Source organism: Pontibacter sp. CAU 1760, assembly GCF_054482735.1.
The window spans coordinates 1-57,671 of the sequence record NZ_JBTLRL010000016.1 but is presented as its reverse complement, the minus strand read 5'-3'; the positions used below and the strand labels follow the sequence as shown (position 1 = coordinate 57,671).

Sequence of the window (57,671 nt, the reverse complement as noted above, 5' to 3'; positions counted from 1 at the left end):
CATGTGATTCGGTTTTATACCTATCCCTTACTGTTGCAGGGGCCATGCAGTTACAAAGGCCAGAAAACGGGCACCAAAAGCAGGATGACGGCAATGAGCAACAGCGTGAGTGGCGAGCCGATCTGGATAAAGTCGCGGAAGCGGTATTTGCCGGGGCTGTAGACCAGGATGCAGGCAGGCTCGAAGGGCGTTACAAGCGACACGGAAGCCGCCAGCATGATGGCAATGGCAAAGGCCCTGGGGTCAGCGCCCAGCTCCACGGCTGCACGCAGCGCCACAGGCACCACCACCAAGGCCGCCGCCGCATTCGACATGGGTTGGGTAAGCAGCACTGTCAGCACCACAAAGCCCGCCAGCACGGCCATTTTACCCATATGGCCCAACATGTCCACAATACCTTGCGCCAGAAAGTCGGCTGCACCGGAGTTTTCCATGGCAGTGCCAAAGGCCGTCATACCCCCGATCAGGATCAGCAGGCGGAAGTCGATGGCGGCGTAGGCTTTGTTGCTGCTGATGCAACGGAAGAGGATCGTGCAAATGGCGGCCAGCAGAAACGCGATAGACAGCGGAAGGACCTTGAGCGTGCCCAGCAGGATGGCAATGATGAAGCAGCTGATGGCAATGATGCCCTTGCGCTTTTTAAACAGTACCGGCTCAAACTCACCCAGCAGGGCCACGTTATTGGAGTTGCGCAATTGCTTCAGCCTCTCGGAGGAGCCCTGCACCAGCAGCAGGTCTCCTAACTGCATCTTTATGCTGCCAATTTTGCTGCGCAGCGTCTCGCCGTGCCGGGAGGCCGCGATCACCACCAGGCCATACCGCTGCAGGAAGTTCGCCTCCTTCACCGTTTTGCCAATGAGGTCGGACTGCCGCACCACAAGCAATTCCGCGAGCTGAATCTTCTCCGTCTGCAAGTCTTTTTTCAGGATCACATCCGCCATGATCTGGATGCCCTTTGTTTCTTTCACACGCATCAGGTTGTCCAGGTCGCCTTCCACCAGCAAAATATCGTCGGTTGCTATGCGGGTGCGGAAGTCGGGGAGGAAGTTGTCTTTGCCCCGAATGATGTTGAGAATCCTGAAGTTGAGGGTAGTTAGGTCGGAGGCGAATACCAGCTGGCCAATCAGCGGGGAGTCTGGCAGCACCACGATCTCAGTCAGGTATCTCTGGAGCTTGTATTCCTCGGTCAGTTCCTGGTCGTTGTGGCTCGGCAGCATACGTTGGCCAATGGTCATCATATACAGGATGCCCACCACGAATATGGCAAAGCCAATCCCCGAGATCTCAAACATGCCAATAGGGGGGAGGCCTGTTTTGGCGATGTAGCCACTCACAGCCACGTTGGTGGAAGTACCGATCAGGGTGCAGGTGCCTCCCAGGATAGCTGCAAAGGCCAGGGGCATCAGCAGTTTGGAGGCGCTTAAATTAATGCGTTTGGAAAGGCCCACCAGTGGCGTCACGAACATTGCCGTCACGGTGGTGTTGTTCATGAAAGCCGAGACGATGCCCGTTACCACCATGATGGTAAAGAGCATCATGTTAGAGCTTTTATTGGCCAGGCGCACCAGGCTGACGACGGCAAAATCGAGGATACCGGTTTCCTGCAACGCCGCACTGAGGATGAAGATAGAGGCAATGATGATGATGAAGTCGCTGCTGAGCCCTGCAAACGCTTCTTCGGCAGTGATGATGCGCGTGCTTGCCAGTATGATCAGCATCAGCAGGGTAACGATCTCAATCGAGAGCTTTTCTGTTGCAAAAAGCACGATGGCAATCACTAGCAGCGCCAGCACAAGGGCTATTTCCATAAAAGTCCTGATAAAGCTAACCTTTGGCTTAAGGTGCAGCTTCGGCCTTTTACGTGCAGGAATCCAGAATAGATAAGCGGATGCTGGAAAAAAATGCCCGCAAGCAATAGATCATCGGCTCACGACAAGAAACTCTCTCGTTTACTCCTGTGTTAGCGGCCTACTGTTTCTTCAATCGAGCGCAGAATAAGCGCACAGGCTTCCCTGATCTCGGTTTCTGTGATGACCAGGGGAGGGGCGATGCGCATTGAGTTATCGCAGAAAAGGAACCAGTCCGTAAGCACGCCGTTCAGGATGGCGCGGTCAATCACAGCCTTCAGCACTTCAAACGACTCGAATTCGGCCGCCATTAAAAGTCCCTGGTGCCTGATCTCCTTGATACGGGGATGCACGAGGAGCTCCTTGAACAGTTCCGCCTTTTGCTGCACGCCAGCAACTAGGTTCTCGTCCTGAATGACTTGCAGGGTGGCAAGCGAAGCTGCGCAGCTAACCGGGTGCCCTCCGAAAGTGGTGCAATGGCCCAGGATAGGCTCGGTTTTGAAAGCAGCCATGATCTCCTGTGGCGCAATGAAGGCCCCGATGGGCATGCCGCCACCCATTCCCTTGGCACAAACCAGGATATCGGGTATGATGCCGAATTGCTCAAACGCCCAGAAGGTGCCCGTGCGTCCGAAGCCACACTGAATCTCATCCAGAATCAACAGTGTGCCGGTTTCTGTGCAGCGGGCGCGCAGTTTCTGCAGGTAATCATTTGTAGGCACGCGCACGCCGCCTTCGCCCTGCACTGTTTCGATGAGCACGGCTGCCGTACGCTCAGTTATCTGATCTAGGTCTTCGGCGGCATTGTAACGGATGTGGCGCACATCGGGCAGCAAAGGACGGAAAGCGTTTTTAAAACGCTCGCTGCCGTTCATCGACAGGGCACCCTGTGTGGAGCCGTGGTAGGCATTGAAACAGGAGATCAACTCGGTGCGTCCGGTGTAGCGCTTGGCAAGCTTCATGGCGCCTTCCACGGCTTCGGTTCCGGAGTTAAGCAGGTAGGTGTTGTTGAGCGACGAAGGGAGTGTAGCGCTTAGCGCCTGCGCCAGCAAAGCTTGGGGCGCCTGCACAAACTCGCCATACACCATCAGGTGCATGTACTTGTCCAGTTGCTCGTGTATGGCCTTGATCACGCGCGGGTGCCGGTGCCCCACGTTGCTCACGCCAATGCCCGAAATCAGGTCGAGGTAGCGCTCGCCTTGCAGGCCGTACATGTATACTCCTTCTGCCTTCTCAATCTCAATCATCAACGGAAAATCCGACGTCTGCGCCACGTGCTGCAGGAAAAGTTGCCTTTGTGATACCATGGGGCAAAGGTAACAAGAATGGCTGAGAACGGCAGTATACCTAAGCCGGGAGCAGGTCCCTGAAAATAAAGTCCTGATCGAAAGTAGGTTTCTTTTCGTCCTGAAAGCAATTGTCCTTCGGGTTGGTTGTGGGAGCATAGGACTTTCGCACCGTCTCTCCGAGGGTATAAAGCACTGGCCTTCGGAAAATCGGCCCGTCAAACACGAAGGTGTGGAACTCGCCGTTTTCACCAGCGGGGTCTGCTTCCGGCGGAAGGTCCTCGAGAAACTGCTCATCCAGTATTCGGCCGGCAAAAGAGGCATCGAGGAGCCGTGCATTCACGCATACCACCATGGCTTTGTAGCCAAGCTGCAGAAACTCCCTTACCAATTGATGGGTGGGGCGGTTCCAAAGCGGGAAAACGGCTTGCATGCCTGCTTTGGCTAATTCCTCTTCCCGATAGGTGCGCAAATCCTCTAAGTTGATGTCGCCGTAAATGGCGTGCGTCATACCGACCTCCTTGCAGGCCTGCATCTCCTTTCGCATGATCGCATTATAGGCTTGCATAGAAGCTTGGGCCGGCAAGAACACCTCTCGGAACGGTATACCCACAGCGGCCGCTTGCTGATGCAAAAGTTCCTGCCGCACCCCGTGCATGCTCACACGCCGGGTCGCATCGCTAAGCGTCGTCAGTAGTTGTTTTACAGCATAGGTCTTGTTTGCCAGCACATGGTGCAGGCTCAGGGTAGCATCTTTGCCGCCACTCCAGTTAAACACACTCGGGATCAGTTCAGGCATTTTTCAGAGGGTATAAAGTCATCACACAAGCTTGCCGTCGAAGAGGCGCAGCGGTCCGTAGCCTTGGAATCGCTGCCTGAAAAAACACCAGCAAGGCAAAGCAAAAAGACAAGTGGTACCGTACAACAAGCAGGGGCCAAGGCTCCTGGTTTTTATGTTTCACAAATATCAGAAGGAGGAAGTTATGCCACAAGGAGATAAGTCTGCTTACACTGATAAGCAGAAACGCAAAGCAGAACACATCGAGGAAAGCTATGTGGACAAAGGCGTAAGCCACAAAGAAGCCGAGAAGCGCGCCTGGGCTACCGTGAACAAGCAAGACGGCGGCGGTAAAAAGAGCGGCTCAGGCAGGGCGAACCATAAAAGCTGACCTTGGTGCCTTTGTTCAAAAGAGAGGGGCCGGTAGCACAATTGCTGCCGGCCCCTCTCTCTTTTTCACTTACGGATAGTTATTGGTATGCTCTGTTGGGTCGTCATGGTCGGGGTTTACAGTAGGGGGCAAACCCGATGCCACGCGGTTATGGGAATAAGGCCTTCGCTGCAGATTGCCGTTTTTTACACTGTTCTGGCGCTTTTTAAATACGGATAGCGCAATGCCCGCCAGAGCCACAGCACTCGCCAGCGCCACGATCTTTGGTACGGTATAGTTTACCGGCGGCGGCACTGATATCACGCCGCGTTCGTCGGTGATGGCGGGCTGGTGCACGTAGCGCCCTTTGTTAGGTACTGCCACTGCCCAGAAGTTTTTAGCTAAGTCATCCAGTTGTCGCTTCAGGTCCTGGCCCACCATAGGCATGCCATGGCCCGAGGCAGCCACCTCCGGGTTTAACTCTGCTAATGCCGCAACCGAGTGGTGTGCTGCGGCCCAGTCGGGGGTATAATAGGTTGGGGGGCCGTGCACTTTACGCTTCTCAGTCAGCACCGCTATCGTAGATTCGGCATTACGGGTGGTAAAGGCATCCCCCAGCACCAACACGCGGTCCTCCTCCCTGAAAAACGACACATGCCCCGGCGAGTGACCAGGGGTATGGAGCCAGCGCCATTCACTCATGCCCGGCACGGAGCCATCCTTGGGCAGCAGCTCCAGGTTAGAGGTAATGTCGATGGGTTTTTTAGGGTATGCGAAAGCCATGTACGCCATGCCGCCGCCGCCCACGCTGGAGTCTGGTGGCGGGTAGCTGGACGCCCCGGTTAGGTAAGGCAGTTCCATGGGGTGCGCGTAAACGGGCACATCCCACTCGCGGGCCAGGTCTTTAACGGCACCCGTATGGTCGAAATGCCCGTGGGTGAGGAGGATGGCCTTGGGGCGGGAATTCTCCCCGAAGAGTTGCTCCGCGGCCCGCACGATTTTGGAAGTGAAGCCGGGCACACCGGTATCCACCAGTACCCAGGAGCCGTCGGTGTCTGCGATGAAATAAACGTTCACAAAAACAGTTTTTATGCCCCATACCCGTGGAGCCACGGCAAATGTTTCGCTTTTGCCGGAAGAGGTTTTGTTTTTATATGCGACCATACGCAAGGTTATCAGTTTAATTTTTTGTTAGTCTTTAAGGTACGGAGGAAGTGAGCAGGAAGCTGCCTAAATTCTACCGGCTTTGAAAACTTTATGCTGGTACGGATGTTGCTCTTTGTATATTTGCCGAAAATTCGCTTAATTTAAACAAGGCATTAGTGCGTACCGGCAATCTTAAAAATATTCAAGAATCGGTTTGCTATGATTTCCTGTTAAAGAGGAATTTTTTATCTTACTGGAAAGTTGTTCTACTATGGTTAATTTATTTGTACCCCCAAGCTATATGGCCGTGTTCGCGAAATGCGTAGACGCGACCATGCCGGCCTTTGAGCCAGAGGAGTGGATTGAGGAAGGGAAGGTGTATCCGGTGAAACACTTCACGGAGCCACTTAACCAAGGCGAAGGTTTTGCCGTCACTATTATTGATGAGGATGGGATTGAGATCCATCCATCGCCGTCGCACTGGAGTTTCGCCTCCACCCGCTTCGAACTTTATACCCTTCACCTCAATTAGACCAAAATCAGGAAAATATCGTTAAACTTATAAGGCTGCCGCGTGCAGCCTTTTTTTTCCTATTTTACTTAAAGGTGCCGCAACAAGTATGAGTGCTGAGGAATTTAACGAACTACTGCCACAGCAGCAGGCCGACTTGGTGCTGGCGCAGGGGCATTACCTGCACCACCGCATCAAGGGATGGTGCAAAATAGACCTTTACTGGCTGCATGACTTTTATGTGGAGCTGTGGTTCCTGTACGACCTCAAAAGCATTGGCCTGGTGAGGGCCCTCTCAGACTACCGCCACCTGGAGCCATACCTCGATACCATCAAGCTCAAACTCGCTCTCATCCGGAAAGATTGATACAAAGCCTAGTATGAAGTCCTCTGATTATTGGGCTCTGACAATTTACGACCAGGCATTGCTGCTATCGCTCATTCAAAATATTTATCTTTAGGGCATGAGCAGAAATTTACTATTGATCAGTACCTCCACCACGCACGGCACCGCTTACCTGGAGCACGCAGCTGAGGAGGTGAAAGCCTTGTTAGCGGGCAAGTCAAGCATCTTGTTTATCCCCTACGCCCGTCCGGGAGGCATCTCGCACCAGGAATATACAGACACGGTACGTCAGGCTTTTGAGCCATGGGGTATGCGCGTGAGCGGCGTGCATGAGCACGAGGATGCGGTGAAGGCCGTCAATGAGGCCGAAGCTGTTTTTATTGGTGGCGGCAACACGTTTGTGCTGCTTCGCAACCTGTACCTCAACAAACTGGTGGAGCCGCTGAAACTACGCGTGCAGAAAGGAATGCCTTATATGGGGACAAGCGCCGGTACCAACGTAGCGGGCAAAACCATCGGCACCACCAACGATATGCCCATCGTGACCGTCAAGTCTTTTGATGCGCTGCAATTGGTGCCTTTCAACATCAACCCACACTACCAGGATCCGGTGGAGGGCTCTACCCATATGGGCGAAACCCGCGAGACACGCATTGCCGAGTTCCATCACCACAACCGCCAGCCGGTAGTAGGTTTGCGGGAAGGAAGCATGTTGCGCGTGCAAGGGGACCGGATTACGCTGAAAGGCCCACTTTCGGCCCGAATCTTTTTGCAGGGCCAGAAGCCGATGGAGTTCAAACCGGGCGATGACATCGGCTTTTTGCTGGATGCTTATTAAAGGCTACTCAATTGCGGTGTGGCCAAAGGCTGGTCGTACTAAATCCTTTTAATGAAACAGAATAGCGATTCCTGGTTTCAGAGAAAACGCGCCATACAGTTTTCTGCTGGTTTACAGGAGCAGCAGAAACGGGATAGACCCAGGTAACCAAAACAAAATCTATGCAAAGGCACCACTTGATTTTATATGCGGCTATGGCTGTGGCCACCGCAGGTACTGTCGGCTGCACACGCACCACCCCACCCGATGAAGGGACAGAGGCCGTGCAAAACGACCAGACGATAAGCCAGCTGTTCGAGGACTACTTTGAGGCACGCCTGAAGCTCTTCCCGCTGGAGGCCACCGGCATTGCCGATAACCGCTACAACGACCAACTGCCGAATGACCTGAGCCAGGAGCACCAGGAGCAGGTACGGCAGTTATACCAGACGTATCTCGATCAGATCGGGAAAATAGACCGGAGCCGGCTTGGGCCGCAGGAGCAGGTGAGCTACGATATCTTTGCCTATGAAATGAAGATGGCGCTGGAGGGCTTAGAGCAGCCGTCCATGCTGTTGCCCGTAAATCAGTTCTGGGGTCTCCCGATCTCTCTTGCGCAGCTTGGTTCGGGTTCCGGGAACCAGCCGTTTAAAACCCCTGAAGATTACCAGGATTTTCTGGGCCGCATCAAAGGCTTTGCCGTCTGGGGCGACACTGCGATCACTAACATGCGGAAGGGGATGCAACTCGGCGTTGTGCTGCCGCGCGCACTCACGCAAAAAGTGTTGCCACAGCTGCAGGCCATGGTGGTAAGCGATCCGACGAAATCTATATTCTGGGCTCCTGTCGAGAACCTGCCGGCTAGTTTTACGGCTGCGCAGAAGGACAGCATCCGGCAGGCATATACAAAAGCCATCCGGGGAGAAGTGGTCCCTACTTACCAGAAACTGCAAGATTTCATGCAGCAGGAGTATTTGCCCAAGAGCCGCACCTCCACGGGCATCAGCGGTATAAAAGGAGGCGATGACTACTACAAATATCTGGTGCGCTACTGGACCACTACTGACATGACGCCGGACCAGATCTTCGAGATTGGCCAGCAGGAAGTGGCGCGTATACGCAGCGAAATGGAGCAGGTGAAGCAGCAGGTTGGTTTTAAGGGTGACCTGAAGGCGTTTTTCCAGCATGTGAATGATAACCCCACGTTTATGCCTTTCAAAAAGCCTGAAGAGGTATTGGGCGCTTATCGACAAATAGAGGCGCGGATGCAGCCACAACTGGAGAAGCTGTTTGGCATTACACCGAAATCGAAGTTTGAGGTAAGGCAAACGGAGGCTTTCCGGGCCGCCTCGGCCAGTGCCGAGTACAACCCTGCCGCCCCTGATGGCTCGCGGCCCGGCATTTTCTATGTACCCATTCTGGATGCCAGCACTTACAATAAGGTAGGCATGGAGTCTTTGTTCCTGCATGAGGCGATACCGGGGCATCATTACCAGATATCAATCCAGCAGGAGCAGGAGGGGCTGCCTAAGTTCAGGAAGTTTGCCTGGTATGGAGCCTTTGGCGAAGGATGGGCCCTCTATTCTGAAAGCCTGGGTAAGGAGCTTGGCCTTTATACCGACCCATACCAGTACTTCGGCCGCTTAAGCGATGAGATGCACCGCGCCATACGGTTGGTGGTGGATGTAGGCATGCATGCCAAAGGCTGGAGCAGAGAGCAGGCCATCCAGTACTCATTGGACAACGAGCTGACCAGCCGCGAGGCTGCCGTGGCTGAAATTGAGCGTTACATGGCTATACCGGGGCAGGCATTGAGCTATAAGATCGGGGAGCTGAAAATAAAGGAATTGCGGAAGCGGGCAGAGCAGGAGCTTGGAAACAAGTTCGAAATCAGCGCTTTCCATGACCTGATCCTGACAGGTGGCGTGATGCCGCTTGCCGTACTCGAAAAGAGAGTAGAGGAGTGGATTGCCATGGAAAAGAACCAATAAGTTTTGACTAAGCAAAAACAGAACAGGCGCATCCTACTGGAGCGCCTGTTCTGTTTTTGGGAATGTTGGTAAGCTTACTGGTTTGGGCTTTTGTGGTCCAGCTTCCGAATCAGCATCTTCATAAACTCGCGTTCGCCGCGGTATAGCTTCACCAGCTGTTTGATCGTGATTACCTTTTGGTAGCGCTCGGCATATGCTTTGTCCAGTGCCAGCTCTTTTTCTTTCAGATCAAATATCTTAGCCACGCGGGCCTCTACCTGCGCATCCGTCAGCTGGTCGATATCCTGCTTGAAATCGATGCGGTAGCCTTTCACCAACTCGCGGCGCTTGGCCTCGTGCTCGTTATACAGTGGCCAGAATTTTTGCGATTGCTCGGGTGTCAGGCCCATCTTGTCTGTCAGGAAAGCCACCTTGGCGGCTTCCATTTTTTCGTGCCTGTCGCTCTTGTCATGGCGCTGCGCCATAGCGGTTGTGCTGCCAAAGGCAAACAGGCAGCACATAAGCAGTAGTATAAAGGAATGTCTCATGGGTGAATTAGTAGTCTATGTCGTCTAACTGATAGTAATATAGCTCTTCTTCGGCGGTAGTCGGGCTAACATTCAGGAAATCAGCTGTCAGGAACTGATCTGCTTCCAAGTGCTCCTCCAGGTCAGAAAACTCTAAGTTGGCATACAGGTCCAGGTACTCCACCATCTCATCCTTAGACAACAAGGCGACAGATACGGTTTCCTGCTGTGGCGCCTGTTGCATCCCCAAAAAGTATACCCCTATAAACAGGACAAGCAGCAGCACAGGAGCCAGCGCAAGCCGTAGTAGGCGCCAGTGCTGCCACAGCCAGGCGGGCGAATCAAGGCTTGCTTCAGGCTGCCGGCTGGCAGTCCGTTCCATGATGCGCATCGGCAGGCGGTCAAAGTACCCATCGGGCACCTGGTGCAGCTGTCGCTTCGGAATTTCGTTTAGCTTCAAATGTCTTTTCATTTTTTGGTTACCTTCCATAGTTTAGATGCAATAGCTGTGCTATAGTTTAATCCTGCTTCAGATATTCCTCTATTTTTTTTACCGCGATGTGGTAAGATGCCTTCAGGGCACCTACGGAGGTGCCCAGTACCTCGGACATTTCCTCATACTTCAGCTCGTCATAGTACTTCATGTTAAACACCAGCCGCTGCTTGTCTGGCAGGCGCAGGATCGCCTTCTGAAGCTTCAGTTGGATTTCGTCGCCAGCGATGTCGGGGGAGGAGGTGAGCTTTTCGGTCAGCTCGTTGGTGATGTCGTGCAGGGGCAGGAAGAAGCGCCGCTTTTTGCTCGAAAGAAAAGACAGGCACTCGTTGGTGGCAATGCGGTAGATCCAGGTATAAAGCTGCGCATCCTTACGGAATCCCTCCAGGTTCTTCCATATTTTCAGGAATACCTCCTGCGTCAGGTCGTCCGCGTCCTCATGGTCGATCACCATCTTGCGGATGTGCCAATAGACCTTCTGCTGGTACTTTCGGACAAGCTGGCTGAAGGCCAGGTTACGGCTATCGGGGTGGGAGAATTTTTCTAAAAGCTCTTTGTCTTCCACTTTTCGAGGGCAGGGAGCTGCAAAGGATATGGGTTTAAAGCAAAAAGGCCGTGCCACTTGCGGCACAGCCTTTCTTAACCTATAGGTCAGAAGCCGCTTTTACTGCTGCTTTCTGCTGATGACACGCTCAACGGCGGCCACAATGTCGTTCTCTGTGAGGCCGTACTTCTCCATCAACTCATCTGGTGTGCCTGACTCTCCGAAGGAGTCGTCCACGGCCACGTATTCCATTGGCAGCGGCGTGTTCTTCACAAGCAGCTGTGCGATGCTGTCGCCGAGGCCTCCGAGGCGGTTATGCTCCTCTGCGCTAACCACGCATTTCGTCTTGGCAACAGATTTCAGGATAGCCTCCTCGTCCAGTGGCTTGATGGTGTGGATGTTGATGATCTCAGCCGAAATTCCTTTCTCAGCCAGGATATGGCCCGCCAGGATAGCTTTCCAAACCAAGTGGCCAGTCGCGAAAATGCTGACATCGGTGCCTTCATTTACCATCCAGGCTTTGCCAATCTCAAACTTCTGGTTCGGGTCTGTGAACACCGGAATAACCGGACGGCCAAAGCGCAGGTATACCGGCCCTTCGTAGTCTGCAATAGCGATGGTGGCTGCTTTCGTCTGGTTGTAGTCGCAAGGGTTGATGACGGTCATGTGCGGCAGCATCTTCATCATCCCAAGGTCCTCCAGGATCTGGTGCGTGGCACCGTCCTCTCCAAGGGTGACACCGGCATGCGAGGCGCAGATCTTTACGTTTTTGCCAGAGTACGCGATAGACTGGCGGATCTGGTCATACACACGGCCAGTGGAGAAGTTGGCGAAAGTACCGGTGAACGGGATCTTTCCACCAATCGTCAATCCGGCGGCGATGCCCATCATGTTTGCTTCCGCGATACCAATCTGGAAAAAGCGCTCCGGGTTTTCCTTGATGAAATCGGCCATTTTCAGCGATCCCACCAGGTCGGCGCAGAGGGCTACTACATTTGGGTTAGTGCGGCCAAGCTCCAGCAGGCCAGCTCCGAAACCGGAACGTGTGTCTTTTTGCTCTGTATACGTGTACTCTTTCATCTATCTGTTGAAAATTTTTACGGTTGTGGTTGCGCCCGATTTAATGTTAAAATCCTTTATGTCGGTGAATTTACTCGCCTGGGCGGTTTTCATGCGGTAAATCAACCTATAATTGCCTGGCTGCAACGCCAGGGTAACCTTGCTGTTCTCTTCCGGAAGGTTATACAGCCAACGCTGGGCACCGTCTGCCTCCAGCGCATAGATGCTGCCGTAGCCCTTCATCTGCGAGGGGATTGACAGCTGCCCAGGCGGCGGGATGCTGACCGTGTTGGTCTGTCCCTGCTTCAGTTCTACATTTTTTAGGTAGATCCGGGGCAGGGTAAGGATCTCCAGTTCGTAGCGCCCGGCCAGGTACTTCTGCTGCTCTCCAAATGGCTGCACGTGCAGGGTTTGTTTATCCCCTTGCTCCCGCACAATAGCGGTTAGGCTGCCGTAGGGGGTAATGCCATCTGGTCGCAGGTATAAAGTGCCTTGCGGTGCTTTCACCTGGATGACGTTGTGCCTGCCCGGGTTGATGCTGATGTTGCGCTCTACTACCGCCGGGGTGGTATTCACTACCAGGTCGTACGGGAGCAGGGCATCAATCTCAAGCATGTCGGGCTTACCAGAAGTAGGCCTGTAATGCACAAAGTTATACTCAGGCAACTTGGTTAGCGCGTTCAGGAACGTTATGTTCACGTTGCTCTCCACCGGTTTGCCGTCCTGGTTCAGCAATTCCACACTAACTGTGGTCTTGCTCAGCGTCTGCATCACAATTTCAGTCAGCACCGACTCAAAGGTCTTCACGTCAGCTGCATTGTAATAATTGCCGATGCAGTTCAGCTGCTTCTCATATTCGGGGTTTATACCGATGCCAATCACGAAGGGCCGCAGGAAAATCCTTTTCTTCTGCAGTTCCAGCGACATGGCACAGGGGTCGCCTGCGCACGATTCTAGCCCGTCTGTGATCAGAATGACGACGTTGCGTGTCTTTTCTTCCGGAAAGTCGCTCGCTGCCTGCTGCAGCGAGTAAGTAATGGGGGTGTTGCCGCGAGGCACAATCCCGGTCAGTTTCTTTTTGATGGCCTCTGTGCTGTTCGGCGAAAACGGCACTTCCAGTCGGGTGTCTTTGCAGTCGTTGCGCTCACGCCCAAACTGGTGCCCGTATACCCGCAGCGCCACTTCCACATTCTCGTACCGGTCCAGGGAGTCAACTAAATGTGTCAGCAGCGCTTTGGCAACGGACATCCGGTCGCTGTTCTCCCACTTGGCCAGCATGCTTCCGGAGGCATCCAGCAAAAAAAGGATGCGTGTTTTAGGAAGCTCCTTTTCTGATTCCTGGCCCAAAACACGGCCTGTTGCCGAGAGCATCAGCAAAAGCGACAGTGCAAAAACTAGGGTGCGCCAGTGTGCCATGCAGGAGTAAGGCCAAAAGATACTTATTGCCGACCCCGAAGGGTGGCGGCTTTATTAATAATCAGCAGCCTCGTTTACGGCAAGCTGCTGCAGCGCTATCTCCAGTTGCTCGTCGTTAGGTGCCACGCCATGCCATTTGTGGGAGCCCATCATAAAGTCTACTCCGTAGCCCATTTGGGTATCCATCAATAGCATCACTGGCTTTCCTTTGCCTGTGGCGGCTTTAGCCTGGTCCAAGGCCGGCAGCAGTGTCTCGAAATTGTTTCCGTCTGCTTCCAGCACATGCCAGCCAAACGATTCGAATTTTGCACGCAGGTCGCCCAGCGACAATACCTCCTCGGTAGAACCATCAATCTGCTGACCGTTTCTGTCTACCGTAGCAATCAGGTTGTCTACTTTGTTGTGCGGGGCATACATCGCAGCCTCCCATACCTGGCCTTCCTCCAGCTCGCCATCGCCCATCAGCACATACACCAGGCTGTTGTCTTTGTTGAGTTTTTTGGCCTGGGCAGCACCAATTGCCACCGATAAGCCCTGGCCGAGAGAGCCAGAAGCGATACGAATTCCTGGCAGCCCCTCTTCGGTGGCAGGGTGCCCCTGTAACCGCGAGTTAAGCTTCCGGAAAGTCTTCAGTTCCTCTACATCAAAAAAGCCAGCACGAGCCAGTGTACTGTACCATACCGGAGAGATATGGCCGTTAGACAGGAAGAATAAATCCTCGCCCTCGCCATTCATGTCAAATTCAGGCGAATAGTTCATTACTTTAAAGTACAGCGACACGAAGTAGTCCGTACAGCCTAGCGAACCACCTGGGTGGCCGGAATTTACTGCATGCACCATGCGTACGATGTCTCGGCGAACCTGTGCCGCAATGTCTTTCAGTTCCTCAATACTCTTGTTGTGTGGATTCACTTTATATACAGGTTATTAGTTATCAGTTTTGTAATAATACACATTTTTGTTGCTGTTCTACAAACCCGTGAGGCTATAATTAGAACAAAGTAGCAATGCCGGGCGCAGCAGTGCTTTGTATGGCTGAGCAAGCTAAAGGTTGGCGCCTCATAAATGTTAAAATTACACTTATGTTGGTATAAAACAAATGTTGCTGCTAATTCTTGTGTAAGATAGGAAGATTGTAAAAACAGTAAAGCCTTTTAGCGAAAATAATAAAAGCGCCCGGCAGTTTCAATGAATTGCCGGGCGCCATTAATATTAGCATGTGCTACTTTTTAGCTAAAATCTGTTCAGTGTGGGCTGCGGTCTTTACTTTCTTGATGATGTCCTGAATGGTGCCTTTTTCATCCAGCACGAAGGTATACCGCATGGTGCCCATATACTTGCGACCGTACATTGATTTTTCCTGCCACACACCGTATTGCTCCACGATCTTCTTGTCTGTGTCGGCAATCAGCGTGAAAGGCAGCTCATATTTGCTTATAAAGCCCTGGTGGGATTTTTCGGTATCGGTGCTGATGCCGATCACTTCATACCCGCTTTGCTGCAAGTCGCTATAGTTGTCGCGGAGGTTGCAGGCCTGGGCGGTGCAGCCCGAGGTATTGTCTTTGGGGTAAAAATACAGAATCACTTTCTTGCCCAGATAGTCACTTAGCTTCACGGTGTTCCCGTTCTGGTCTTTGCCCTCAAACTCAGGGGCTTTGTCTCCAATGTTTAATTCCATGTGTTGTGTCAAATGGTGGTGGTATAAACGGCTTCGTTGCCTGCGTTATCTTTTACTCTCAGAACAAACTCACCCGAAAGCGGGGTGCTTTTATCCAGCTTCTCAGACCAGATGGTGGCGGCTTTGTGCTCATATTTCATCAGAACCCATTCCCCGTTCAGGTACGCATTGAAGGAGTTCAGCCCCGATAAGTCATCCGAAATCTTGAACCGGATCTGGTCGCGGCTCTTGCTCACCAGCCGGATGTATGGCTTTTGGGTGTCCTCCAACACTTTAAACTTACCCATGTTCTTGGTCCAGAAGGAGATGGTGTTGTCGTCGGCCCAATTGCCCCCTACGAAGCCCTTGCCCCGCCCGGTACCCAGAAAGTATACCGCTGCTTTAGATTTGTCTGTTACTTCCGCCATATTAGGCTTAAGCGTTACTTTTACACTCTTTAGCAAAGGCGTAAAGTAATCGCCGACGGTAAAGACGTTATCCTCCAGGTTGGTCTGGAAGTACAGCGTGTCGTAGAGCGACTGCTTGTCGAACAGTACCTTTAAGTAGTCATTCGAAAAGGAGGTTTCCTGCCCCGGTGGGATGAGCTTCTCAAAATTGAAAGGCATTGTAACGCCGCAGAAGCGCATGGAGTCAGGCAGGCCCGCCCGAAGGTCGAAGAGGCCCACCGACTGGGAGTTCTTCATGTAACTGGGCACAAGCATCAGCGCCTTCGTTCCCTTGATTAGCTCGATGTTCTGGGGTGTGCTGCTGGTATCGGTGGCCATGATCTTGAGCACGTTGCCAATCAACTCATAGTCTAGCTTTGTTTTGCTCACCGTTTTGGCAACCGATTTTGTGAAAGTAGGTTGCTGCCCTTTCACCACAAAACTCAGGGTGGAGGAATTGTCATAAGAATCGCGGGCCACCAGTTTTACTTGGTAAGTAGAATCTGGGTGCACCTGCATGCGGCCTTGTTTGCCGTTAGCGGTGGTATAAAGCGGCAGGTCGTTTCCGTAATCCACATAAGCCTTCTGGAAAGTGCGCCCCTCACGCTTGTACACATTGTAATTGATATGCTGCGATACCTGCCTGGACAGTTCAAAAGGAACCTTGTCGATGTAGTGGCTGTACATTTTCTTGCCGTTCACGAAGAGGGTAACTTCCTGGGTGCCGTTCTTGTTGGCGGCACCGTCCAGCCGGTCGATAGTCTGCAGTTCCAACCCTAGCAGCCCGTTGGCCCTTACCGTATCTGTCAGCACGTAGTTGTTTCCAACCTGCTTTGTGCGGAATTCCGCGCGGTCAAACTCGTTTTTTACCCGAGCATGGATGTTCAGTGGCGTGATGCCCACACTGTAAATATCCGGAGGGGTAGTGTCAAGCACTTCCCCGAATTTATACTTCAACGGGTTACACAGGCGGTCTTTTTCGTCCCTGATCTCGAAGTGCAGGTGCGGTCCTCCGGAGCCACCCGTGTTACCGGACAGCCCAATGACCTCGCCTCGCTTCACCGGAAACATCGTAGATTCCGGGAACATCTCCAGCTCAAAGGTCTTCTTTTCGTATTGCTTCTGCAGCATGTAGTCCGCCATGGGCTTGCCAAACGCCGAGAGGTGTGCGTACGTTGTCACCAAGCCGTTCGGGTGCGTTACATAGATAATGTTTCCATACCCATAGGTAGACTGCTTGATGCGAGACACATACCCGTCTGCAGCGGCGTATACCTGCAAGCCCTCACGCTGGTCGGTTTTGATATCCAGGCCCCCATGGAAATGGTTAGAGCGAATCTCACCCATGGTACCTGAGAGGTAGTTCCGCTCACCCGGTTTTATCGGGAAAAGAAAGTAGCCTGGTTGTGGTGCGACTTGCGCCGCTGCGCTCAGTGAGGTATAAAGTGCAAGTGCCGAAAGCGCGAACAGCTTTCGTTTATTTAACTTCGAAATCAAGTAATTTTTTATCTTCAACATACCCTTCTAATCTGTCTCCTATTTGTACGGGCCCTACGCCCTGTGGCGTGCCCGTGAAAATGATGTCGCCTGTTTTAAGTGTGATGAACTTAGAAACATAGGCAATGATGTCATCAAACGTGTTGAGCATCATGCTGGAGTTGCCCTCCTGTTTTGTTTGTCCGTTCACATCCAGCTTAAAACTGATGTTGTGCGGCTCAGGGAACTGGCTCAGCGGCAAAAACTCCGATACAGGAGCAGAGCCGTTGAACCCTTTCGCCAAAGCCCATGGCAGGCCTTTCGCTTTAGCCTTGGACTGCAAGTCACGTGCCGTGAAGTCGATCCCTAACCCGATACCGTCGTAATACTTGTGGGCAAACTTCTTGTCAATTTCTTTCCCTTCGCGGCAAATGCGCAAAATCAACTCAGCTTCATAATGCACATCCTTCGTGAACTCAGGGTAGTAGAAAGGCTCATTCTGACGAATTAGCGCTGTGTCGGGCTTAAAGAATATCACCGGCTCGTCCGGCACTTCGTTTTGCAGTTCAGCTATATGGTCGGCGTAATTCCTGCCGATGGCAATTATCTTCATCTGATTTGAGTTGAGTGTCCTTTTTTCAAAAATAGGGTTTATACCGTTGCTTCACCGAAAAAGATCCGAAAAATATTCGGTTCGGACTATAATAATTGATTTGTTTTGCCGGTATCTCATCTATAGGTATAAACCTATATGAGCAGTAAAAATTGTGTTTAGCGCCAAGAAAACACTTTAAAGACTGTCAGCCGTATAAACTTTGCGTAAACGGCTAATCCATTAGCTAAGTCAATTATTGTAAAACCATTTATTAAAATTAAAGTATAGTTATATACTAATTTAGTGTTGTGTTAATTTTTGATATCCTGGAAAGTGGTTCAGATTTTGATTTGCTTTCTTTACTCACCAAAAACTAAACGAAGATGTACAAGAAAATAAGTGCCTTTATACTAGCAACAGCCCTGTTTGTGGGCTGCACAACGGTACCCATTACAGGCAGGCGGCAGCTTAACCTGGTGTCGGATGCAGAGATGCAGCAGCAGAGCTATGCCGCTTACAATCAATTTTTAAGCGAGCACAAGCTCTCCCGCGACGCGCAGGCAAATGCCATGGTGAAGCGTGTGGGCCGCCGCATTCAGAACGCTGTGGAAGAGTATATGCTTGCCAACAACATGCAGAACGAACTGGCAGGCTTTGAATGGGAGTTTAACCTGGTGCAGGACGAACAGGTGAATGCTTTCGCGATGGCAGGCGGTAAAACCGTGGTTTATACCGGCCTATTGCCCGTAGCGCAAAACGAAACCGGGCTTGCCGTGGTGATGGGCCATGAGATTGCGCACGCCATTGCGAAACACGGCAATGAGCGCATGAGCCAGGCCTTGGCGCAACAATTCGGTGGCCAGACGCTCTCGGCTTTAGCCGGTGCGCAACCAGGTGCAGCGTCCAACCTTCTCATGTCGGTATACGGGGTGGGCTCGCAACTGGGCCTGCTGAAGTATGGCCGACAGCAGGAATCAGAAGCTGACCGCTTGGGCTTGATTTTTATGGCCATGGCAGGGTATGACCCGCAGGCTTCCATCCCGTTCTGGCAGCGCATGGAAGCTAAAAGCGGTGGTCAGTCCCCTCCGGAATTCCTCTCTACGCACCCAAGCTCTGGCAGACGCCAAAACGACCTGCAGCAATGGATGCCGGAAGCCATGAAGTACTACAAACGCTAAACTAGGTATAGCGAGATCAACTATCAACCTGATATATGAACAAACAGCCTTTCATCTGTTCCGCTTTCCAACTGTATAGCAGAGCTTTTGCTTACAGTGCCCTTTTCTTTGTGGTGCTCGCCCTGTTCTCCTGTGCTGGCCGCCGGCAAATTGCTGATGACGAGTACGATGACTATGAAGAGGGAGTCTCGGAGGGTGAGGTTGCAGATATCCCGCCGCCCGTTTACGACGGCAAACTGCTGGCCCAGGTGGTGTTTGATACCGTGGACTACATTGTGCCCCGCCAGGAGCTGTTGCAGCCCTTCATCAAGGAGTTTGGCGACGGTACGGTGGTAGACCAGGTGATGATCCGGAAAGTGCAGGAGACGAAGGAGGACCAGCCGGTGTATTACCTGGTAGGGTTAGGTATCCAAAACGGCGCCTTTCGGTCCATGGCCATCAACTTGGATGTCGCCTCAGACAACAGTCTATACCTGAGCAGTAAAGGGGACAAGCATATCTGCCGGGCCTCCATCGGGTGCAGTTTTTGCTTTTTCACCTTCTCGGGTAATGAGATTACAGGCTGTGAGTGCGACTCGCGCTCGCCGGCTAACACCTGTTCGCACCGGTTTATCCAAGGAAACACGCTGTTGAAGGATGTCAGGCTTCGGAACAATCGTTAAAATTATAGTTGGTAGTATAAAATTGAGGGCCGCTGACATCTCGTCAGCGGCCCTCAATTTTATACCTCAGTTCCAGCGTAGGTTAGGAGAACTGTACTTTACGCAGTTTGATGCGCGTGAGTACTTTTTTGGTCTGTAGCGGGAACTCACTTTTCATCATCCAGTCGTAGTAGCCGGGCTCTTTCTGGAACACTTCCTCCACCGGCACATTTTTATGCTTCCCGAAGTTAAACACTTCCTGGCCAGCGGGGTTGTACACGATTCTGCCGGATAGGTCGGCGGTCTTCTGTACCGTGAACTTATGCAGCTGCTCCATGTCATTCTGGATCGGGAATTCCTCTACGCCTTCGGCTACCTCCACGGCCGTCTGCTCGTACCGGTCTAGTTGCGCCATCAGGATGTGGTAGGTTGCCAGGGTATCTGCCTCGGCGCTGTGAGCATTCTCCAGTTTCTTGTTACAATAGAATTTATAGGCAGCTGAAAGCGTGCGCTGTTCCATTTGATGAAAGATGCGGCAGGCATCCACGATGTTCCGGTTGTCGATGTCAAAGTCGATGTCGCAGCGCAGGAACTCCTCGGCCAGCAAGGGGATGTCAAAGCGCAGCAGGTTATACCCTGCCAAGTCGCAGCCCTTCATGAACAGGTCTAGCTCGTGGGCCACCTGCTTAAACGTTTGGCAGTCTTTGATATCGTCTTCGTAAATTCCGTGAATCAGGCTAGTCTCCAGTGGAATCGGGATGGTGGGGTTGATGCGGCGGGTGCGCAGTATTTCTTCTCCGTTTGGCATCACCTTCAGCAAGCTGTACTCCACAATCCGGTCTTTGCAGATATCAGTACCGGTGGTTTCGAGGTCGAAGAAGATGATGGGGCGCTTTAGATTCAGTTTCATGTGTTAGGGTTAGAGAACCGCCTTCGTCAGCGCGTCCATGTTAATGTTGTTGTAATTGCCTGAGCTCATGAGCAGCAGGTTGCTGTTTTGCCAGTTGCGCGAGGTCAGGTGTTGCTGCAATGCCTCGGATTCGGTGTAGACTTTCAGGTTCGGGTTCGCAAAGGCCTGCTTGAGTTCCTCCTCGGACAGCATCTCCATTTTCTTGTGCTCCACCGTCTTCGGGTTAAAGTACACAATCGGCTCATCGGCCTTGTCCAAGGCGCCAGCATACTGCGGCAGGAAACTCTTGTTCAGGCTACTGAAGGTATGAAGCTCCAATACCGCCACCAGGCTTCGTTCCGGGTACTGCGTTTTCACGGCTTCCGTGGTGGCTTTCACTTTGGAAGGGGCATGGGCAAAGTCCCGGAAGATGATGCTGTTATCCTTTTCCCCGATCTTCTCGAGGCGTTTAGCGGCTCCCTTAAAGCTTTGCAGGGCCTCGTAAAAGTCATGCGCCTTCACCCCGATTTTCTTGCAGACCTCCTTTGCAGCGCTGATATTCTGGAGGTTGTGCTGCCCAAACAGCTGTATCTCCACATCGCCCTCCTTTTTGGTGTGCAGAATGGTTTTGCCATTCCGGATGCTGTGGTCGTGGGCGCTGTAGCCGATGTAGGCAATGTCGGCGGGGTTACGCGGCACGGCTACCAGCTGCACCTGCTCATCATCCTGGTTATAGATGAGCGTGCCTGCCTTTGGGGTCATCTCAGCGAACAGGCGGAACTGCTTGCGGTAGTTCTCCGGGTCCGGGAACACGTTGATGTGGTCCCAGCTGATGCCGCTGATCACACCGATGTGGTGATGGTACAAATGGAACTTCGGGACGCGCTTGATCGGGTCGGAGAGGTACTCATCGCCCTCGATAATAATGATGGGCGCATCGTTCGTCAACTTTACCATGCGGTCGAAACCCTCCAGCTGGGCACCAACGGCATAGTCGAACTTGCGGCCCAGGTGCTGCAGCACATGCAGGATGATGGACGTGATGGAGGTTTTGCCATGGCTGCCCCCAATTACGATGCGCTGCTTGTCGCGGCTCTGCTCATAGATAAACTCCGGGAAAGAGTAGATAGGAATGTTCAGCTCTAGTGCACGTTTTAGCTCCGGGTTATCCGGGCGGGCGTGCATCCCCAGAATCACGGCATCCGGCCTGGCATCAATCTTTTCCGTGAACCAGCCCTCTGCTTCCGGCAGCAGACCTGCTTTTGCAAGCCGGCTTTTGGCAGGTTCAAAGATCTCATCATCCGAGCCTGTTACCTTCAGGCCTTTGTCGTGCAGTGCCAGGGCAAGGTTGTGCATGATGCTACCACCCACTGCTATCAGGTGTATGTACTGTAGTTCCTTCTTCTCCATATGCGCAGCATAGATTGTTGCAAACAGACAAAGTTATAAGACCTGCCCAAATATAAAATAGCATACCCTTAATATGTTGATATCTTGTAGGTGAATGTGGATTACTCAGCGGGGAGTGTGGATTACTTGCATGGCAGGTTTTTTAAATTTGTAACCTATGGAGGAGATGAAAATGAACGTGCGGCCTGCGGGCAATCGGAATGGGTGGCAGAAGAAACCCTCTTTGGTGTCGGAGTTAGGCAAGAAGCCACCGCAAGCCCTTGATTTAGAGGAGGCTGTGCTGGGTGCCCTGATGCTGGAGAAAGACGCCCTCACTTCCGTGATCGATATTTTGCGACCCCAGAGCTTTTACAAAGAAGCGCACCAGCGCATTTTCAAAGCCATCATCGGCCTCTTCGATAAATCAGAGCCTATCGATATCCTGACCGTGACGCACGAGCTGCGGGAAAACGGCGAGCTGGAGCTGGCCGGCGGTGCGTACTACGTCACGCAACTGACCACCCGCGTAAACTCTGCCGCCAACATCGAGTACCATGCCCGTATCATCACGGAGAACTCCATCAAGCGCGACCTGATTTCTATTTCCTCGGAGGTGCTTTCAAGTGCTTACGAAGATACCACGGACGTATTCGACCTGCTGGATAAAACGGAGGCCAAGCTTTATGAAGTATCGGAATCCAACATCCGCAAGAACTTCGACGACATGCGCTCGCTCATGCACTCGGCCATCAAGGAGCTGGAGGAGAAACGAAAGCAGTCGGATGGTTTGACGGGAGTGCCAAGCGGTCTTGCCGCTTTGGACCGGGTTACGTCTGGCTGGCAAAAATCTGACCTGGTGATTCTGGCGGCACGTCCGGCGATGGGTAAAACAGCCTTCGTTCTATCCTGTATGCGCAATGCGGCAGTAGACTTTAAGAAGGGAGTGGCTATCTTCTCCCTCGAGATGTCCTCGCTGCAGCTGGTGAACCGTTTGATCTCGTCGGAGGCGGAACTGGATTCAGAAAAAATCAAAAAAGGCAACCTGGAGGATTATGAGTGGGCGCAGCTCAACCATAAGATCTCTAAGTTAACGGAGGCGCCCATCTTTATTGACGACACGCCGGGCTTGTCCATACGTGAGCTGCGCACCAAGTGCCGCCGCCTCAAGGCGCAGTTCGACATCCAGATGATCATTATTGACTACCTGCAGCTGATGAGCGGAAATGCAGAGGGCAAGGGTGGAGGAAACCGTGAACAGGAGATCGCCTCCATTTCACGTGCCCTGAAGATGCTGGCCAAGGAGCTGAGCGTGCCGGTAATTGCCCTGTCGCAGCTGAGCCGTGCCGTGGAAACGCGTGGCGGTGACAAGCGTCCGCAGCTATCCGACTTACGTGAATCGGGGTCTATTGAGCAGGATGCCGACATGGTGCTTTTCCTGTACCGTCCGGAATACTACGGCATTACCGAAGATGAGATGGGCAACCCGACAGCTGGAGTAGGTGAAGTGATCATCGCCAAGCACCGTAACGGTTCGCTGGAGAATGTGCAGCTGAAATTTATCGGTAAGTACACCAAGTTCACTAACCTGGATAACGATTTCGGGGGCGATGCCATGGGTGGTTTCAATGCCTTGCCAAACAGCACCTTCGATGCGGATACGCCTGGGTCTATCCGCTTGGGTAGCCGCATGAATGACGGTAGCAATGGTGGGGGAGGATTCCCTACCTCAAGTTTTGATGAAGAACCGCCGTTTTAAAAACGGCCTGTAGTTTAAAGAAAAGCCAAAGGAAGAAAAGCCGCTGTGTTTGTAACCAGCGGCTTTTCTGTTTCAAAAGCAATCCTTAGCGCCCTTGACTTGCGGGCGTGAAGGGGGTATGAAAAAACGGCTCCACTGCTTCAGGTATAAACCTGCTTCAGTGGAGCCGTTTTCAAATAGCGTATTTTACCCTTATTTCAGGTTCAGGTCCATCAGGGTCTGCTGAATTTTGTCGTTCAGTTTCTGTGCTACGGCGTTGTAGTCAGACTTTGATGCCAAAGGCTCGTTCACGCTCACGTAAAACTTGATCTTCGGCTCGGTGCCGGAAGGGCGGGCAGAGATTTTACTGCCGTCCTCGGTCATGTACTGCAGTACGTTCGAACTCTCCAGGTCCAGCTTGGTTTCCTCGCCAGTAAGCAGGTTTTTGCGGGTGCCGGCCTTGTAATCGCTTACCTCCACTACCTTGGAGCCCGCGATCTTCTGCGGCGGGTTGCTGCGCATGTCTGCCATCATCTGCTGAATCTCCTCCGCACCGCGCATACCCTTCTTCGTGATGGATACCAGCTCTTCCTTGTAGAAGCCGTACTGGGTATACATGTCCACCATCATCTCAAACAGGCTCTGGCCCTTGTCCTTGGCTACCGCCGCCATCTCCGCGATCAGGGCGCAAGACGAAATAGCGTCCTTGTCGCGTACAAAGTCGCCGGCCAGGTAGCCATAGCTTTCCTCGCCGCCGCCAATGTACGTTTCCTTGCCTTCCAGCTTCCGGATCACCTCCGCGATGTACTTAAAGCCCGTCAGGGTTTCATACATGGTCACGTTGTAGCTATCGGCAATTTTTTTGATCAGGTCTGTGGTTACGATGGTTTTCACCACGTACTCTTTGCCTGTCAGTTTATCTGCTTTCTGCCACGCCTGCAGCAGGTAGTTGATGAGCAGCGAGCCGGTTTGGTTACCGTTCAGGAGCACAAACTCGCCAGTCAGGTTTTTCACGGCGATACCCACGCGGTCAGAGTCCGGGTCAGTGGCCAGCACTAAATCGGCATCCACTTCCTCGGCCTTCTTCATGGCCAGCGTCATAGCTTCTTTCTCTTCCGGGTTCGGGTAGACCACCGTCGGGAAGTTGCCGTTTGGCTCCGCCTGCTCCTCTACCACCGTCACATTGTTAAAGCCAAAGCGCTTCAGGATCTCCGGCACCAGCGTGATACCCGTTCCGTGGATAGGCGTGAACACGATCTTCAGGTCCTGCTGGCGTTTGATAGCCTCCTGCGAGATAGACAGGCCCAGTACTTCTTTCATGTAAGCCTCGTCCACCTCCGTGCTGATCATCTGGATGTTCTCGGGCTTGGCCTCAAACTTCACATCGTCAATAGAAGTGATCTTGTTTACCTCCGCGATGATGTTCTTGTCGTGCGGTGCGGTTACCTGGCCTCCGTCGTTCCAGTAGGCTTTGTAGCCGTTGTACTCTTTCGGGTTGTGCGAGGCCGTGATCACCACACCGCTCTGGCAGCCCAGGTGGCGAATGGCAAACGACAGCTCCGGCGTCGGGCGAAGCGCCTCGAAGAGGTATACCTTTATATCATTGGCAGAAAAGATAGCCGCGGTCTCGCGGGCAAACTTATCCGAGTTGTTGCGACTGTCGTGGGCAATCGCCACGCTAATTGGCTGGCCCGGGAAGTTCTGCTTCAGGTAGTTACAAAGGCCCTGGGTGGCCATACCCAGGGTATAGCGGTTCATGCGGTTGCTTCCCGCGCCCATAATGCCGCGCAAGCCCCCGGTGCCAAACTCCAGGTCTTTGTAAAAGGCATCGGCCAGCGTGTCCTGCTCTCCGCGCTCCTGCAGTTCCCTGATCTCAGCTTTGGTAGCTTCGTCGTAATTGCCAGCCAGCCACTGGTCTATTTTCGTCTGGATAGATTGCTCAATCATATCGTTTCTGCTTGATGAATAAGTATAAATGCAATGTTCGGTATAAATACATTACACCAGCCCTTTTTGCACATGTAGCGCCATCAGAGGACTGGTGTAATGTATTGGAATATAAAAATAAAGCAATTTAAATGAAATCACATGGGCATTTACTAAAAACTTGCCTAAAGGTTGCCCCGCAGTGCCTGCTCCCGCTCAATAGACTCGAACAAAGCCTTGAAGTTGCCTTTGCCAAAGGATTTTGCCCCCTTGCGCTGTATGATCTCATAAAACACGGTAGGGCGGTCTTCTACGGGTTTGGTAAAGATCTGTAGCAAATAGCCCTCCTCGTCACGGTCCACCAGGATGTTCAGCGCCTTCAGGGCCTCCATCTCTTCATCAATTTCCCCAATACGCTCAAACAGGGTCTCATAATAGGTTTCCGGCACGTACAGGAACTCCACGCCGCGCTTGCGCAACTCCGCCACGGTGCGCAGGATGTCGTCGGTGGCCACGGCGATGTGCTGCACGCCCGCTCCCCGGTAAAAATCCAGGTACTCATCTATTTGTGATTTCTTCTTGCCCTTGGCCGGCTCGTTGATCGGGAACTTCACGTAGCCGTTGCCATTCGACACTACTTTCGACATCAGGGCGGTATACTCCGTGCTAATGTCTTTGTCATCGAAGGTGAGCAGCAACTGGAAGCCCATCACCTTCTCATAAAACTCCACCCACTCGTTCATGCGGCCCAGTTCTACGTTGCCCACGCAATGGTCCACATACTTCAGCCCCACGGGGTTAACCTCCAGCGGAGATGACTTGGCCACAAAACCCGGCATAAACGGCCCGCTGTACTTGCTGCGCTCCACAAAGGTATGAATGGTTTCGCCGTAGGTATGGATAGCGGCGATCTTCACTTCGCCAAACTCATCGGTCAGGGTTTGGGGGGCAATGGCTGATTTTGCACCTCGGGCAACGGTATCATGGTATGACTTTTCGGCGTCGTCCACCCAGAGGGCCAGTACCTTCACGCCGTCTCCGTGTTGCAGCACATGCTTTGAGATGTCAGAGGTGGGGTCCAAGGAGGTGGTGAGCACAAAGCGTATCTTGTCCTGCACCAGCACATAGGAGGCACGGTCGCGGACGCCTGTTTCGGGCCCGGCGTAGGCCACCAGTTTAAAGCCGAAGGCAGTCTGATAGAAGTGAGCGGCCTGCTTGGCATTGCCCACATAAAACTCGATATGGTCGGTGCCGTTCAGGGGCAAAAGGTCTTGTGACATAGTTTTGGGATTAGTTAGCTCATGGTTTGTGTAAAAATACACCTTTTAGTGAGTTAACAAAACCTGACCAGCGGCATGGCAAATTATCAATGGATTACTTGCAATTGCTACGGCATGTTATCAACTTTGTAAAAAATACGATGCCATGAATGTAAATGCCCTAAACGAATCCATCGTTGCGATACTCGCCAAGAAACAGGAGCTAAACGGCCTGGACTACAACGACGCGCGTTATGATGATATAGAAGAAGAGCTACACGACCTCGAAGACGATTTTAACGAGGAGTATGGCGACTACCTGGAGGATGTGCTGGAAGACGTGCACGGCAAGCTGAAGTCGGATGCCGACATCCTGCTGCCTACTGCCTATTTGGCCAGCACCCTGGACCCGGAGGCTGACCTGGAGCACGACGAGAAAGAGGGGGTATGGGTAGAGTCTGATTCGTTTCCGGGCGTGGAGATGCGCCTTGTGATTGTGGCTAACCCGCCGCGCGTATTGCTGATTCTGGCCGACCAGGAGCGTGTGCTCTGGACAGCCGAGTAAAAAAACATTTGAGACAAAATCGCTGCCGCTTTTGCAGTAGCTTTCATAACCGCCGGTGCCGATGCTTTATGCCTTGTCACCGGCGGTTTTTTTGTTGCGCTATGCTGTTAAGTTTAAGCTGAGAGGCGCCAAACTTCCAGCATTTGTATTATATTAGCCTTGGCTTTATTCATTAGAACCATCATATTTGCAGCACATTCATAAGATAAAACCATGAAGACCATTGCATTAGTAGCGCATAACAATAAAAAGACAGACCTGCTGAACTGGGTGAAAGAAAACCAGGCGGGCCTGGAAGGGTATAACCTGATCGGCACCACCAACACCTCGAAACTCCTCAACGACCTGCTGGACCTGAATGTGCAGCCTTTCGGCCACGGACCCAGCGGCGGTGATATTTTACTGGCGGCGCGCATCCTGGAGGGAGAGGTACATAAGGTTATCTTTTTTATCGACGTGGAAACGCCGCACGGCCACGAACACGATATCCAGACGCTGATTCGCACGGCGGTACTCAATAACATCCCCATCGCGCTTAATCGCAGCTCTGCCGACCTGATTGTGCTGGAACGATAGGGCATTAACTTAGCGGATATCAATAAAAGCAGAAGCGGCAACCAATTACCTGGTTGCCGCTTCTGCTTTTATTGATATTAGGGTATGGCTGATCTAAAAATCAGTAGCCTAGCTTTTTGCGTACACGCTGCAGCACCGGGCCAGCGATGGCCTTGGCTTTTTCGGCTCCCTCGTGCAGCTTCTTGTCAATTTCCGGCAGATTGCTCATGTAGAAATTAAACAGCTCCCGCTCTTTGGCATACTTCCGGATAATGAGCTCGTAAAGCGCCTGTTTGGCGTGACCGTAGCCATACCCGCCTGCGTTGTAGTTGCCGCGCATCACCTCAATTTCCGCTGGCGTGGCCAACAAACTATAAAGCTTGAAAACGGTGTCGTTATCGGTTTCTTTTGGCTCTTCCAAAGGTGTGCTATCCGTCACGATGCTCATGATGGTTTTGCGCAAGGGCTTGTCAGCCTCGAAGATGTCAATGATATTGCCATAGGATTTACTCATCTTCTCACCATTTAAGCCAGGCACCGTCATCACCGTTTCATCGATTCTGGCATCGGGTAGCACAAAGGTCTCCCCGTATACATGGTTAAAAGCGCTGGCTATGTCGCGGGTAATCTCCAGGTGCTGGATCTGGTCTTTCCCTACAGGCACAATGTTGGCGTCGTACAGTAGGATGTCGGCAGCCATCAGCACCGGGTAGGTAAATAGCCCTGCGTTAACATCCGCTAGCCCTCTACGGGCAGACTTGTCTTTGAAGGAATGGGCGTTGGCCAGCATCGGGAAAGGGGCAAAGCAATTCAGGTACCAGTTCAGCTCCGTTACCATCGGCACATCCGACTGGCGGTAGAAGATATGCTTGTTGGTATCGAAGCCGAAGGCGAGCCAGGCGGCGGCCACCGCGTAGGTATTGTGCCGTAGCACCTCCGCATCGCGGATGCTGGTGAGGGAGTGCATATCGGCAATAAAATATAAAGAGGCCTCTTCAGAGGAATTCGAAAGCTCCACAGCAGGAATGATAGCGCCTAACAGGTTGCCTAAGTGAGGGCGCCCTGTGCTTTGGATTCCTGTAAGAAAACGTGCCATAGTATAGGTGTTGTATTGTTTCAGGTACAAATTAAGCTAAAATGCCGGAATTTGCCCAGTTTAAAGTCGCACCAACAAGTCGGGTTATGATTGGAGTGCCCGAAACTGTCAGGCGGGCACGGTCTGCTGTGCCCGCTGAACCCGCTTCCGGTCCCGCAATGAAGCGAGGTTAGATAGCACAATTGCCAATAAAATCAGCACGACGCCCAGCCATTGCACAAGCCACACCTCTTCCTGCAGCACGATGCTGGACATGAGCACGGCCACCGGTAACTCGGCGGCGCTCAGGACGGCACTCAGGCCCAGCCCGACTTTCGGTATACCATAGGCATAAAACAGCGGGGGTATAACGGTGCCAAAAAGTGCCAAGCCGATTCCCCATTTCCATAGCCCGTCCTGCAAAGCGCCATTCACCAGAAATGCAGGTGGGAAGATGCTCAGAATCAGCACACAGGCACCTGTCAGGATAAGCGCGCTTTTGGTTGTGGGGTGCATCTTATTCCCGGCCGACCCATTGATCATCAGGAAAATAGTATAAGAGAAAGCAGCCAGTAAGCCATACCCAATCCCAGCTAAGTCAAAGTCCGGAAGCTGGCTGGAGAATAGCCGCCCTGCCAGGGCAGTGCCCAGGAGAATCATCACGACGGTACCGGCCTGCGCCAGCGAAGGCAGCTTGCGTTTTACTACAGCCTCCGTAGCCATGCTCATCCAGGTGAACTGCATCAACAGCAAAATAGCAATGGAAGCAGGCACTGTTTGCACGCATTTGTAATAGAAGATGCTGACAAGACCCGTGCTGGTACCCATGGCGGCAAGCTGTAGTTTCTCTTTGAAGGTGGTGCTTTTGCCTGCGCGGCCTGCCAGGTGCCGCACCAGCACAATGGCCCACAGCACGACAAAGCCAAAAAGCACTTGCGCGCCCGTTACATCGCCCAAGCTAAAGCCGTCTTTGTAAGCTAGCTTCACGATGGTAGACAAGATGCCGAAACTGCATGCGCCCAAAAAGACCAATAGAATTCCTTTGAACATAATCGTTCTGTAAAAAAGTAAGAAGGGTATAGGGTATGGTTAAAAGAAGTGGCGGAGCTGCCAGTAAGCACGGCTGCTGTTGCTTACAGGTCGTGGAGAATGTAACCCGTAATAAAGATTTGTGTATGTGCTAAGTGGTACGGCATCGGCTAATCTGGGGTGCAAAGGTAGGTACAGGGCAGGCTTAAAAACAAGTCTGCGCAGATCTATACCCCTGAAAGGGCAATATGGCACAGGGAGCCGGGCTAATTTTCCACGGCAGCCTCTTCCATCATTTTCTCTGCCTCTTTTTCGCCCAGGTAATTGTCTATGAGGTGGTGCGCCACATAGAGGAGCGGGGTAAGCAGAATGGCGACACAAAACTTGTAGATATAGTTGATGATACCCACGGAGAGTACCTGTTCCATCGTCCAGTTGCCAAACAGAAAGAAGGCCACGAAGAGTACTACAAAGCTGTCCACAAGCTGCGACACAAGGGTAGAGCCCGTAGCCCGCAGCCATATCTTGCTGCTTCCCGTCATGTGGCGCAGCCAATGAAATACGGTGGCATCCAGGAACTGCGAGATAAGGAAAGCAACTACCGACCCGATAATGATACCCAAGCCCTGCCGGTACACGCTGTTGAACGCATAGTCCATGTCGAAGGGGTTGCCATTGGCGTCCATGCTGTTCACTTCCTGCCAGAAAGGAGCGGGGGGCAACCCTGTTACTGCGCTGATGACCACAAAAGCATACAGAATCAGTAATACCGTCAGCACGCTCACCCTCTTCACGCCAGCCTTGCCGAAGTACTCGTTGATGATGTCAGTGGTGATGAACACGACGGGCCATATCATCACTCCGGCTGTCAGGTTAAAGTCCAGCCGGGTGCCTCCTAAAACCGGTATCTGCGCCCCCGGAAAGCCGAATAGCGCTTCTGCAGAAAATATCTTTACACCAATCAGCTCAGCAAGCAGGGCATTGGAGATGAAGATGCCGCTGAGCACCAAAAAGAGGTTTGTCCGGCGTTTGGAGATGGTGGCTGCGTCTGCTTTTCGCATAGGAGGTAGGTATGAGGTATAACAAGGATGCAAAAGTACACGCTGGGAGCCAGGTACCATGCCTGCGGGGCTTTAGTCACGGACACAGAAGATGCTCCCCTCCGTTGCCAGGTCCGTCATCGGGAACACGTCCTGGGCTTCTTGCAGCAGAGGTGTCAGGTCTTTGTAACGAACCGAGAAGTGACCCAGGATCAAGCGCCGCACCTGGGCAGCACTGGCCAACTCGGCTGCTTGGCGCGCGGTGCTATGGAAGGTATAATAGGCTCGTTCCCGCATTTCGTCCAGGAACGTAGCCTCGTGGTACATGAGGTCTACTTGCTGCAGGTAAGGCAGCAGCACGGTTTTGTACCGGCTGTCGGAGCAATAGGCATAGCTGCGGCTGCGCTTGGGCTCCAAGGTCACGTCGCGGTTGTGCACGAGTATTTCGCCCTGCTCATCCCGGATGTCCTCGCCCCACTTGAGGCGCACTAGTTGCTCAGGCGTCAGGAAATTCGGCAGCTTTTCTTTGATGAGGGGGCGTGACTTCTGCTTCTCCCGGAACAGAAAGCCTGTACAGGGTACCCGGTGCTCCATTGGGAGGGTATGGACGGTGATCTGCTTGTTCTCGAAAATCTTTTTGTGCGCCGTTGTGTCCAACTCATTGAATATGAGCGGGTAGCACAGGTTTGTGCCGGAGTATCTGAACTGAAGGCTGAGAATTTCGCAGAGGCCGGGAGGGCCGAAGAGGTGCAGGGGTATAACACGGCCCTGCAGGTGCATGGTAGACAGCAACCCCGGCAAACCGAAGTAATGGTCGCCGTGGAGGTGGCTGATGTAGATATTGCAGATGCGCTGATGCTTTATCTTGTATTGCATCAGCTGCATCTGCGTTCCTTCACCGCAATCTATCAGGTGATATTGGTTATCAATCGTTAGAACCTGAGCGGTATGGTGTCTGTTTGCCGAAGGTGTGGCCGACGAACTGCCCAGTATCCTGAGTTCGAAATCCACAGCGGGCAGTTAGATTAGTCTTCCTTGTTGGTCAGGTCCTGCTCTATCTCATGCAGAAACACGCGGTCAATCGCCTCTTCCACTGTTGGGAGGATGTTCAGCACAGACTCCAGCTTGGAGATCGTGATCAACTTCATTACATGATCCTGCAGTCCGGTTAAGATGAGCAAGCCACTGGAAGAGTTGCAAAGACGGTTAGCAATCAGGATAGAGCTCAATCCTGAAGAGTCCGTATATTTCACGTTGCTCAGGTCAAGAATCAAGTTGGTGATCCCCTCGGCATTCAATTTAACGAACTCTGACTTAAGATCTGGCGCAATAGATGTGTCCAGCTTCTTCTCATCGATCGTTATAATTGTATAATTTTCTTTCTTATCAATCGTGTACTTCATAGATCTACCACTAAAGATTTAGATGCGAATGTACCAAAAACTACTTTAATATTTTTAGTTTTTAGCGTTAAAATTATTGTTAAGAACCTGCTTCTCGATGCGAGCCAACACGTTTTCGTATGTGTTTTTCTTGAAATCCTGCCCCGTGAACACCTCAAACAACTCGATGTAACGTGCTGAAATACCTGCAACAATTTCATCAGTCATTTCTGGTACTTGCTGGCCCTCCTTCCCCTGAAAACCGTTTTCAATCAGCCACTGCCGCACAAATTCCTTTGACAACTGGCGCTGCGACTCCCCTTTGTCCTGCCGCTCCTGGTAGCCTTCGCTGTAAAAGTAGCGGGACGAGTCGGGGGTATGAATTTCGTCGATCAGGTATATCTTGTCATGGTGCTTGCCAAACTCATATTTGGTATCAACCAATATCAGTCCGCGTTGTTTTGCAAGTTCTGTGCCGCGGGCAAAAAGCGCCCGCGTATACTGCTCTAATATAATATAATCCTGCTCTGAAACAAGGCCTTTCGCCAAAATTTCTTCTCTGGAAATATCCTCGTCGTGGCCTTCATCTGCTTTTGTGGTCGGCGTGATGATAGGCTCCGGAAGTTTGTCGTTCTCGCGCAGCCTGTCTGGCAAGCTGACGCCGCACACGCTGCGCTTGCCGGCCTTGTATTCGCGCCAGGCGTGGCCAGCCAGGTAGCCCCTGATCACCATCTCCACTTTATAAGGCTCGCAACGGTAGCCAATGGTCACGTTAGGGTCCGGCGTAGAGAGTACCCAGTTAGGCACAATGTCTGCCGTGGCCGCCAGGTTGAGGCTGGCAATCTGGTTCAGCACCTGCCCTTTGTAAGGTATGGCGCGTGGCAGTACCACATCGAATGCTGAAATACGGTCGGTGGCAACAATGGCCAGTTGTTCGTCGAAATAGTATACGTCGCGCACCTTGCCTTTGTAAAATCCGGTCTGTCCGGGAAAAGAGAAGTTGGTTTCTTTGATTGCCTCCATCGAGTGAGTGTTTTTGATAGACGGGTAAAGGTAATTATATTTTATGGGCAAGGAAACAAATATGTCTTCACATTCCACAAGCTATACTGCAGGCTTTTGTAACGTCATCAAGCATAGGTTAAGATACTACCTAAATATATACAAAGTTTTATATTTATACACCTATAAATTGTACTTTATATTGAATATGTGTTTGTACATATAAATGATGTGCTTTTGATTATGCGTGTACAGGAGGAGTACCGGGCATAATTATCAGCTCGGCTTTTTTGATTTACTAATGCCTCGAAATTGAAATTTTGCAGACAGTGCTATGCCCATGATCCGATGAACTTGGTAACGTAAGAGAGGTAGGGTGTATTATGAAATTCATTATAAAAAGGCTGATTAATTTGGAATTGTTTATTCAGCGCCTTATAATTGCAACATCAAGTCAAATATCCCTTCGGATTTTGATTTATAAAGAAGAGTGGAGAGACAGGCTCTGTGAAACTCTAGCAACCTAACTACCGCGGTTAAGGTGCTAATTCCTGATTCCGGAACATCCGGATGAATATAAATTGATACGAATATGAAAAGGGAAATCCATTCTTCGCATTACTTATTCTCGTCTATACCCGCAGCCAGGCCAGGGCTTGCCTGTTTTGCTGCCCCTGTTTGGTACGCTGCCATGCCCATGCGCAACTTGCCGGGCTGTTGTTGCTAATTCAGGCAAGACCTCCATCATTTACCGCGGCAACAAAACGATTGCCGTCACTACGTACCCACGCACATCGCGTTTACCGAATCTAAATTGTAATCCACAACCCAAAACTGAACAACCATGTCACAGCCATTACACTTCGAAACACTGCAGTTGCACGCCGGCCAGGAAGTTGATCCTACCACACAGTCGCGCGCCGTACCGATTTACCAGACCACCTCTTTCACCTTTAAGGACGCGGAGCATGGGGCTAACCTGTTTGCCCTGAAAGAGTTCGGAAACATTTATACCCGGATCATGAACCCGACCACGGATGTGTTTGAGAAGCGCGTGGCGGCACTGGAAGGAGGCGTAGCGGCAGTGGCAGTGGCATCGGGGCAGGCAGCGCAGTTTATTGCGCTCAACAACATTGTAGCTGCCGGAGACAACTTTTTGAGCACCAGGTTTTTGTATGGCGGCACTTATAACCAGTTTAAGGTGTCGTTTAAGCGCTTGGGTGTGGAAGTGCGGTTTGCGGAGAACGACGAGGTAGCAAGCTACGAGCAGTTGATTGACGAAAAGACCAAAGCCATCTATGTCGAGACAATTGGCAACCCGCGTTTTAATATTCCGGATTTTGAGGCGATAGCCGCTTTGGCGCGCAAGCACGACCTGCCACTGGTAGTTGACAATACCTTCGGTGCGGGCGGTTACCTTTTCCGCCCGCTGGAGCACGGCGCGAATGTGGTGGTAGAATCCGCTACCAAGTGGATTGGCGGCCACGGTACCAGCATCGGTGGTGTGATCGTGGACGGTGGTAACTTTAACTGGGGCAACGGAAAGTTTCCGCAGTTCTCTGAGCCATCGGAAGGATACCACGGCATGAAATTCTGGGAAGTATTCGGATCAGACGGCCCATTCGGTAACATCGCCTTTGCCATACGTGCCCGCGTAGAGGGTTTGCGCGACTTCGGTCCGGCCTTAAGCCCCTTCAACTCCTTCCTGTTATTGCAGGGCCTCGAAACGCTATCCCTGCGCGTGGACAGAACAGTAGAGAACGCGCTGGCTTTAGCTCAGTGGCTGGAGCAGCATGAGTTGGTGGAGTCGGTGAACTATCCTGGCCTGGAGAGCAGCAAGTACCACACGCTCGCCAAAAAATACCTGAAGCGGGGTTTCGGCGGCGTACTTTCCTTTAAACTGAAAGGTGAGCAGCACCAGGCAGAAACGTTTGTGAATAGCCTTCAACTGGTTAGCCACCTGGCCAACGTAGGCGACGCCAAGACACTGATCATCCATCCGGCCTCCACCACCCATCAGCAGCTTTCCGGTGAGGAGCAGTTAAGCGCAGGAGTAGAGCCAACATTGCTGCGCGTATCTGCAGGCATCGAGCACCTCGACGATATCAAAGCGGATTTTGAACAAGCTTTTGCCAAGGTAAAAGAGAAGCAGCCCGAGCCAGCTGCCTAATTATTATAGACTATGCCAACACAGCACATATTTGAGTACGATCATACATTTGAGCTAGAGTCGGGGAGGAAACTTCCCGGCTTTCAGCTTGCCTATAGCACATACGGCCAACTAAACCCGCAGCGTGATAACATTGTGTGGGTATGCCATGCCTTAACGGGGAATTCGGATTTTACCGACTGGTGGTGCGACCTGTTTGGCGAGGGAAAGCTTTATGATCCGCAGGACTGGTTTGTGATCTGTGCCAACACTTTAGGCGGGTGCTACGGCTCTACAGGCCCGTTGAGCATTAACCCGGAAACAGGAACACCTTATTACCATACCTTCCCACAGCTGACGAACCGCGACGTGGTGGCTGCTTTTGAGCTGCTACGGCAGGAACTCGGGTTTGAGCAGGTCCATACCCTCATTGGCGGCTCTTTGGGCGGACAGCAGGCGCTGGAGTGGGCCTTGCAGAGTCCGGAAGTGTTCGAGCGGCTGGTGCACGTAGCTTCTAACGCGAGGCATTCACCGTGGGGCATCGCCTTCAACGAAACCCAGCGGATGGCTATCCGGCAAGACCCGAGCTGGGAGACCGATACGGACACAGCTGGCTTGGAAGGATTAAAGACGGCCCGCGCCATTGCCATGCTTTCTTACAGGCATTACGATACCTACCTGGCCACCCAGCAGGAGCCCGGCAACAGCATCACTGATAATTTCAGGGCATCGAGCTACCAGGTACATCAAGGCGAAAAGCTCTCGAAGCGCTTTAACGCTTATACATACTGGCTGTTGTCCAAAGCCATGGACTCGCATCATGTCGGTCGTGACCGCGGAGGGTTGGAAAAAGCCTTAAGCCAGCTCAAAGCACGCAGCCTTTTTGTTGGGGTTGAATCGGATTTGTTGTTCCCGGTAGAAGAGCAGCGTTTCCTGCATGAGCACGTGCGTGGCTCCACTTTTCACTTGATTCGGTCGAACTACGGCCACGATGGATTTCTGGTAGAGTTCGAGCAGTTGAAAGACGCTATTGCCCAGTTCTACCAGGACGCGGAGCAAATTGAAGCGGTAAGGTATGAGCACTAGTAAGTAATAGCGTTGAACCTGGAATGATAGCTAAGTAGGAAGGCTGCGAATTGGAGGTATCAAAGACTGGGTGGGTCGGTAAAATGATCTAAGCACAGAACCACATTAAATTTAAGTACAGAATACTTAGTTTTAGGGTCAACCAGCTGAGCTTTAATTGTTTATGTTTGAGGGGTAAGCTCTGTGTCTTGACTCAGAACATTTCATTAGAAATGGAACTTTTAATTAACAAAATGTTAATCTAAAAAATTAGTTATATTAACTAATTCTCTTTCAGCTTTAAACCAAGATTGCCCGTACAATAATTATATGACAGCGATATAATTTGTACGGATATGAAAAGATTTACCCTACCTGCTTTTATATGCTTTGCGCTCCTGCTTTTTCTTTCTACTTCGTGCCGCCAGGATGGCCCAGCACCCATTCGGAACGTTAAAGCCGGACCTAAACTCTTAAAAGCCCAAGCCAGTGCCCCATTTCAAATTTACACCCTCACCCTAGGCGACAAGGAGAAATTTCTTGGCAATGTGTTTACACAAAAGGTAGTAGTGTCTTTTGAAAACGGCCTAACGGCAGATGAAGAACAACGCGTTTTAGCACAGTATAGCTTTTTGGGGCAACAGCAGGAAGTGTTGGCTACGAGCACAGGCCTTTTGCACGGTGTAAAGTTGGCCGATGGGCTGAACGCCAACCAAGTAGAGCAGGCCTTGCAGGAACTAGCCTTAAACCCTAAGATTGCCTATGCGGCTCCCTATTTCCTGGATGGAAATGCGCTAATCGGTATGAGCGACGAGGTGGAAGTGAGGCTGCTGCCCGGGCAAGCGGAAAGGTTAGGACAACTGGCTCAGGCGTATAAAGCACAATTACTGGACACTGAAGAGCGGAATGTATACCTGCTGAAAGTAAACAAATACTCTAAAGGCAATGCCCTCGCTTTGGCCAACTACTTAAACCAACAAGAGGGTATAGCCCAAGCCATACCTGATTTCATTAAATCGGCTCGCTAGAAAACATTATACCTGATTATGTAAAAGACCCGGGCCCCGTTCACTAGTGAACGGGGCCCGGGTCTTTTAGAGAAACTCCCTTTATGTCAGGACAAATAAATTGCTTCTGCCTTATCGCGCAGGTTGTAGGCTGATGCCATCACCTCGCCATAAGCACCTGCTGTACGGAGGGCAATCAGGTCGCCACGCTGGGTTTCGGGAAGCATTACAGCCTTGCCAAAGCAATCCGACGACTCGCAGATAGGGCCTACCACATCATAGCGCACCTCAGGCTTTTGGCTGCTCAGGTTTTCGATTTTGTGGTAAGACTGGTACAGCGCAGGTCGAATTAACTCTGTCATGCCTGCGTCCAGAATAGCGAAATTGGTGTTCTGCCCATGCTTGATGTACAGCACCCGCGAGATGAGGGTGCCACATTGCGCTACAAGTGAGCGGCCCAGTTCAAAGTGCACTTCCTGCCCCGGCCTAACTTCCAGAAACTTATTGAAGAGACTGAAGTAAGCCTCGAAGTCAGGGATAGGGTGCTGCGCGGGGTTATAGTAATCTACCCCAAGGCCGCCACCCACGTTGATGTGCTGGAATGCCACGTTGTGCGCCAGAAACCACTCCTGAAACTCATTCACACGGGTACAGAGGTTTTTGAAAACCGTCAGGTCCGTGATCTGGGAACCTATGTGGAAATGCAGGCCAATCAACTCGATATGGGCCAATGCCTGCAATTGCTCCAGCACGCGCTCAAGTTCCCAGGCATTAATGCCGAACTTGTTTTCCTCCAACCCTGTGGTAATGTACTTGTGGGTGTTGGCATTTACGTTTGGGTTGATGCGCAACGCAACGCGCGCTACACGGCCTTTTTTCTCTGCCAACTCGTTGAGCACTTCCAATTCGTGGCTAGATTCGCAGTTAAAGCAGAAGATGTCCTGCTCCAGCGCGTAGTTTATCTCAGCATCCGATTTACCCACGCCCGCAAAAACGACATCCTTCGGCGAAAAACCATTTGCAATGGCTGCCTTTATTTCATTCCCGCTCACGCAATCGGCTCCAAAACCATGTTGGCGCATCTCGTCCAACACCGGCTGGTTAGCGTTTGCCTTTAGGGCGTAGTGTACGTGATAATTGTATTTGGCCGCTTCCTGCCGTGCCGTTTGCAAGGTCTGGCGTAACAGGTTTAGGTCATAAGCATAAAAAGGGGTGCTGTTTTTTTCCAGCTCCGCTAGGTTCAGATTAAGCATTCGGTGCGTTCCTCTCAAAAATTCCTTCGTTCAGTTTTGTCAGCGCATCCACTTTGTTGCTAGTGTCTATCAGCAGGCTGATGTTGCTACGGCTACCGCCATATGATATCATGCGCAGTGGGATCGCTTGCAGCGCATTGAATATCCGCAGGCCCAAAATGCTGTCTTTGGCGATAAAGTCGCCCACCACACAGATAATGGTTTGATCCTGGTCTACGTCCACCTGGCCGAAATTTTCTAATTCAGCCACAATCTCCTGCAAATACTTGTCATTGTCTATCGTCAAAGACACAGCTACCTCAGAAGTCGTGATCATGTCGATAGGCGTCTTGTATCGCTCGAACACCTCAAAGACGCTGCGCAGGAAGCCATAAGCTAACAGCATGCGGCCAGATTTTATTTTGATGGCCGTGATGCCGTCTTTCGCGGCTACCGCCTTGATGCTGCCACCTGACCTTTCAGCGGAAATAGTGGTTCCCTTAGCCTCTGGCTCCATGGTGTTGAGCAGTCGCACCGGTATGTTCTTCTGTTTGGCCGGGGTTACGCTGCTCGGGTGCAGAATCTTGGCTCCAAAATAAGCCAGCTCAGCCGCCTCATCAAACGACAACTGGGCAATCGGGAAGGTGTTCTTCACGATGCGCGGGTCGTTGTTGTGCATGCCGTCAATGTCTGTCCAGATCTGGATCTCGTCGGCATCCGCGGCGGCACCAATAAGCGAGGCAGAGTAGTCTGAACCCCCGCGTTTCAGGTTATCGATCTCTCCAAAAGCGTTGCGGCAAATGTAGCCCTGTGTGATAAACAGCTTCACACCCGCATATTTGGCTAACTCTACCTTCAGTTGCTTGGCAATGTAAGGGGCGTCCGGCTCCTCGTTCTCATCAATCTTCATGAAGTTGAGGGCGGGCAGCAACACCGATGGGATGTTGTTTTCCTCGAGGAAGAACTGGAACAGCGCCGTTGACAGCAACTCGCCCTGCGCCAGTACCGCACGCTCCTCATGCACCGTAAACAAATCCTGGGTAAAAGCCCGCAGATAGTTGAAGTGCGTATTGAGAAGTTCGTTTGCCTGTTTTCGTTTATCGGCGGTGGTGTAGAGTTCCTCTACTACCTGTTTATATTTATCGTGCAGCGCATCAATCAGCGCATTCGCGTCTTCGTTTTTGTTCTGGTACAGCGTCTCGGCAATCTGTACCAAGGCGTTGGTGGTGCCTGACATAGCAGACAGTACCACGATTTTAGGCTCATCGCTTTGGATAAGCGAGGCAACCGACCTCATTCTCTCAGCAGATCCTACGGAGGTGCCACCGAATTTCAGGATTCTCATTTATCTAATTCAAAATTGAATGAATAATTTGTCGTAAAAATAGCAAAAAGCAGCGCACGATGTTCCATTTCTCTAAACAATACGTATAAAAAAAGAGGCTGAACCATTTGGCCAGCCTCTTTTCTGTGTATGAACGACTTATGCGTTTACTGCTTCAGCACTTTTACAGCCCCTTGCAGCCCGTTTCCGTTTAGCTTCAGCACATATACGCCCGTACGTAGGGTACCAAGGGGCAGCTGATATTCGTTGATGCCAGTCTCCAACTGTACCATAGCCGAATGAACCGCACGTCCCTGCATATCGAGCAACTGAAGACTAGCGCTGCTGCCTTGTGGGGACGTTACCGTAACGTTCAGCTCAGCATTGAAGGGGTTAGGGTAAGCCTGTAAGCGCATGTCGGCGGCAAGGCCGTTCGCATAAACCAAAATCACTTTGCTATAAGTAAATTTTCCGTCGGTGTCTACCTGCTTCAGGCGGTAGTACGCAGTGCCCTGCATCGGATTCCTATCCTGGAAGCTGTACTTGATCGGACGGCTGCTGTCGCCGTTTCCGTTTACCATCCCAATAGACTTAAAGGTTTTTCCATCAGCACTACGCTCAATCTCGAAATGCCTGTTGTCCTTCTCCGATGCCGTCAGCCATTGCAGGTTTACTGTGCCGTTCTGAAGCGTAGCAGTGAAATAAACGAGTTCTACGGGGAGGGGCTGTACAGTTGGTTGCGCCCCATAGATGGTAAGAGCCATTGGTGTAGCGGTGGTAACTCCTCTTTGGTCAGTGGTAAGCATCGTAAACCTGTAAGTACCGGGAGTAAGGTTTTGTGCATTTATTACCTTAATGTCTCCATTTGGTGACAGCTCTGTGCCAGGAGGAAGGGCTGAAAGGCCTTCTGCAATACTTGAAGATTCTATTCCATTAGACGCTTGTGTAATTTTATCTACATCTGATGCAGTAGAAAGGAATTCTCCATTCTTGTAAGACGCTTTATACTTAGGACCTGCAACGTTTACGGTTGAAGGGCAATTGATTTTTATACTGGTAGTAGCAGTTGATGCGCCACACGTTGGGGAGGTAACTGTCCACGTAAAAGTATAATTTCCTGAAGTTAACCCTGTAGCTGTGGTAGTAAAGCTTTCTGGGTCAGTGATAGTGGCGGTTGTATTACCTTCTGGTCTTGATGTAATGGACCACCTGCCCGTATTCGGAGCCGCATCATTCCCTTGCAGCGTAACTGACGTTTGGCCACATATAATTTGCTCTGGGCCAGCAGTAGCGGTTGGCCCACCAGGTGCAATCGTAACAGTTACTCTTGTCGCGAGTTCCACTATACATGTCCCAAGTGTTGCTTTCACGTAATATGTGGTGGTGGTGGTAGGATTGACTTGTCTCTGGTATAAGCTTCCGTTACCTGTAAAAGAGGTTCCAACTGTAGTTCCATCTGCGCGATGTATCTGATAAGTTGCGCCGTCGTTATTTGTTTTGACATAAATGTTGACAGCACCACCAGCACATATTTGAGTTGTGCTGATCGTAACCGCTTGGTTTGTAGCCGATCCAGTAACCGTATAGGTAACGGTATTCGCATTATCAGCTGTGCATACTGTGAGATCTCTAGTAATTCTAACCCCATATGTTAGGGTAGCATTTACAGAACTTACCCTAAATATCAGGTTCCCTCCATTGCCAGGTAATGCATCACTGTTACCGGATGAAAGGGTAATGGGTTGCTTGGTTATATTATTGATGAGTTGATATTTAAAGTTTGTCTGTGATGCACTTAGAGTGATTTCATGAGGAGAGTTGGCACACCCACTGGAAGTATTGATGGTTAGCGCATGATTTGTGGTTGGTAGAGGGGTTACTGTTAGATTGTACGTATTGGTGTATAAAGCATCACAACTTGCGCCACTTATTTTCCGGGCTCTCACAGCAATAGTTACCGCACTTGTGATAGCGCCAGAGATTAATGTTATAGTACCTCCGTTCCCTATGACAGAGTTGCCGGTTTGGTTATAGGTAAAATTAGGGCTAGTACCTGTTCTTATCAATAGCGCATAAGATACGTTGCGCTCAGAGTTGGCTAAAGAAACCGAGAAGCTGCTTCCTGAGCAAACTGTCGAAGAACTGGGCGTAAGTGTTTGTGCTGTGGATGGGGCGCGGCACTGCACTATAGTGGATATAGTGTTGCTAGGGCAGCTTTCAACCTTATTGATGACCTCTACAAAGGAAGCACTGATTTCAGCACCTGGAAATATTTCGGCAGAACTTATACCCGTTAACTCCCAAGCCCCAGTAGTTGTGGTTGTGACGGCCGGGTATGATGTGCCCGCAATGCTAAGGAACACCTTATAAGTTTTATCCCCAGCGGGCTTTGGGCCCGTTCCGCGCAAGGTAAAGAGTTGTTCCTCAGGCAATGGTTCTAATATTGGATTGTTGATAGTGAAATCGCTTCCGGTTGGTACGGCTGGAGCAGCAACTGAGGAAACTACATTTGAATTGACACTTCTTACCTTTCCTGCAGCTTTGGCTCTTGATGTGATATTGGTGTTAGCCGGAATGCCACCCCCCGTTACAGAGGTGAAGTCTACTGTCCAATTGCCTAGTGAGGAAACAGTTGCTGTAATTGGGTTGGTGCTTGCGCCAATCACAACCAAGTTTCCATCACGGGCATCTTTGGTACCACCGGTATAAAATTGCAAAATAGTGCCTGCAGGCTCAGTTGATGTACCAGATAGTTTTTTTACAAGGCCGCATGTAGTAATAGAGCTTATTGTAGGGGCGGAAGTAGTTCCTACTATGCTTAATAAGTTAGATGGCGTATTTGAAATAGAACATGTTATTTGTCCCGATACAGTCAGTGTCCAGACAGTTCTGACATTTATCTCATCTCCTATTTTCAAAAGATTACTCGGTATGGGAATAGAAATTTTAGTTGTTGAGGTTGTGATGTCTGTACGTAAAGAGACCTGTTCAACCGCATTGATAAATACCGCAACATAACCGTTAGTTCCACTGGTTACCGTACTCAACGTAACTTCGAAGCTAGAAAGATTGGTAGGAACTTCATCTGCCCATGTTGGATTTGTGGTACTAGTATGTTGAACACTGTTATATGTGACACTAGAAATGGTAGCCACTTGTTTGTTGATGGCGGGCTGGCCGCTTTTAAAACAAGCGTAGTTTGATTTCAAAGATTCGCACCCGATAACATTATTGGAGTCATTGATAGGTGTAACCGTAGCATAAAAAACATTGTCACCGCTTGGAAGCGTCATACCAGGAGTCTCCCAGGCGGTTGACGCTGTTGCTGATGGTGTTATGATATATGAATTTAAGAAGGTGCCACTACCATAATATAAGGTGAATCTAAGCCTCGCTACAGAAGTAGCTGGCATAGTCATAGAAAACTTATGCATATTTCCACCTGGTGCAGAGCTGATATCTGTAATAGTAGGAGGAGGAGGGGAGGTGCAGATTCCAGAAACTACTTTAACCGGGCTAGAGATAGAGGAACGTATTTTGGAAGAAGGCTCCACATCAGCCGTGATAATATTATCCAATACTAGCCCAGATACATTATTTAATTTCCATGTACCGTCTGCGTTAACAACTGTTGAGCCAATTACACTTCCGTTTTTGAAAACTCTAATTATTGAGCCGGAAATTTCGGTTGAGGTTCCGGATATTGAGTTAGCGGAGGTTAAGATGGTTGAGTTGACCACAGGAGCCCTTGCTGTAAGTTTTCCAAAGCCCCCATTTTTTAAGTCGTTCAAGCTAGTTAATGGGAAAGCATTCACAATTACTTTCCAGGCAGCTTTGGCATCGTGGTTATACGCGGCAAAGTTAACCCCACCTATATCTGAAACGGTGCCCGTTAGACCACTTTGCGCACTCGTGATGGTAATGCCAGACATGCGTAATTGCGTGTCTGCGGTCACACCAGGAAAAGCAGATAGCGGCACATAGAAGTCATAAAAATAATCTGTGTTTCCACTAGCTGTAGAGGCAGCCACTGACCTTTGGGAGTACTGGTCTACTGAGCCAGACCAGATTTTGGTTACCACGTTGGGTGTGCGGTGATCATAAAGCGCAACATCAAAGTTAGAACCAAACACGGCCTCAAACTCAAAACCAGGGTTTACGGTAGAAGTTGGCGTATGACCTCGTTCGGGGTTCTCAAAATTATCATTCGTATCAATCAGTACGCTATAGCCTTTAGAAGCCGTTGACGCCCCCCCTAACCTTACACGGAACAGCACATTGGTGCCATCATAAAAAGCGGCGATAGGAGAGCCTGTTGAACCTGTATATGAAACTGGAGGAGCCAAATCAGTATGGCCACCATTTGAGCCTGTTGTCAGGTCGTTTAGTGGCTCATTATCCATGGCAGGAAATGGGCGATAAGTGATTTCACTGAATCCTAAACCTTCATCTTGTGTATTTACAGCCCATCCTGCGGTAGTCTTAGATACATAGCCGTCCCCGTTCGGGTCCAGTACTTTGTTGCCTCCGTTGGTGGCGGGTCTGTAAATAAGGCCTGGGGTTTGTGCATAAGCTCCGAATTGAGACAGGCACATACAGAGCAGGATAATAAAGGTAAGTCTGTAACAAAAGGCAGTTGATAAAGTTGGTTTCAAAGGAATATTATATAGTTGCAAGAGTTGTTTAAGGCTTATTGGCAAAGTGCAAAATCATAATCGTATAATATTTTGCACTGGTTTTAAAATTAAAATTTTTATGTATTAGTTTAAAAATATATAGGAGAGTACTTATAAAAAGAATGCCAACTTTTAAATCTAGCAGGAATGTGGGCTCTTATAGCTCAAAAAGAGGTTAAAAATGTGCACTGAGAACATGATAAAGTAGATGAATTTTGAGAAAGTACCGAAATGAGAAGGGCTTTTTCCAAAATTTGGAATCAGTTTGAGCGCTTAACAGCCATCTGAATATGGCTATTATTAATGTGAAATTACAATAATTATATTTTATAGAGGATAATGCTGGCAGCATTGCCTCCAAAGCCAGCTGCATTAATCATAATCCGGGAATACTTTGTATTTGCGTTATGGGGCAGTGTATTAGGATAAGGTATGGGGGCATACTGCTGCTGTTGCAATACGTCCAGCGCATATTGCAGGCTCAAGGCTCCGGATGCTCCGAGGGTATGGCCCAGCAACCATTTGTTGGTTGTTAAGGCGGGCGGGAGTACGCCAAACACTGACTTTATGGCTGCGAGTTCAGCTTTGTCTCCTGCGCTGGTGCCGGGGGTATGTGTGATGATTAAATCTATGTTCTGGTCATCAGGGGGCAACTGCGCCAAGGCATGGCGCATCGACTTCTGAAAGTTCTGACCGTCCGGTGTGATACCTGTTTTACTGGCGATCTTCTCGAAGCCTACACCTACGGCTTCTACCAGCACATCTCCGGAGCCCAACTGCGAACCAGCGACCTGCTCCAGCGCAAACACGGCTGCACCTTCGCCTAAAACAAAGGTGTTCTGTTTTTCAAGGGCATATGGCTGGCAAGGGTAGGGTGAGTCGGCTAGTCTGGAGTATACACCAACTGCCTTCATCTGCGCCAGCGTGAATGGCGTAAGGGGAGCTTCGGTGCCCCCCGCTAAAAAGCGCTGTGCCATGCCCGCTTTCAGCCAGGCTGCCCCGTTGGCAATGGCCATCAGGGCTGTACTGCAGGTTATGGAATGACTGATCTGGGCGCCACCCGCGTTTACCGCATGGGCCACCCAACTCGATAAATTTCCTAGTGTAGTAGTAGGGGAGGCGGCAGAGGAAAGCAGGCTGTTCTGCTGATAGCCACCAAAATGCTGCTCAAACAAACCCGTTGCCCCCCGAGAGGAGCCAATGTTTACGCCCAGGTCATCGAGCGGGTCGGTGGCTTTATCCTGAAGCCACCCAGCCCCCAAGGCTGCTTGCCTGGCGGCATAAATCGCCAGTAAAACAGAACGGTCGAGCTGGCGAAAATGAGGGTTAGACTTTATTAATAGTTGTAATTGTTCTTCTGCGGTGGTAGGCAAGGCTGCGACCGGAGTTGCCCCGTTATGATGCAGCATGGAAGTAAAAGCCGGAGCCCCTTTGCAATACGCTGCCGCTGCAGTTGCCTGGTTGTGGCCTAGCGCTGAAATAACGCCGGCACCCCTGATAACAATATGTTTCTTCTCCTCTTCCACGTGCGGGCAAAGGTAAAATAATATTTGATGATAGGCCTACAGATTGGTGTTCAGGTTAATCGTGCAGCACTGTTTTGTCTGGCCGGGGGTATGATCTGGTGCCGCTCACCACTTCCTGCATCCCTAGTATGGTGAGGTATACCTGTTCCAACTCCTGGTCTGTGATGCAATAAGGGGGAATGATGTAGATAATATTGCCGAGCGGGCGCAAGATCACGCCCTGGTCTAAGCCAAAGCTATACAAGGTATCCCGTAGGTCGCTGAAGTAAGAGGTGGTGGAATCTTGAAACTCCACGGCTAGGATTGTGCCGCGCTGGCGTACTTCCCGGATGTTCGGGAGGTGCTGAATACGCGGTATAAATGCGGTGTGCTGCGTGACGATGTGTTGGATGCTTTGCCGGGTGTCGTCTTGCAGCAGGAGGTCAAGACTTGCCAAGCCAGCAGCGCAGGCAACAGGGTTAGCGGTATAGCTGTGCCCGTGGAATAGCGTCTTGCTCTTGTCCTCGTGCAGGAAAGCCTTATACAGCTTCTCGTTGCAGGAAGTCGCGCCCAGCGCCATCGTGCCCCCTGTCAGACCTTTCGACATACACACGATATCGGGTTGGTGCTCCATGTAGGCAGAGGCAAACAGGCGGCCTGTGCGGCCAAAGCCAGTCATTACTTCGTCAGCTATCGTCAGGATGTCGTGTTGTTGACAGATGCGAAGCAGTTGATCCAGTACCTCGGGGGTATACATCACCATGCCGGCTGTGCCGAGCACCAAGGGCTCATAAATAAACGCTGCTGCTTTGCTGGTAGCATAGGCTTCCAACTGCTTAATCGTTTCCTCCTCATTCCCCGGCGTGGGCACATCTATAAATTCCACCTCAAACAAATACGACCAGAAAGGGGCGGTAAAGGCACTGCGCGCGCTCACGGCCATAGCCCCGAATGTATCGCCATGGTAGCTGTCGCGGAAGGCGATGATTTTCTTCTTGGGGGTTCCGAGGTTGTTCCAGTACTGGATGGCCATTTTCAAGGCCACTTCCACGGCCGTAGAGCCATTATCGGTATAAAACATGCGGCTCTGGCCCTGCGGCAAAACCTGCAACAGGCGTTCGGCCAGTTCTACAGCCGGGGCGTGCGTAAACCCGGCAAAGATCACGTGCTCCAGGGTTTGGAGCTGTTTCGCTACTTTTTGGGCAATGTACGGATGGGCGTGGCCATGCAGGTTTACCCACCAGGAAGCCACAGCGTCGATGTATGTTTTGCCGTCCTCGGCATACAAAAGCGTGCCCTCGCCGCGCACAATCGGGACGGGCAAGGCAGCAGTCTTCATCTGTGTATAAGGGTGCCAAATAACGTTTTGATCGCGTTGGGCTAAGTTCATGGGGTAAATTCTTAAATCGTCATTCTGAACGCATCAGGAAACCAGGGTATAGATAATATTCCAGATTCCTGATAGTGTAAAGAATGACAGAGTTATGATTGAAATGGATCACTACCTCCCTTAAAACTGAATAACCGCCGTTACTGGTTCTAACTCAGCAAGGACGGTTATCTTGTATACTTGAATAATGACAGTGTAGCGGTTTTCTCAAATGCAGTTCTCTATAAACAAGCCTTGAATGCATCAGCATAGGCGGCTACGGCTTCTTTGCAGAAATCTGCTTCCTGACGAATGGAAGGCAGACGACGCAGCCCGGTATAGTTAATGATGAAATCTTCAGAAGCTGGGTTTTCCTCCCCGTTGAAGATAATGCCTGCCACCGGCACTTTGCGGTAGCGCAGCACTTCGGCCGTAAGCAGGGTATGGTTGATGCTGCCCAGGTAGTTGCGCGACACTAGCACAACCTCCAGGCCCAGTTGCTGCACCAGGTCCAGCATCAGAAAGCGCTTGTTGATCGGCACCATCAGTCCACCGGCACCCTCTACCACGATGTTGTTATCGGATTGCGGGAGTTTCATGCCGTGTACGTCAATCTCCACGCCTTCAGCCGCAGCGGCGCGGTGTGGGGAGGCCGCCATTTTCAGGCGATATGCTTCCGGGTGAAATTTAGAAACGGAGTTAGATACCAGACTCATAACAGTGTCGGTGTCCGTGAAATCAAGGCCACCTGCTTGCACAGGTTTCCAATAGTCGGCCTGAAGGGCTTCAGTCAGGATGGCGGCAGCAACTGTTTTGCCAACGTCCGTTCCGATGCCTGTGATAAAGTAGCTTTTCATTTTGCTTTGGCTATGGCCTGCACGAGGCCTTCAATTTCTTCTAATGTGTTATAGGCATGCATAATCACCCGCAAACGCTCCCGGCCTTTCGGCACGGTAGGGCTTAACACGGGGCGCACATCAAATTTCTCTTTTTCTAAAAACGAAGCCAGCGCCTTCAGCTTCGCGGTTCCGCCATCCTCTACAAAAACCGATAGAATCACACTGTCGGTGGCAGGGCAACGGATGCCTTCAACCTTATTCAGTTGCTCGTGAAAACTCCCGGCCAGCATCTTTACGTGTTGGCGCTCTGCATCCATCTTTGGCAGCAGGGTATAGGCGCATTTCAGCGTAACCAATGCATGCGTCGGCAGGGCAGTGGTATAAATAAAGGCCCTGCTGTAATTGATCAGGAAATCGCGCAGCACCTGCGGTCCGACAACTGCGGCGCCGTGTGCTCCCATGGCTTTGCCATAAGTAATCACTTGCGCAAATACCTGGTTCTGCAAGCCAAGCGCTACTGTTAGTCCTTCTCCTTTCGCTCCGTACAGGCCCAAGGCATGGGCCTCATCTACAATCAAGGCTGCACCCGCTTGCTCACACAGCTGCGCCAGCTCGGGCAGCGGGGCTGTGTCGCCTTCCATCGAGTACACCGCCTCGACCACCACAAACACTTGCCCGTTTGCATTTTGTAGCTTCTGCCGCAGGTCCTGCACGTTGTTATGCCGGAAACTGTAGCACTTGGCAAAGCTCAAACGAAGCCCGTCCTTCATGGAGGCGTGGCTGGCCTCATCGTACAAGACCGTGTCTCCACGCTGCGGCAGGGCAGAAAGCAAGCCTACATTGGCCGCATACCCTGAGTTAAAAAGCAGCGCGGCCTCTCCATGGTGATAGTGCGCTATTGTTTCTTCCAGTTCCTCAAATAACAGGTTGTTGCCTGATAAAAGCCGGGAGCCGGTTGCCCCCAACGGTAAATGGCTGTATTGCTGTGCTTCTGCCTCTATAGCTGCCCGCAACTTTTCAGAGCGGGCCATACCCAGGTAATCGTTTGAGCAGAAATCGGTGAGGCCGGCGGTGGTTTTGAGCTGGCGCAAGTTTCCTTGCGCTGCCCGTTCCGCCAGCTTTTGCTGCAGTTTTTTGGAGACGTTGGACATAAGACGTAAGCTTTCAGACTTTTAACAATAAGCCCGAAAGCCTAAAACCAAGTGCCTAGCAGCCCGCGTCCACTACTTCTTCTTTAAATGATTTGCGCGGGGAAAGTCCCAGCAGCGCGAACATCGCCTTGTCCTGATCAAAGTCAGGGTTTGGCGTGGTAAGCAGTTTCTCGCCGGTAAAGATGGAGTTTGCACCGGCCAGGAAGCAAAGTGCCTGCTCGGTTACGTCCATCTGCTCACGGCCCGCCGAAAGGCGCACCATGGTTTGCGGCATCAGGATACGGGCCGTCGCGATCATGCGCACCATTTCCCATACCGATACGCGTGGCTGATGTGCCAGCGGCGTGCCTTCTACCGGCACCAGTGCATTTACTGGTACAGATTCCGGGTGCTTCTCCATGGTGGAGAGGGTATACAGCATCCCAATGCGGTCTTCGTCTGTCTCACCCAGGCCAATGATGCCGCCCGAGCAAACAGAGATACCCGCCTTGCGCACGTTCTGAATCGTGTCCAGGCGATCGTCGTAAGTGCGGGTGGTTATAATTTTGTCGTAATGTTCTTCTGATGTGTCGAGGTTATGGTTGTAAGCGTAAAGGCCGGCTTCTTTCAGTCGCTCTGCCTGGTACTCGTTCACCATACCCAGGGTACAGCAAACCTCCAGGCCCATTTCGTTCACGCCCTTCACCATGTCCAGTACCTTGTCGAAGTCGCGGTTATCGCGCACCTCGCGCCAGGCGGCACCCATGCAGAAACGGGTAGACCCGCCTTCCTTCGCACGTTGGGCTGAGGTCAGTACCTGCTCCTGGGTCAGGAGTTTGTGCACCTCCACGCCGGTATGGTAACGGGCAGCCTGCGGACAGTAAGCGCAATCCTCAGAGCAGCCACCTGTTTTCACGGATAAAAGAGTACATACCTGTACCTCGCCGGTTGCCTGAAACTGTTTGTGGACGTTTGCCGCCTCAACAATAAGCTCCAGTACTGGCTTGTAGTAAATCGCCTTTATTTCCTCCAGACTCCAGTCGGTTCGGATGTCTGTTTTCAGTCCGTTTTGGGTCATACTCCTCGTGTTTAGGTTACGAAGGTAATTTGAAGATTTAGGAATTAAAAATCAAAAAAAGAACTGAATTCAGTGGATAAATAGCTAAGTGATTCAGCTCTTGTGGGTTTCCTGTGGAAAAATTGGTTTGTGAATTTGTTGAGAAAAAAAATATAGCGGGTCAGGCTGATTTTTTGCACAGATAAAAGCCACCAGAGAATGGAGGCAATAGCGTTTTCCTACCAACGACAAACAAGAAAGGGAAGCTAACTTGATGCTGCTACAGCGTTTCGAAGGTATAGGGTATACCTTTCAGCGTGAATCATTTGAGCTATAAATTGTATTCAAACGCGCAGGAAAGAGGCAGGTGGTCGCTAAGCTTCAGCCAGTCCGACATTGGGCCAATTTCAAGATTGATCAGGTGATTGCTTAGGGCTTGGCAGCTAAAAATATAGTCGATGTGGTAGGGCCGCTCTGGGTTGCGCCGAAAGTAGAAGGTGGGCTGGCTTTCCCGGCCTTGCAATTCGGATGTATGCCGGTGGTACAAGCTTTCCATACCCGCTTCTCTGAGCTCTGCCACCACATCAGAATGGTTCCACCACCTGTCCCACTCATCCCAGCGCGTGTTGCTGTTTAAATCCCCGGCGATAATGGTGCGGCCCAACTTATCTTTGTTTACCTGCAGGTATTTCCAGAGCTGGCCGATGTACCCGAAATTGGGAGAGTTGTTCTGATGTGTCCATACCGCAAGCAAATCAAAGTCTCCGTTAACAGCGCAAGGCAGAAAATGCTTCACCGTATGGTCCTGGTATGTGTTGCTCCAGGGAAGCAATCGTAAATCTACTTCGTTGGAGGCAAAAATGCCCAAGCCTTTGTGCCGGGTGTCGCCGGTCCATAAATGGTTGGCAGCCCACGCGGCGTAGGCTGGGTCTTTGCTCTCGGCAGGGTTCTCGCACTCCTGGATGATGTAGATATCCGCCTCAAGGCCAACCAGCGCCTCTAACTTTTTGCGAAGCGCGCCATTGCAGTTCCAGGTAACAATTTTCATTTGAAGGAAGTGTATGCGCGGTTCTAAAACACGGTATGGGGATTACTTAATTTGCAGGCTTTTCTTCTACAACTGCACCGTTGCGGTATACGACGGTTTTCAGGGTTTTTCCGGCCTCGTCCTGATACTTCCAGTTGCCTGTTTCGCGGTTATTGCGGAACTGGCCGGTTACCTCAACTTTTCCGCTTTCAAAATACTGTTTGAAAGGGCCATACCGTCGGCCGTCTTTATGGCTCGTCTCCGACTTCAGTTTTCCGGAAGGGTAGAACTCTTGGCTGGTGCCGATCACCTTGCCCGCCTCATACGTGGCTTTTGTCTTCACAGCCCCATTCTCGTGGTAAGAGACACGGTCACCGGTAAGTTTACTGTTGGTATACTGCTCGCTTAATTGCACCTTTTTGCCCGGCGCATCGAAGTAAATCTTCCAGTTGCCGGTTTGCATCTTATCTTTGAACTGCTCCTCGGCCTTGATGTGGCCGGACGGGTAGTAGGAGGTGAGCTTGCTGTCACTGCCGTTGTTGCTGTAGTTTGCTTCCTCCCGCAGGGTGCCGTCTTCGTAGTAGAATTGGGTCAGGCCTGACGGATTGCCGTTCTTGTAATTGATCACGCTGCGAAGCTTCCCATTCTCGAAGTACGACTTGGCTGCACCGTGTGCCTTGCCAGCCACAAAGTTGCCTTCGGTACTCAGGTTGCCGCTTCGGTAATAGCTTTTATAAGCTCCTTGCTTCTCGCCTGCGGTATGCTGCACCTCTGTCTGCACCTGGCCATTGTCGAAATAGGTTTTGTATGATCCTTCCAGCATGCCGTTTCGGTAGGAGGCCTCGGTTTCCAGGTTGCCATTCGGGTAGTAGGTCTTCGCCGGCCCGTTCTGGTTACTGTTCTGGTAGGTGATTTCAGATTTGAGTTTGCCCGAGGGGTAATACTCCCGTACCAAGCCATCCGGGAACCCGTTCACAAACTCAGTTTCTTTCCTCACGGTGCCGTCTTCAAAAAATGTCCGGAACAGCTTACTTTGCTTATCGTTCTCATAACTGCCTTCCTGCAGCAACTTGCCATCCTGGCGGAAAGCTTTGAATGGGCCCTGTTTGAGGTCGTTTTTATACGTCAACTGCAGTTTAGGGCTCCCGTCCTGATAGAATTCAGTATAGACGCTATCTTTCTTTCCTGCCACGAACTTCATCAACGCCTCCTGCTCACCAGAAGGATAGTAACGCTTGTAATAGCCCACAATGGCAGAATCCGGGGTGATGTGGTATACCTCCTTTACGGCCGTGCGGGCCTCATCATGGTAGGTAACCACCTTGGTTTGCGCCGCAGCAAGGGTATAAATGAAGCTTGTAAGAACCGAAAGCAAAAGAGCCTTATACATAGGTATTGAGTTTAATAGATAAGAGCAGTCTGTTATGCGCTTGCCCACTCCCAACAAACGGTTAAAGGCAAACATTCAATCAGACAAAGGCAAAGGCGTACCACGGAGATACAAAAAAAGAGCCTTACGCCATGAACGTAAGGCTCCTATCAAATTATATGCCCACTGGCAAAATTACATCTTTTCGATCACAATAGAAGAGGCGCCGCCACCGCCGTTGCAGATGCCGGTTACCCCGATCTTACCGCCTTTTTTGTCCATTACGTTGCATAATGTGACTAAGATGCGGGCTCCGGATGCACCCAACGGGTGACCCAGCGATACGGCACCGCCGAACACGTTCACGTTGCCGCCTTCCAACCCAAGTTTCTGGTTGTTGGCAATCGAAACCACCGAGAAAGCCTCGTTAATCTCGTAATAGTCAACCTCAGAGGCATCAACGCCAGCATTTTTCAGCGCTTTCGGGATCGCTAAAGAAGGTGTGGTGGTGAACCAGATCGGGTCCTGCTCTGCATCGGCAAAGCCCAGGATTTTAGCGATTGGCTTCAGGCCGAGTTCCTCTGCTTTCTCCTTGCTCATCAGCACCAGTGCCGCTGCACCGTCATTCAGGGTAGAGGCGTTGGCAGCAGTTACAGACCCTGCCTTGTCGAAAACGGGACGAAGTCCCGGAATTTTCTCAAAGTTAACCTTCCTGAACTCCTCGTCCTCAGCTACCACGACAGGGTCTTTGCCGCGCTGCGGAATCTCTACCGGCACAATCTCATCTTTCAGCATACCGGCTTCGGTTGCCTCCGCTACTTTCTTGTAAGAGTTAATGGCATACTCGTCCTGCATCTCTCGCGTGATCTTCATCTCACGTGCCGTATTCTCGGCTGCGTTACCCATGTGGAAGTCGTTGTACACATCCCACAGGCCATCCTTCAGCAAGCCGTCCGTCATTTGGCCATGGCCCAGCTTTGCGCCGAAACGTGCTTTGTCGAGGTAGAAAGGGACGTTAGACATGCTTTCCATACCACCTGCCACAATTACATCCTTATGGCCCAGCATAATGGCCTGGGCCGCATACATCACAGCTTTCGAGCCGGAGGCGCAGACCTTGTTTACTGTCGTGCACTCCACCTCGTAGCCCAATCCGGCAAATACCGCTGCCTGTCTGGCAGGGGCCTGGCCCAGGTTAGCGGAAATCACGTTACCCATGATCACTTCCTGCACCAGGTTTTTAGCTACTCCAGCCTTTTCCAAGGCTCCCTTTATGGCGGCGGCACCCAGTTGCGTGGCGGAAAGGCTAGACAAAACGCCTCCAAAACTTCCGATCGGCGTTCTGACAGCCGAAATAATATATACTTCTTTGGTCTGCATATTTTTTACACAAAATGTTTGAGTTATGTCAAGGTAACACGTTTTACGAACATTACCAAACGTTCGTTAGGCAAGTTGGCCATGGTGTTTCCTGCTTTGTTTTACGAGGAACAGGCAGGTGAGTCGGTGTCGGGGGCTTGCGAAAACCTACCGCACCAAGAGGGTATGATGATAGCAAGGAGATTTAGCGGTAACGTTGTTTTAAGCGACAGTCCTATTATAAGGATGGATCAGCGTAGCCAGGCAAGTTAATCAAGGGCTGCGTCGTGCGCAGGAACTGGCCGGTGCCAAAGGCCACCTCTTTGCCTTTCTCGTTATAGAGCGTGGCCTCCGCTACAAACAGTTGCTTGCTTTTTGAGCGTATAGTGCCTACCGCCTTGAGCAGTCCACCCGTTACAGGGCGGATGAGGCTGAGCTGGAAAGAGGAAGTAACGATAAACACGTCCTGCACCACAGCAGCCACGGCAAAGTAGGCAGCATCGTCCAGCAGTTTAAAGTAAACGGAACCATGGATGGCGTTTGCCCCATGAAAATATTTTGGGTCAACCGGGAGGGTGAGTTCTGCTGTGCCATCCGCTACCTGAATGGTGCTTCCGTTAAAAAGCGCCTGCACGTTAGCATGGTGGTATAGCCGCTCCAGGCGGCGGTAATGCGCTGCTGCTTCCATATGGCATGGTGTCGTTTTTGCCCAGCCTACCAGTCGGGCTTGCTGGGGTCAGGTTTTCGGGATGATTTTTTGGGGAGCTGCTGTATGTACTGCAGCTCCGCGTTTCGCATGGCATCGAGCAACAACTTGGCCTTTTCAGGGCTCATGTTCGCCTGCTGCAGCCGCATGCGGCGTGTTTGTGCCCGCGGGTCACTGTCGGCGTTTGTGTTGGTCTTGTTTTCCGGGAGTTGTGCGGCTTTGTCAGCCTGGCTCTCTTCATTCAACCCGCTCACATCGCCGGGGTTTGTTCCGGTTTGCTGTTCCCGTTCTTTGTCGCCTTCAGGGGTATCATTCTTATTTGCCGGAGCCTGCTGCTTTTGCCCGCTATCAGCAGGTTCAGGCTGCTCTGTTTCGGCCTCTTGCTCACCACTTTCGTCAGGGTTCTTTTTTGCCTGCGGTTCCATTTCCTCCGCTGCTGGCGGCGGTGTGTCAGCTTCTGTCGTGGCGTTGTTTGGTGCGTTTGACGTTGCGTTGTCTTCCGCTTCAGGGTGCATGGCCAGGTATTTTTTCAGCAACTCGAAGTTATACCTGGCTGCATTATTCACGGGTTCAGCTATCAGGGCTGCTTTATAAAGTGCCAGCGCCTGGCGGTACTTTTTCTGCTTTACGGCAACATTCCCCAGCTGCAGGTGCGCCACGGCACGCAGGTGGTTGCTGGGGTGCTCGGCAAGTACTTGATAGGAGGCTACAGCCTTTGCCCACTGCGCCGCCTGAAAATAAGCATGCGCCAAATTCAGCTGCAATTGGTCGTCGCGTACACCCAGGTCTTGCAGCAAGTACTCATAGGCAACAATTGCCTCGATATATTCCTGTCGTGCGTAAGCGGTTGCGGCACGCTGGGCATACTCATTTACCCGTGATACCGTGTTAAAACCACCGCTGAACCAGGAGATGAGGAAAAGAATGAGGAAGGCCGGGTTCATATGCGTATCAGTTTTACAGGGATGAGCACATCCAGCACAATCAGTAGCAGAGCCAGTGCCAGGGGGTAAAGGTACTTGTTGGCCGTCACATCAATCGTTTTGCTTTCCCTGAGTTCTCCTTCTATGTTATTGATGGCGCTGATAAGCTTGCTGACCTCGCTTACACGGTCGCTGATCTCAAAATACTGCCCGCCGGTCAGCTCGGCTAACTGCACCAGCGGTTCGGGCTGCAAGCGGGTGTGTACCGGCTGGTTCTCGTTATCCCGTTTGAAACCTTGGCCCTCCGGAATGCGGCTGCCATCCTGGGTGCCAATCCCAAGGGTATAAACCCGGATGTTTTGCTCCCGCAACTGCATCGCCAGCAACTCCACCTCGGCGCCGAATTCTTCCCCGTCACTGATCAGCACCAACACCCGTGCTTTTTGCTCTGAAGCTTCTGAGGTATTCCGTTGGCGGAGCTTGTCGAGGGTAAGCTGCAGCACAGGGCCGTAGTTGGTGCCGGTATGGGGCAGGAGGGAGGTGCGCAGCGTTTGGATATATAGCTGCAGGGCATTCTGGTCGTACGTAAGCGGACTCTGTATATAGGCATCATCTGAGAAAACCATCAGGCCAATGCGGTCGGTGTTGAACCGGGCAACCAACCGTTGTATTTCGTGCTTGGCTTTCTCGAGCCGCGAAGGCTGCACATCGGTTGCGTTCATCGACTGCGATAGGTCCACGGCGATGTATAAATCTTTGCCAATGGTCCGGATTTCTTTTTTCATGGCCCCGAAGGAGGGGCCCAGTATCGCGATGATGATGAGCAGCACATACAGGTGGCGGAGTATAAATTTCACCCAGATGGCATGCGGACGCTGCCGGAAGAAGTTGGCAATGCGGAGCACGCGCACCAGGTAGCCCACGTACAGCCCCAGGAAAAGGACGCCGAAGGCTATCTCGAGTAAGGTGAGTGTCTGGTACCAGGTCATAGCAGTGCATTAACGGCAAAAAGGATGCAGTACTTATACATCGGCTCTTGCCTGTACAAATATACTAATGCCTTACACAATACCCTTACCTGGCAGGTAAAGCCGCGATTATATGCCTTTCCACTGCCTGGCTGCCTGCCGAGAATACCTATGTATAGCGCACTGGCAAATATTTTAAAAAAATACTTGTCAGGCAAAAGAAAAAGAATCAGCTACTTAAGCTGCCTCGGGTTGATTACCGGTCAAATTAAAGCGGAAAAATTAGGAGGGGGTGTTGCAGGGTAAAAGGTAATCTAGTATGTTTGTATCCTCATTAGCAGGATGAGCCCGGAGAGGTGGGTGAGTGGCTGAAACCAGCAGTTTGCTAAACTGCCGTACTCGTAAGGGTACCGGGGGTTCGAATCCCCCCCTCTCCGCAAGTGAATACTTTACAAAAGTCGAAAATTAAGTTTGACACTTTAAAAACTTCACTTATCTTTGCACCGCGATTAAATGAAACAGGGGCTTGTTCGCTGTTGAAAGTAAGAGCAAAATAGTTCGGGGTGTAGCGTAGCCCGGTATCGCGCCACATTTGGGATGTGGAGGTCGTAGGTTCGAATCCTGCCACCCCGACTAATAAAAATTTCGGAAGTAATTCCGAAATTTTTTGTTTAAGGGTAGAGCATCTGCTCGCCTGCAAGCGCTGGTCCCATAGCTCAGCTGGATAGAGCAACTGCCTTCTAAGCAGTAGGTCTTTGGTTCGAATCCAAATGGGATCACGATTGAAATCTAAAAAAAGCCTTATACGATGCGTGTAAGGCTTTTTTTATGCTGTCTACTAAACAAATGTTTAGTAGATTGACCTCCCCCCGCTAAACCAAACCATTGTAAATTAGGGATCAAGCGGAATAGTTGTGGGATAGCTCTTCTCAGGCATAGATGCTTGCTAGTCGGAAGAGGAAAAACGTTGTGTCTCTGACTCCCCTGAAAGTGGCTCTGAAGGCTTTTACCTTTGCA

General features: G+C 51.3%; 51 protein-coding genes, 3 tRNA genes and 1 riboswitch (1 of these 55 running past the window's edge). Of the genes, 16 read left to right on the top strand and 38 right to left on the bottom strand.

Going from position 1 to position 57,671, the window contains the following annotated elements:
* The 4 genes from ACXYMU_RS18360 to ACXYMU_RS18345 all read right to left on the bottom strand — a co-directional run.
* On the bottom strand, positions 1–3 hold the 5' end (the start) of the coding sequence (locus ACXYMU_RS18360; protein WP_458987877.1) for a hypothetical protein. Its footprint begins 618 nt before the window's first position; 3 of the gene's 621 nt are visible here — the first part of the coding sequence; the start codon lies at positions 1–3; the stop codon falls past the left edge of the window.
* Between the two features lie 47 nt (positions 4–50).
* Entirely contained in the window at positions 51–1,808 is a 1,758-nt protein-coding gene (locus tag ACXYMU_RS18355; RefSeq protein ID WP_458987876.1) for an SLC13 family permease, read from the bottom strand.
* Between the two features lie 152 nt (positions 1,809–1,960).
* Entirely contained in the window at positions 1,961–3,154 is a 1,194-nt protein-coding gene (locus ACXYMU_RS18350) for an aspartate aminotransferase family protein (protein WP_458987875.1), read from the bottom strand.
* A gap of 40 nt (positions 3,155–3,194) precedes the next feature.
* The gene (locus ACXYMU_RS18345; protein WP_458987874.1) at positions 3,195–3,932 is read right to left on the bottom strand and encodes a Dph6-related ATP pyrophosphatase; all 738 of its coding nucleotides are present in this window, start codon (positions 3,930–3,932) and stop codon (positions 3,195–3,197) included.
* Between the two features lie 184 nt (positions 3,933–4,116).
* Here ACXYMU_RS18345 and ACXYMU_RS18340 point away from each other — a divergent pair, with 184 nt between their 5' ends.
* Positions 4,117–4,302 carry a hypothetical protein gene (locus ACXYMU_RS18340; protein WP_458987873.1) on the top strand — a complete coding sequence of 62 codons (186 nt, stop codon included), beginning with the start codon at positions 4,117–4,119 and terminating at the stop codon, positions 4,300–4,302.
* Between the two features lie 69 nt (positions 4,303–4,371).
* Here ACXYMU_RS18340 and ACXYMU_RS18335 read toward each other — a convergent pair whose 3' ends face one another.
* Positions 4,372–5,445 carry an MBL fold metallo-hydrolase gene (locus ACXYMU_RS18335; RefSeq protein WP_458987872.1) on the bottom strand — a complete coding sequence of 358 codons (1,074 nt, stop codon included), beginning with the start codon at positions 5,443–5,445 and terminating at the stop codon, positions 4,372–4,374.
* A 253-nt stretch (positions 5,446–5,698) separates the two neighbouring features.
* Here ACXYMU_RS18335 and ACXYMU_RS18330 point away from each other — a divergent pair, with 253 nt between their 5' ends.
* The 4 genes from ACXYMU_RS18330 to ACXYMU_RS18315 all read left to right on the top strand — a co-directional run bounded on the left by ACXYMU_RS18330 (position 5,699) and on the right by ACXYMU_RS18315 (position 9,092).
* On the top strand, positions 5,699–5,959 hold the full coding sequence (locus ACXYMU_RS18330) for a hypothetical protein (RefSeq protein WP_458987871.1): 261 nt from the start codon (positions 5,699–5,701) through the stop codon (positions 5,957–5,959).
* An 88-nt stretch (positions 5,960–6,047) separates the two neighbouring features.
* On the top strand, positions 6,048–6,305 hold the full coding sequence (locus ACXYMU_RS18325; RefSeq protein WP_458987870.1) for a hypothetical protein: 258 nt from the start codon (positions 6,048–6,050) through the stop codon (positions 6,303–6,305).
* Between the two features lie 97 nt (positions 6,306–6,402).
* Entirely contained in the window at positions 6,403–7,122 is a 720-nt protein-coding gene (pepE, locus tag ACXYMU_RS18320; protein ID WP_458987869.1) for a dipeptidase PepE, read from the top strand.
* Positions 7,123–7,283: 161 nt separating this feature from the next.
* A complete protein-coding gene (locus ACXYMU_RS18315; protein WP_458987868.1) occupies positions 7,284–9,092 on the top strand; it encodes a DUF885 domain-containing protein in 1,809 nt (602 codons plus the stop codon).
* A 74-nt stretch (positions 9,093–9,166) separates the two neighbouring features.
* On the opposite strand, the gene ACXYMU_RS18310 is transcribed toward ACXYMU_RS18315, so the two are convergent.
* From ACXYMU_RS18310 to ACXYMU_RS18270, 9 genes are all read right to left on the bottom strand, one after another.
* Positions 9,167–9,619 carry a hypothetical protein gene (locus tag ACXYMU_RS18310; protein WP_458987867.1) on the bottom strand — a complete coding sequence of 151 codons (453 nt, stop codon included), beginning with the start codon at positions 9,617–9,619 and terminating at the stop codon, positions 9,167–9,169.
* A gap of 7 nt (positions 9,620–9,626) precedes the next feature.
* On the bottom strand, positions 9,627–10,070 hold the full coding sequence (locus ACXYMU_RS18305) for a hypothetical protein (RefSeq protein WP_458987866.1): 444 nt from the start codon (positions 10,068–10,070) through the stop codon (positions 9,627–9,629).
* Positions 10,071–10,116: 46 nt separating this feature from the next.
* Complete coding sequence (locus ACXYMU_RS18300; RefSeq protein WP_458987865.1) at positions 10,117–10,656, bottom strand: RNA polymerase sigma factor; 540 nt, start codon at positions 10,654–10,656, stop codon at positions 10,117–10,119.
* A 99-nt stretch (positions 10,657–10,755) separates the two neighbouring features.
* Positions 10,756–11,715 (bottom strand): transketolase family protein, encoded by a 960-nt coding sequence (locus tag ACXYMU_RS18295; RefSeq protein ID WP_458987864.1) that lies wholly within the window; start codon positions 11,713–11,715, stop codon positions 10,756–10,758.
* Positions 11,716–13,110, bottom strand: coding sequence for a vWA domain-containing protein (locus ACXYMU_RS18290; RefSeq protein ID WP_458987863.1), 1,395 nt, complete (start codon positions 13,108–13,110; stop codon positions 11,716–11,718).
* Positions 13,111–13,164: 54 nt separating this feature from the next.
* A complete protein-coding gene (locus tag ACXYMU_RS18285) occupies positions 13,165–14,022 on the bottom strand; it encodes a transketolase (protein WP_458987862.1) in 858 nt (285 codons plus the stop codon).
* Between the two features lie 310 nt (positions 14,023–14,332).
* The gene (gene bcp, locus ACXYMU_RS18280; protein ID WP_458987861.1) at positions 14,333–14,788 is read right to left on the bottom strand and encodes a thioredoxin-dependent thiol peroxidase; all 456 of its coding nucleotides are present in this window, start codon (positions 14,786–14,788) and stop codon (positions 14,333–14,335) included.
* An 8-nt stretch (positions 14,789–14,796) separates the two neighbouring features.
* Positions 14,797–16,731, bottom strand: a complete 1,935-nt coding sequence (locus tag ACXYMU_RS18275) for a M23 family metallopeptidase (protein ID WP_458987860.1) — start codon at positions 16,729–16,731, stop codon at positions 14,797–14,799.
* Entirely contained in the window at positions 16,691–17,302 is a 612-nt protein-coding gene (locus tag ACXYMU_RS18270) for a fumarylacetoacetate hydrolase family protein (RefSeq protein WP_458987859.1), read from the bottom strand. The genes ACXYMU_RS18275 and ACXYMU_RS18270 overlap by 41 nt, the downstream gene beginning before the upstream one ends.
* A gap of 365 nt (positions 17,303–17,667) precedes the next feature.
* Here ACXYMU_RS18270 and ACXYMU_RS18265 point away from each other — a divergent pair, with 365 nt between their 5' ends.
* Positions 17,668–18,462: a M48 family metallopeptidase gene (locus ACXYMU_RS18265; RefSeq protein WP_458987858.1), complete on the top strand. Its 795-nt coding sequence runs from the start codon at positions 17,668–17,670 to the stop codon at positions 18,460–18,462.
* A 35-nt stretch (positions 18,463–18,497) separates the two neighbouring features.
* Positions 18,498–19,124 (top strand): hypothetical protein, encoded by a 627-nt coding sequence (locus ACXYMU_RS18260; RefSeq protein WP_458987857.1) that lies wholly within the window; start codon positions 18,498–18,500, stop codon positions 19,122–19,124.
* Positions 19,125–19,206: 82 nt separating this feature from the next.
* Here ACXYMU_RS18260 and ACXYMU_RS18255 read toward each other — a convergent pair whose 3' ends face one another.
* Both ACXYMU_RS18255 and ACXYMU_RS18250 read right to left on the bottom strand, forming a co-directional pair.
* On the bottom strand, positions 19,207–20,013 hold the full coding sequence (locus ACXYMU_RS18255) for an exonuclease domain-containing protein (RefSeq protein WP_458987856.1): 807 nt from the start codon (positions 20,011–20,013) through the stop codon (positions 19,207–19,209).
* A gap of 9 nt (positions 20,014–20,022) precedes the next feature.
* Positions 20,023–21,402, bottom strand: a complete 1,380-nt coding sequence (locus ACXYMU_RS18250; protein ID WP_458987855.1) for a UDP-N-acetylmuramate--L-alanine ligase — start codon at positions 21,400–21,402, stop codon at positions 20,023–20,025.
* Positions 21,403–21,559: 157 nt separating this feature from the next.
* Here ACXYMU_RS18250 and dnaB point away from each other — a divergent pair, with 157 nt between their 5' ends.
* Complete coding sequence (dnaB, locus tag ACXYMU_RS18245; RefSeq protein WP_458987854.1) at positions 21,560–23,137, top strand: replicative DNA helicase; 1,578 nt, start codon at positions 21,560–21,562, stop codon at positions 23,135–23,137.
* Between the two features lie 192 nt (positions 23,138–23,329).
* Here the strand turns inward: dnaB and ACXYMU_RS18240 are convergent, their stop codons facing one another.
* Positions 23,330–25,063 carry a phospho-sugar mutase gene (locus ACXYMU_RS18240; RefSeq protein WP_458987853.1) on the bottom strand — a complete coding sequence of 578 codons (1,734 nt, stop codon included), beginning with the start codon at positions 25,061–25,063 and terminating at the stop codon, positions 23,330–23,332.
* Between the two features lie 164 nt (positions 25,064–25,227).
* Positions 25,228–26,322, bottom strand: coding sequence for a 4-hydroxyphenylpyruvate dioxygenase (hppD, locus tag ACXYMU_RS18235; protein WP_458987852.1), 1,095 nt, complete (start codon positions 26,320–26,322; stop codon positions 25,228–25,230).
* Between the two features lie 145 nt (positions 26,323–26,467).
* On the opposite strand from hppD, the gene ACXYMU_RS18230 reads away from it, so the two are divergent.
* Positions 26,468–26,866, top strand: coding sequence for a hypothetical protein (locus ACXYMU_RS18230; RefSeq protein ID WP_458987851.1), 399 nt, complete (start codon positions 26,468–26,470; stop codon positions 26,864–26,866).
* Positions 26,867–27,079: 213 nt separating this feature from the next.
* Positions 27,080–27,442, top strand: a complete 363-nt coding sequence (locus ACXYMU_RS18225) for a methylglyoxal synthase (protein ID WP_458987850.1) — start codon at positions 27,080–27,082, stop codon at positions 27,440–27,442.
* Positions 27,443–27,542: 100 nt separating this feature from the next.
* On the opposite strand, the gene trpS is transcribed toward ACXYMU_RS18225, so the two are convergent.
* From trpS to ACXYMU_RS18195, 6 genes are all read right to left on the bottom strand, one after another.
* On the bottom strand, positions 27,543–28,517 hold the full coding sequence (trpS, locus tag ACXYMU_RS18220; RefSeq protein ID WP_458987849.1) for a tryptophan--tRNA ligase: 975 nt from the start codon (positions 28,515–28,517) through the stop codon (positions 27,543–27,545).
* 108 nt (positions 28,518–28,625) lie between these two features.
* Complete coding sequence (locus ACXYMU_RS18215) at positions 28,626–29,546, bottom strand: EamA family transporter (protein ID WP_458987848.1); 921 nt, start codon at positions 29,544–29,546, stop codon at positions 28,626–28,628.
* Between the two features lie 245 nt (positions 29,547–29,791).
* Positions 29,792–30,586 carry a queuosine precursor transporter gene (locus ACXYMU_RS18210; RefSeq protein ID WP_458987847.1) on the bottom strand — a complete coding sequence of 265 codons (795 nt, stop codon included), beginning with the start codon at positions 30,584–30,586 and terminating at the stop codon, positions 29,792–29,794.
* A gap of 72 nt (positions 30,587–30,658) precedes the next feature.
* Positions 30,659–31,576 (bottom strand): ribonuclease Z, encoded by a 918-nt coding sequence (locus tag ACXYMU_RS18205; protein ID WP_458987846.1) that lies wholly within the window; start codon positions 31,574–31,576, stop codon positions 30,659–30,661.
* A 14-nt stretch (positions 31,577–31,590) separates the two neighbouring features.
* Positions 31,591–31,968: an STAS domain-containing protein gene (locus ACXYMU_RS18200; RefSeq protein WP_115567158.1), complete on the bottom strand. Its 378-nt coding sequence runs from the start codon at positions 31,966–31,968 to the stop codon at positions 31,591–31,593.
* 54 nt (positions 31,969–32,022) lie between these two features.
* Positions 32,023–32,970 carry a phosphoribosylaminoimidazolesuccinocarboxamide synthase gene (locus ACXYMU_RS18195; RefSeq protein WP_458987845.1) on the bottom strand — a complete coding sequence of 316 codons (948 nt, stop codon included), beginning with the start codon at positions 32,968–32,970 and terminating at the stop codon, positions 32,023–32,025.
* A gap of 454 nt (positions 32,971–33,424) precedes the next feature.
* A riboswitch (SAM riboswitch) is annotated at positions 33,425–33,532 on the top strand.
* A 261-nt stretch (positions 33,533–33,793) separates the two neighbouring features.
* Here ACXYMU_RS18195 and ACXYMU_RS18190 point away from each other — a divergent pair.
* From ACXYMU_RS18190 to ACXYMU_RS18180, 3 genes are all read left to right on the top strand, one after another.
* The gene (locus ACXYMU_RS18190; protein ID WP_458987844.1) at positions 33,794–35,119 is read left to right on the top strand and encodes an O-acetylhomoserine aminocarboxypropyltransferase/cysteine synthase family protein; all 1,326 of its coding nucleotides are present in this window, start codon (positions 33,794–33,796) and stop codon (positions 35,117–35,119) included.
* Positions 35,120–35,131: 12 nt separating this feature from the next.
* On the top strand, positions 35,132–36,184 hold the full coding sequence (gene metX / locus ACXYMU_RS18185; protein WP_458987843.1) for a homoserine O-acetyltransferase MetX: 1,053 nt from the start codon (positions 35,132–35,134) through the stop codon (positions 36,182–36,184).
* Between the two features lie 335 nt (positions 36,185–36,519).
* Positions 36,520–37,191, top strand: a complete 672-nt coding sequence (locus ACXYMU_RS18180) for a hypothetical protein (RefSeq protein ID WP_458987842.1) — start codon at positions 36,520–36,522, stop codon at positions 37,189–37,191.
* Positions 37,192–37,277: 86 nt separating this feature from the next.
* Here the strand turns inward: ACXYMU_RS18180 and lysA are convergent, their stop codons facing one another.
* From lysA to ACXYMU_RS18110, 14 genes are all read right to left on the bottom strand, one after another.
* Positions 37,278–38,423, bottom strand: coding sequence for a diaminopimelate decarboxylase (gene lysA, locus ACXYMU_RS18175; RefSeq protein WP_458987841.1), 1,146 nt, complete (start codon positions 38,421–38,423; stop codon positions 37,278–37,280).
* The gene (locus ACXYMU_RS18170; RefSeq protein ID WP_458987840.1) at positions 38,416–39,747 is read right to left on the bottom strand and encodes an aspartate kinase; all 1,332 of its coding nucleotides are present in this window, start codon (positions 39,745–39,747) and stop codon (positions 38,416–38,418) included. The genes lysA and ACXYMU_RS18170 overlap by 8 nt, the downstream gene beginning before the upstream one ends.
* Positions 39,748–39,893: 146 nt before the next feature.
* Positions 39,894–44,381, bottom strand: a complete 4,488-nt coding sequence (locus ACXYMU_RS18165) for a T9SS type A sorting domain-containing protein (RefSeq protein ID WP_458987839.1) — start codon at positions 44,379–44,381, stop codon at positions 39,894–39,896.
* Positions 44,382–44,722: 341 nt separating this feature from the next.
* Positions 44,723–45,928 (bottom strand): beta-ketoacyl synthase N-terminal-like domain-containing protein, encoded by a 1,206-nt coding sequence (locus ACXYMU_RS18160; RefSeq protein ID WP_458987838.1) that lies wholly within the window; start codon positions 45,926–45,928, stop codon positions 44,723–44,725.
* A 55-nt stretch (positions 45,929–45,983) separates the two neighbouring features.
* Positions 45,984–47,297 (bottom strand): adenosylmethionine--8-amino-7-oxononanoate transaminase, encoded by a 1,314-nt coding sequence (bioA, locus tag ACXYMU_RS18155; RefSeq protein WP_458987837.1) that lies wholly within the window; start codon positions 47,295–47,297, stop codon positions 45,984–45,986.
* Positions 47,298–47,518: 221 nt separating this feature from the next.
* Positions 47,519–48,133, bottom strand: a complete 615-nt coding sequence (gene bioD, locus ACXYMU_RS18150; RefSeq protein ID WP_458987836.1) for a dethiobiotin synthase — start codon at positions 48,131–48,133, stop codon at positions 47,519–47,521.
* Positions 48,130–49,266 (bottom strand): aminotransferase class I/II-fold pyridoxal phosphate-dependent enzyme, encoded by a 1,137-nt coding sequence (locus ACXYMU_RS18145; protein WP_458987835.1) that lies wholly within the window; start codon positions 49,264–49,266, stop codon positions 48,130–48,132. The genes bioD and ACXYMU_RS18145 overlap by 4 nt, the downstream gene beginning before the upstream one ends.
* Positions 49,267–49,321: 55 nt before the next feature.
* Positions 49,322–50,323, bottom strand: coding sequence for a biotin synthase BioB (bioB, locus tag ACXYMU_RS18140; protein ID WP_458987834.1), 1,002 nt, complete (start codon positions 50,321–50,323; stop codon positions 49,322–49,324).
* Positions 50,324–50,633: 310 nt separating this feature from the next.
* The gene (locus tag ACXYMU_RS18135) at positions 50,634–51,350 is read right to left on the bottom strand and encodes an endonuclease/exonuclease/phosphatase family protein (protein ID WP_458987833.1); all 717 of its coding nucleotides are present in this window, start codon (positions 51,348–51,350) and stop codon (positions 50,634–50,636) included.
* A gap of 46 nt (positions 51,351–51,396) precedes the next feature.
* A complete protein-coding gene (locus ACXYMU_RS18130; protein ID WP_458987832.1) occupies positions 51,397–52,719 on the bottom strand; it encodes a toxin-antitoxin system YwqK family antitoxin in 1,323 nt (440 codons plus the stop codon).
* Between the two features lie 174 nt (positions 52,720–52,893).
* The gene (locus tag ACXYMU_RS18125) at positions 52,894–54,078 is read right to left on the bottom strand and encodes an acetyl-CoA C-acyltransferase (RefSeq protein WP_458987831.1); all 1,185 of its coding nucleotides are present in this window, start codon (positions 54,076–54,078) and stop codon (positions 52,894–52,896) included.
* 217 nt (positions 54,079–54,295) lie between these two features.
* On the bottom strand, positions 54,296–54,745 hold the full coding sequence (locus tag ACXYMU_RS18120) for a PaaI family thioesterase (protein ID WP_458987830.1): 450 nt from the start codon (positions 54,743–54,745) through the stop codon (positions 54,296–54,298).
* 26 nt (positions 54,746–54,771) lie between these two features.
* Positions 54,772–55,707, bottom strand: a complete 936-nt coding sequence (locus ACXYMU_RS18115) for an aerotolerance protein (protein WP_458987829.1) — start codon at positions 55,705–55,707, stop codon at positions 54,772–54,774.
* Complete coding sequence (locus ACXYMU_RS18110) at positions 55,704–56,675, bottom strand: VWA domain-containing protein (RefSeq protein WP_458987828.1); 972 nt, start codon at positions 56,673–56,675, stop codon at positions 55,704–55,706. The genes ACXYMU_RS18115 and ACXYMU_RS18110 overlap by 4 nt, the downstream gene beginning before the upstream one ends.
* A 329-nt stretch (positions 56,676–57,004) precedes the next feature.
* Between ACXYMU_RS18110 and ACXYMU_RS18105 the strand changes: the two genes are divergently transcribed.
* The 3 genes from ACXYMU_RS18105 (at position 57,005) to ACXYMU_RS18095 (ending at position 57,433) form a co-directional block, all read left to right on the top strand.
* Positions 57,005–57,091 (top strand) — tRNA-Ser (locus ACXYMU_RS18105).
* A gap of 122 nt (positions 57,092–57,213) precedes the next feature.
* Positions 57,214–57,287, top strand: a tRNA-Pro gene (locus ACXYMU_RS18100).
* 72 nt (positions 57,288–57,359) lie between these two features.
* Positions 57,360–57,433: transfer RNA gene (locus ACXYMU_RS18095), tRNA-Arg, on the top strand.
* Positions 57,434–57,671: the final 238 nt, after the last annotated feature.

Coding starts and splice junctions, on each gene's coding strand:
- bioD (WP_458987836.1), bottom strand. CDS start 48,133: ATGAAAAGCTACTTTATCACAGGCATCGGAACGGACGTTGGCAAAACA.
- ACXYMU_RS18180 (WP_458987842.1), top strand. CDS start 36,520: ATGAAAAGATTTACCCTACCTGCTTTTATATGCTTTGCGCTCCTGCTT.
- lysA (WP_458987841.1), bottom strand. CDS start 38,423: ATGCTTAATCTGAACCTAGCGGAGCTGGAAAAAAACAGCACCCCTTTT.
- ACXYMU_RS18350 (WP_458987875.1), bottom strand. CDS start 3,154: ATGGTATCACAAAGGCAACTTTTCCTGCAGCACGTGGCGCAGACGTCG.
- ACXYMU_RS18210 (WP_458987847.1), bottom strand. CDS start 30,586: ATGCGAAAAGCAGACGCAGCCACCATCTCCAAACGCCGGACAAACCTC.
- ACXYMU_RS18310 (WP_458987867.1), bottom strand. CDS start 9,619: ATGAGACATTCCTTTATACTACTGCTTATGTGCTGCCTGTTTGCCTTT.
- ACXYMU_RS18170 (WP_458987840.1), bottom strand. CDS start 39,747: ATGAGAATCCTGAAATTCGGTGGCACCTCCGTAGGATCTGCTGAGAGA.
- ACXYMU_RS18295 (WP_458987864.1), bottom strand. CDS start 11,715: ATGAAAGAGTACACGTATACAGAGCAAAAAGACACACGTTCCGGTTTC.
- ACXYMU_RS18225 (WP_458987850.1), top strand. CDS start 27,080: ATGAAGACCATTGCATTAGTAGCGCATAACAATAAAAAGACAGACCTG.
- dnaB (WP_458987854.1), top strand. CDS start 21,560: ATGGAGGAGATGAAAATGAACGTGCGGCCTGCGGGCAATCGGAATGGG.
- ACXYMU_RS18110 (WP_458987828.1), bottom strand. CDS start 56,675: ATGACCTGGTACCAGACACTCACCTTACTCGAGATAGCCTTCGGCGTC.
- metX (WP_458987843.1), top strand. CDS start 35,132: ATGCCAACACAGCACATATTTGAGTACGATCATACATTTGAGCTAGAG.
- ACXYMU_RS18215 (WP_458987848.1), bottom strand. CDS start 29,546: ATGTTCAAAGGAATTCTATTGGTCTTTTTGGGCGCATGCAGTTTCGGC.
- ACXYMU_RS18250 (WP_458987855.1), bottom strand. CDS start 21,402: ATGGAGAAGAAGGAACTACAGTACATACACCTGATAGCAGTGGGTGGT.
- ACXYMU_RS18125 (WP_458987831.1), bottom strand. CDS start 54,078: ATGCAGACCAAAGAAGTATATATTATTTCGGCTGTCAGAACGCCGATC.
- ACXYMU_RS18230 (WP_458987851.1), top strand. CDS start 26,468: ATGAATGTAAATGCCCTAAACGAATCCATCGTTGCGATACTCGCCAAG.
- ACXYMU_RS18200 (WP_115567158.1), bottom strand. CDS start 31,968: ATGAAGTACACGATTGATAAGAAAGAAAATTATACAATTATAACGATC.
- ACXYMU_RS18270 (WP_458987859.1), bottom strand. CDS start 17,302: ATGAAGATAATTGCCATCGGCAGGAATTACGCCGACCATATAGCTGAA.
- ACXYMU_RS18115 (WP_458987829.1), bottom strand. CDS start 55,707: ATGAACCCGGCCTTCCTCATTCTTTTCCTCATCTCCTGGTTCAGCGGT.
- bcp (WP_458987861.1), bottom strand. CDS start 14,788: ATGGAATTAAACATTGGAGACAAAGCCCCTGAGTTTGAGGGCAAAGAC.
- ACXYMU_RS18120 (WP_458987830.1), bottom strand. CDS start 54,745: ATGGAAGCAGCAGCGCATTACCGCCGCCTGGAGCGGCTATACCACCAT.
- ACXYMU_RS18145 (WP_458987835.1), bottom strand. CDS start 49,266: ATGTCCAACGTCTCCAAAAAACTGCAGCAAAAGCTGGCGGAACGGGCA.
- ACXYMU_RS18130 (WP_458987832.1), bottom strand. CDS start 52,719: ATGTATAAGGCTCTTTTGCTTTCGGTTCTTACAAGCTTCATTTATACC.
- hppD (WP_458987852.1), bottom strand. CDS start 26,322: ATGTCACAAGACCTTTTGCCCCTGAACGGCACCGACCATATCGAGTTT.
- ACXYMU_RS18340 (WP_458987873.1), top strand. CDS start 4,117: ATGCCACAAGGAGATAAGTCTGCTTACACTGATAAGCAGAAACGCAAA.
- ACXYMU_RS18325 (WP_458987870.1), top strand. CDS start 6,048: ATGAGTGCTGAGGAATTTAACGAACTACTGCCACAGCAGCAGGCCGAC.
- ACXYMU_RS18315 (WP_458987868.1), top strand. CDS start 7,284: ATGCAAAGGCACCACTTGATTTTATATGCGGCTATGGCTGTGGCCACC.
- ACXYMU_RS18330 (WP_458987871.1), top strand. CDS start 5,699: ATGGTTAATTTATTTGTACCCCCAAGCTATATGGCCGTGTTCGCGAAA.
- ACXYMU_RS18195 (WP_458987845.1), bottom strand. CDS start 32,970: ATGGAGGCAATCAAAGAAACCAACTTCTCTTTTCCCGGACAGACCGGA.
- bioA (WP_458987837.1), bottom strand. CDS start 47,297: ATGAACTTAGCCCAACGCGATCAAAACGTTATTTGGCACCCTTATACA.
- ACXYMU_RS18345 (WP_458987874.1), bottom strand. CDS start 3,932: ATGCCTGAACTGATCCCGAGTGTGTTTAACTGGAGTGGCGGCAAAGAT.
- ACXYMU_RS18240 (WP_458987853.1), bottom strand. CDS start 25,063: ATGATTGAGCAATCTATCCAGACGAAAATAGACCAGTGGCTGGCTGGC.
- ACXYMU_RS18355 (WP_458987876.1), bottom strand. CDS start 1,808: ATGGAAATAGCCCTTGTGCTGGCGCTGCTAGTGATTGCCATCGTGCTT.
- trpS (WP_458987849.1), bottom strand. CDS start 28,517: ATGGCACGTTTTCTTACAGGAATCCAAAGCACAGGGCGCCCTCACTTA.
- ACXYMU_RS18255 (WP_458987856.1), bottom strand. CDS start 20,013: ATGAAACTGAATCTAAAGCGCCCCATCATCTTCTTCGACCTCGAAACC.
- ACXYMU_RS18190 (WP_458987844.1), top strand. CDS start 33,794: ATGTCACAGCCATTACACTTCGAAACACTGCAGTTGCACGCCGGCCAG.
- ACXYMU_RS18275 (WP_458987860.1), bottom strand. CDS start 16,731: ATGTTGAAGATAAAAAATTACTTGATTTCGAAGTTAAATAAACGAAAG.
- ACXYMU_RS18305 (WP_458987866.1), bottom strand. CDS start 10,070: ATGAAAAGACATTTGAAGCTAAACGAAATTCCGAAGCGACAGCTGCAC.
- bioB (WP_458987834.1), bottom strand. CDS start 50,323: ATGACCCAAAACGGACTGAAAACAGACATCCGAACCGACTGGAGTCTG.
- ACXYMU_RS18135 (WP_458987833.1), bottom strand. CDS start 51,350: ATGAAAATTGTTACCTGGAACTGCAATGGCGCGCTTCGCAAAAAGTTA.
- ACXYMU_RS18335 (WP_458987872.1), bottom strand. CDS start 5,445: ATGGTCGCATATAAAAACAAAACCTCTTCCGGCAAAAGCGAAACATTT.
- ACXYMU_RS18265 (WP_458987858.1), top strand. CDS start 17,668: ATGTACAAGAAAATAAGTGCCTTTATACTAGCAACAGCCCTGTTTGTG.
- ACXYMU_RS18260 (WP_458987857.1), top strand. CDS start 18,498: ATGAACAAACAGCCTTTCATCTGTTCCGCTTTCCAACTGTATAGCAGA.
- ACXYMU_RS18290 (WP_458987863.1), bottom strand. CDS start 13,110: ATGGCACACTGGCGCACCCTAGTTTTTGCACTGTCGCTTTTGCTGATG.
- pepE (WP_458987869.1), top strand. CDS start 6,403: ATGAGCAGAAATTTACTATTGATCAGTACCTCCACCACGCACGGCACC.